This window comes from Proteus sp. HMSC14B05 (assembly GCF_001808035.1).
GTDB classification, from domain to species: Bacteria; Pseudomonadota; Gammaproteobacteria; order Enterobacterales; family Enterobacteriaceae; genus Proteus; species Proteus mirabilis.
Window position 1 is genome coordinate 1 of sequence record NZ_KV792007.1, and the last position, 57,103, is coordinate 57,103.

Genomic DNA, 57,103 nt, shown 5'->3' on the forward strand with positions numbered 1-57,103 from the left:
GGATGGTTTCCCATCGGCGGTTTTCAAGACCGCTGCCTTCAGCCACTCGGCCATCCTTCCATGGCGCGCAATTATGCCTATCTCTGAGCTTGCTGTCCAGTCCTGATGATAAAAAAAATGTTTTTTTTATTTGTTTGCTTAAACTTCAGTCGAATTTTGCCTAAAAAACGATAACTTATTAATTTAGTGGTTAAATTTTGTGAGTTTTTGCTTTGTGATGATGGTGCTTTACAGATAAAAGCGATGAATAAAGGCGAGAAAAAGATAAGAAAAAACCCGCTATCTCTTACGAGATAACGGGCTCTTATATGGTGCCGGCTACCGGAGTCGAACTGGTGACCTACTGATTACAAGTCAGTTGCTCTACCAACTGAGCTAAGCCGGCGAATTCTGGCGGAAGGATAGAGATTCGAACTCTAGGATGGTTTCCCATCGGCGGTTTTCAAGACCGCTGCCTTCAGCCACTCGGCCATCCTTCCATAGCGCGAAATTATGCCTATCTCTGAGCTTGCTGTCTAGCATTCAGCGTAAAAAAAATGACTTTTTTTGTTTATTTGCTCAAACTTCACCCGAATATCCCTTTTAAAGTAATAACCTGTTAATATAATGACTTAATACTGATGGTTGTTTAGCCAATTTTTTCTTTTTTTATTGACTTCATTTCTTAAAGGCTCGCAAACTGAATGCGTACACTGACCCAATTAAAGCCAAATACATTAACTCGCTTATATGCTCTGTTTCTTCTGTTTATGGCCATATCCCTTTTTCTATATGCTTATAGCTATTTTGATACTTGGCTAGAAAGTAAAAAAAATGCCATTAATAACACGACTAATAAGTTTGCTTCTCAAGTTGAAGATTACCGCTATCACGCTAACCAACTATTCCAGTTATCAAACAAAATTAATGATCCAACCCTCTTTCTGCCTTTAAAAATCAATCCGGTCAAACTACGCTCTGATGTTTATTGGCTTGAAGGACGCGATCAGACCGTTGACGCTATTGTTTTTGGTAAATCGAATGAACAAACCTTTCAGTTAGCCGGTTATTTTGCAAACGCGTTAGAAATTATTTGGGGGGTACGTAATAACTATAGCTCTCTCTATTATCTTAATGGTAAAGGCAATGATCTTATCCTTATTACTACCCACTCAATACTAAAACCAGAATTGCGCTATAAAGAAAGCTATTTAACACTAACGGCTGAAAACAAACGTTCTGAGCTATTAATGCAATCAACGGCATTAGATGAAAAAGAGAGCCTTTCTCCCATTAGGAAAATGCCGACAGAAAACATTTATTACTATACCTATCGCACCATGTTTAATGTGCCAGGGCAACTGACCAGTGTTATTGCCTTTGATTTACCCATAAATAATTTTCTACCTGCTGAGCTATCACCTCAATATTTAAGATTATTACCCACAGGACAGCAGAGTGTTTATGATAAAAACAATATTGAGGTATCAACGGATGGGACTTCACTCATCTTCTCACAGCCCATCGCAGGAATACCCTACTCTTTATCTTATGAGTATCCACTAAAATCGATTTTCAATGAGATTGTGTATAAAAATATCTGGTTACTTATCAGCCTACTCATTTTTATCTCGATTTCAGTGTTTGGCCATATCTATATTCGTAATAAATATGTATTCCCTTATATTTCGATGACGCGTAATCTTCGCATCAAAGAAGAGATGACTAACGATATCATTTCTAATCTTCCTATTGGTCTATTGGTGTATAATTTTTCATCTAACCATAAGATTATTAGTAATAGCCACGCAGAGAAACTATTACCTCATATCGATTTATCTAAGATCCGCCAGATGGCGATTGAACATAATGGTTTAATCCAAACGGCCATTGATAACGAAATTTATGAGATCCGCACCAGTAGCAACAGCAATATCGATAATACTGCTCTATTCATTTTTCTGAATAAAGACAACGAAGCATTAATCAATAAGAAATTGCAGCTAGCACAACAAGAATATGAAAAAAACACGATTGCACGCCGCAAGATCTTATCCAATATGTCATTGGAACTCATACGACCAATTAAAGATATTAATGAGATGGTATATCAATTTAAAGATCTACTTCCTAACGATACTCACCAACAATTACTGAGTCTGCTATTAGAAAAAACGAATTATATTTCTGAGTGGATAGAAAACATTACGCTAATTAATAAGTTAGAAAATCAAGAATGGAAAATACATCAAGATGAATTTGAACTTTCAACGCTAGTTGAATCTATTCTAATAACCGCATCACCATTTATGATAAGAAAGGGATTAACACTTTATTTCCATAATAATATTAAACCTAGTTTACTTTTATTTAATGATGGCCCAGCATTAAGTAAGATTATTTTATCATTGATTAATTATGCCATTAGTACGACTAATTATGGAAAAATAACCGTCAATCTAAATTTAGAAAAAAATAATGATAAAGAAGAAATAGTAATTGATATTATTGATAGTGGCAGTGGGTTAACAGCTCAAGATCTGGCTAATATTAAATATCCATTTTTAGGTCAAGCTATGGGTGATAAATATTATTCCAACTCGGGTATTATTTTTTATTTATGTCATTTGTTGTGTAACAAAATACAAGGCACTTTGACCATTACAAGCCAAGAAAGTATTGGCTCTCATTTCCGTATCGTACTTCCATACCAGCATATAGATACAGAAGAGCGCTCTTTTGACATATTATTAGAGGGTATAACTGCAAAACTCGCCATAAAAAACCCTGAAATAGAAAAAATAATCTGCCAACAGCTTGATAAATATGGCGCTACATACTTTGATAAAAATAAAGAGAATCTTTACTCAGAATACGATATCATACTTAGAGACACTCCGGATAATAATCCTGAATCAGCAACAGTATTATTAGTTAGCTCTATTACCGGATTTGAAAAAATAGCAAGAAATTTAATAAAGTGTAACTATAACTTCGGTGATCCATTAATTGAGGCTATTACTTATTTGATTGAAGAAAATGAACAACTTTCTCTCGAAACAACTCAAACGAGTATTCGTAATGAGAATAATAACCTTGATCATCACGAAGTAATTCTTAATAATTATAGGAAGAAGTTGAATGATAGTGATTATAAGGAACTATTTATCAATACTGTTCCCATTGATGTTGAAAAACTACACTTAGAAGCAACTAATAAAGACTTTCATTCTCTAGCTCAGACAGCTCATCGTCTGAAAGGGGTTTTTGCTATGTTAGATTTAGAATATCTCAGAGAGAACTGCGAATATTTAGAAGATGACATAAAAAATCATAATGAATTAGAGATAAAAGAACGTATCAATCAACTGGATAAATGGATCCGACAGTTGCTGTAGCAAGGTAACAATTAAACATGAATAACCTTAATATTATTATTGCCGATGATCATCCAATTGTTTTATTCGGCATTCGTAAATCTTTAGAACAAATTGAATGGGTTAATGTTGTTGGTGAATTTGAAGATTCCACTTCACTTATCAATAATTTATCTAAATTAAATGCAGAGGCTCTTATCACCGACCTATCTATGCCTGGTGATAAATATGGTGATGGTATTACGTTGATAAAGTACATCAAAAGACATTATCCTAATTTGTCTATTATTGTACTCACTATGAACAATAACCCAGCTATCTTAAGTGCTGTTCTTGACCTTGAAATCGAAGGTATTGTATTAAAACAAGGTGCGCCTGCTGATCTACCTAAAGCACTTGCAGCATTGCAAAAAGGCAAGAAATTTATGCCTGAAAGCGTGGCTAAACTGTTAGAAAAAGTGAATGCCAATGGTTATGGTGATAAACGCTTATCTCCCAAAGAAAGTGAAGTGTTGCGCTTATTTGCCGAAGGTTTCCTTGTCACTGAGATTGCTAAAAAACTCAATCGTAGTATCAAGACTATCAGTAGTCAGAAAAAATCAGCCATGATGAAGCTCGGTGTCGACAATGATATCGCTCTGCTTAACTACCTATCATCAGTCACTATTGATAAGGAAATTAACGGAGAAAGCTAACCCGTTAACTTTTCTTCTCTATGCTGTATAGATAAAATCAGGAAGCTCATACCCATTGTGGGAGCTTCTCTGCTTTTTTATTACTTTTTATCCGCCATCACATCGTTGGCAACAAAAAAATGTTTTCCCCTCTTCCCCTATCATCCTGAGCCGGCAACCTATCAACAATATTTATCACTGTAATATCGAAATTTTTCAATCAGATCTACCATGAAAAAATATCGCTTTTCCGAGATTAACCGTTGGATTATGCCACATAGGTGAGTAATACGTCTTTTAATACAGTAAGAGAGACTGGCTTGGAAACACAATCATTCATTCCCGCATCAATACAACGTTGTTTTTCTTCGGCAATCGCATTTGCTGTAACACCAATAATAGGAATAGTGCGACTCAATTCACGCACTGTTGTCGCTAATTGATAACCATTCATATTTGGCATATTGACATCGGTTAAAATAATATCGACATGATTTTCTTGCATAAAGGCTAAAGCATCACAGCCATCTTCTGCCGTTGCGGTATTAAAACCAATTTTTTTCAGTTGATCGGTCAACAATAAACGATTGATAGGGTGATCATCAACAATGAGCACTGTCAATAATTGTAGATCGTGATCCGTCATTAACGCATTATTCTCTGAGTCATCAGACTCTAATTTTGTTTGTGGTAATTGTAGGATAATCTTAATTAATTCATTTAATTTATATGTACTGCATAACCAATTATTCTCAGAGATTTTCTTTGCAGGCTCAAAATAGTGTTCATAAATACGGATAAATTGGCAAGACTTATCTAAACATTCATCATGATCGGTGATAATAAAATCATTCTCAGAGACCTGAGTCACTTCCGTGAATAATTGACAATGTAAGCCCACATAACTTAAATATCGTTCAACAAAGCTTTCTAGATACAGATTTTTAATACTGATAAAGCAGCGAATAGTACTCTCTTTATAGAGATTATATTTGGTTTGTCCATCACTCGAATTTAGTGCGCCATATAAAGGGATCCGCACAGTAAAACGACTACCTACATTTTCTTGAGAAACAACACTGATATCACCATCCATCAAGTTAATCAGTTTTTCACAAATCGCTAATCCTAATCCTGTACCTTCTGAAGCACTTTCTGTATTTTGCGAGACCTGAAAGAAGGGTTCAAAAAGCTGATGAAGCATTTTTTCATTTATCCCTCTGCCGGTATCATGAATATCGAAATAGAGATAATATTCATCTCGATACAGGTGCAAAGTAATACATCCTGTCGTAGTAAATTTAATACTATTATTTAGTAGATTAGAGATAACTTGCTGGACACGAACCGGATCGTTATTAACGATTTTAGGTACATCCGGCTCAATAAAGCAGTAAATAGCTAAATCTTTTTTAGCAATTAACGGCAAATAGTTAGAGATAACAAAAGAGACAACTTGGCGACAATTGAATGGCTTAACGTCAATTTTTAATTGTTTCGATTCTATCTTCGAGAAATCAAGGATATCGCTGATAATTTTGAGTAGCAGCGATGAAGAGTTATCCATTGTTTTTAATAATCTGGCAGTCTCTTCATTTTGCGTCAATGATTGTAATAATTCTAAGTTACCAATAATGCCATACAGTGGTGTACGCAGCTCATGGCTGACTGTCGCTAAGAACATTGATTTAGCTTGGTTTGCTTGTTCTGCGGCCGTTGCCATATTTTGTAGAGAGCGTTCCATTTTAACACGAGCGCTGATATCCACTAATACGCAAATCGCCACATCTTCATTCTGATAACGTGAATTCACAAAACTAATTTGCAAATGATTATGATTATTAGTGACCACATCCACTATATTGCTACTTTTTTCAGCAATAATAGAGAGAATATTTTGTTTATCACTATGACTTAATAAGCGAAAATAATTATGGGCGAGCTCATTACTTAAAATAATCATGCCATCACGTATTCTTAAGATACTTATTCCTACTGGGGCTGACGCGACAATTTTATGATTAAACTGCTCATGCTCCTCTAAGCGTGAAGCATTATTTTCTGCAGGTGAAAATATTTTTCGCTCAAAAATCCAAACGAAAATAAAGATAACAATCGCCGAAATGATATTTAAAATAATGGCATTAAAAATAGTAAACTTAAATTCATTTAAAATTTGTTTTAATGGTAGTGAATAAACCACACTAAAAGAAGAAGGAAGTAGCTTACGTTTTGCAACTAAATCACTAAAATCATCATCAAAGCCAAAGTAAGGAGCACTAACATCCGGTACATCCCTTACACTGCGATAATTATTCTCTTCAGGATAACTTAAGACTGGATTATTTTTATTGTTTAAAAGATGAATAGAGATAACGCGATCTTTCGTAGGTGAAAAATACTCCAATCGGATCGCCCTTTCGATACCAATGAGTGCAATAAATTTCCCTGACGCATAAACTGGCGACATGACATAGAGGATACCGCTATCCCCCTTGGCATCAGGTACTATCCAGTATTGATTACTCTCTTTCCCTTGAGCTCGTTGATTAATGTAATTACGTGTATTTTCATAAACCATTTTTTTCAACAGTTCAGTATCAATAGGTGATGCACGCAATGGGAAATTAATCATACACATACTATGAGAGCCAACCATAAATACTTGGTTGATACCTTGTAAAGCAGGGGTATTATCTTTCCAGTAATACAGAATACTATTAAATGATCGAAAATAATTGTTTGTTTGCCCTTTGAATAATTCACAATCGGCACTTTCACTTAATTTATGAAGTGAAAAAGGCCCTTCATAAAAAAAAGAATTATTCATCTTAGGGTTTAAATTGAGTTGCTCTTGATGCCGCTCTGCTAAATATTGCAAATCGCGGATAGTACTCGAGGTTTGGCGAAAGAAGCCCAATAAATCGGTATAGTTATTACTATATTCTTGTCGGATATCTGATTTAGTATCATTAAAGATGTTGATGAGATAAAACATGGTTAATAATGCGCCCATTGCCCACAACATGATACCCAGTGCACGAAAAAGGTAGCGGGAAATTTTTAATGACGTTTTAAATGACGAAAGATATCGCAAATAACCACCCTAATCGGTAATACAGATAATCAACTTTCTCATTCTAACAGAAGTTACTCTAGGTCTGAATGAGATGATCTTTATCATCAGGATAATTTTTTCTGATGACTGATAAAATTTATTGGCTAATAAATGCTTATAATATAAAAAAGCAGGCATTCCGCCTGCTTTTTTTGCTTTAAGTTACTGAAAAATAGCTATTATTCTTCACTATCCGCATCATCTGTTGGTTCAGACTCTGGAACATCAGAGATATTGTCGCTGATCATTTCATCAACTTCATCATCATCTAATGCATCATCTTCATCTTCAACACGTTGTAAGCCAACGACTAGCTCGTCTTCTGTAGTACGGATCAAGGTAACACCTTGTGTATTACGTCCCACAATGCTGACTTCTGATACTCGGGTACGCACTAACGTTCCGGCATTGGTGATCATCATAATCTGGTCAGTTTCTTCAACTTGAATAGCGCCTACCACTTTACCATTACGCTCACTCACTTTAATCGAGATAACGCCTTGTGTTGCACGGTTTTTGGTTGGGTATTCACTTTGAACGGTACGTTTACCATAACCATTTTCAGTCACTGTTAAGATATCACCTTCGCCACGAGGAATGATCAGTGAAACCACTTTATCATCATCAACCAGTTTCATACCACGAACACCTGTCGCAGTACGACCCATTGGGCGAACACACTCTTCTGCGAAACGAACCACTTTACCATCTGCTGAGAACAGCATAGCTTCATTACTACCGTCGGTTAAATCAACACCGATAAGCTCATCGCCATCATTTAAATTAACCGCGATAATACCGGCACTACGAGGACGACTGAAGTCTTGTAATGGTGTCTTTTTAACCGTACCGCTCGCCGTTGCCATAAAGACAAATTTACCTTCTTCATACTCTCTTACTGGAAGAATAGCGGTGATCCGCTCATCTTGCTCTAGAGGTAATAAATTGATAATTGGGCGACCACGAGCACCGCGGCTCGCTTCTGGTAACTGATAAACTTTCATCCAGTACAGGCGACCACGACTTGAGAAACACAAAATAGTATCGTGTGTATTAGCCACCAGTAGGCGATCGATAAAGTCTTCTTCTTTGATCCTTGCGGCTGACTTACCTTTTCCTCCACGACGTTGCGCTTCATAATCAGTCAATGGCTGATATTTAACGTAACCTTGGTGAGATAGTGTCACAACCACATTTTCTTCATTAATCAGATCTTCGATATTAATATCAGCGGTATTTTCAGTGATTTCAGTACGACGAGGATCGTTATATTGTGTTTTGATTGCTGTTAGCTCTTCACGAATAACGTCCATTAAACGCTCAGGGCTTCTCAAAATATGCAATAACTCAGCAATTTGTAGCAGTAATTCACGATATTCATCTAGCAGTTTTTCATGCTCAAGTCCAGTTAGTTTCTGCAAACGCAGATCTAAAATGGCTTGTGCTTGTTGTTCTGTTAGATAGTATTTACCGTCATGCACACCAAATTGTGGCTCTAACCACTCAGGGCGAGCAACATTGCTATCACCAGCACGCTCTAACATCGCAGACACGCTACCGAGATCCCAAGGTTGGGCAATTAATGCTGCTTTCGCTTCTGCTGGGGTTGGTGCTTGACGAATTAATTCAATCACAGGATCGATATTGGCCAAAGCGACCGCAAGTGCTTCTAAGATATGAGCACGATCACGCGCTTTACGTAATTCAAAAATGGTACGACGAGTCACCACTTCACGACGATGGCGAATAAAGGCTGCGATAATTTCTTTTAGGTTCAATAATTTTGGTTGGCCTTGATGAAGCGCAACCATATTAATACCAAAAGAGACTTGCATTTGAGTTTGTGAAAAGAGGTGATTTAATACTACTTCACCGACTGCATCACGTTTGATCTCAACAACAATACGCATACCGTCTTTATCAGACTCGTCACGTAATCCGCTGATACCTTCAATACGTTTATCTTTTACAAGCTCCGCAATTTTTTCAATTAAACGGGCTTTATTCACCTGATAAGGAATTTCTGTCACGATAATGGTTTCGCGACCTGTTTTCTCATCAGTTTCAATATCAGCCTGAGCACGGATATAAATCTTTCCACGCCCTGTACGATAAGCATCTAATATTCCTCTGCGACCATTAATAATCGCAGCAGTCGGAAAATCAGGCCCAGTAATATATTCCATTAATTCTTCTATGGTGATGTCTTCATTATCAACATAGGCAAGACAACCGTCGATAACTTCACCGAGGTTATGCGGAGGGATATTCGTTGCCATCCCAACGGCAATACCTGAAGAGCCATTAACTAACAAGTTTGGAATACGGGTTGGCATAACAGCCGGTATATTTTCTGTTCCATCATAGTTAGGAACAAAGTCGACCGTCTCTTTTTCCAAATCCGCCAGCAGTTCATGGGCGATCTTCGCCATACGAACTTCGGTATAACGCATAGCCGCCGCGGAGTCACCATCAACTGACCCGAAGTTACCCTGACCGTCAACCAACATGTAGCGCATAGAAAAAGGCTGTGCTAAACGAACAATCGTTTCATAGACAGCACTGTCACCGTGCGGGTGATATTTACCGATTACATCCCCAACAACACGGGCTGATTTTTTATAAGGTTTATTCCAATCGTTTCCCAGTACATTCATCGCAAATAGCACTCGGCGGTGTACTGGCTTCAGTCCGTCTCGAACATCGGGTAATGCGCGTCCTACAATAACGGACATCGCATAATCCAAATATGAGCTTTTCAGCTCTTCTTCGATATTAACTGGTGTGATTTCTCTGGCAATGTCGCTCATGGAGCCACTGTCCCTCATACTACGGATTCAAAGGTGTAGAACTATACCACAAATCGCCAATTTTAGGAAAACTGAAACAATGAAATTAATCACTCTTTCGCGATTCTCTTCGATTTAGCTTCGATTTCGCTCTCTAACATTGGTAGAATCATCGGTAATATGAAAATAGGAGTAATACTTTCTGATGAATGATAAAACAACCTCTTTGCATGCTAACGTAGATCAGCATGAAATCGACAAATTTGAGAGTGTCGCATCAAGATGGTGGGATCTTGAAGGTGAATTTAAACCCCTACATCGCATCAATCCACTAAGACTTAATTATATCCAAGAACGTGCTCATGGCTTATTTGGTAAAAAAGTACTTGATGTTGGGTGTGGTGGCGGTATTTTATCTGAAAGTATGGCCCGTGTTGGTGCAGAAGTCACCGGACTTGATATGGGGAAAGAGCCATTAGAGGTCGCACGTCTCCACTCACTGGAAACCGGTATCCCTGTCACCTATATACAAGATACCGTTGAAAACCATGCCGCAGAATATCCACAACGCTATGATGTGGTCACTTGTATGGAAATGTTAGAACACGTTCCAGACCCTTCCTCCATTGTAAGATCATGTGCCAAACTGGTGAAACCAGGTGGACATGTATTCTTTTCTACCATCAACCGTAATAAAAAAGCGTGGTTTATGCTGGTGGTAGGCGCGGAGTATATTCTGAATATGGTTCCTAAAGGCACCCATGATGCGAATAAATTTATTCGTCCCTCAGAATTATTAAGCTGGGTCGATGAAACCAATTTACGTAGCAAAAATATGATTGGGTTACATTACAATCCTATTACAGACAAATTCCGATTAGCGCCAAATGTTGATGTTAATTACATGGTGCACACTCAAGCGACCGATAATTCGGATTTGTGAAATAGAGAGATTGATTTGGTTTAATAAAACATCAAACGATCACATTTTTAAAAATTGACTTTGCCTCTTTTTAGCGTCGTTTTAAGTTTCTGACTGCCTGTATTTATGCAGGGTACAGGCAGTTGTTAAAAAAATTATCCCCTATTTATCCACAGAAACATTCAGATTTGTACACTTGATCAATCCCTCAATTACCATTATCTTGTTATCACCATTTGAACAAACCCCTATATATTGTGTTTCCTTAAATTTCACACCACAAGACTCCTTGGCAATGTTTGTCATCGGGAGCGCTTTTTTGCGGTATAAAATTTCAGGTTGCCCATTTATAGGTCATTAAAGCCAGAAAGGTGCATCGCTCATGAATCACAGCCTGCTCGTCACAAAACGTGATGGTCATAAAGAACGCATTGACTTAGACAAAATTCACCGTGTTATTACTTGGGCCGCTGAAGGTCTAGAAAATGTCTCTGTTTCTCAAGTTGAGTTACGTTCTCAGATTCAGTTTTATGATGGTATCAAAACTGCCGATATCCATGAAACACTGGTTAAAGCTGCTGCAGACTTAATATCTGGTGAAACACCTGATTATCAGTATCTTGCTGCTCGTCTTGCTGTCTTTAATTTACGTAAAAAAGCCTATGGTCAATTTGAGCCACCGGCATTGTATGATCACGTTAAACATTTAGTTGAACTCGGTAAATATGACCGTCATCTTCTTGAAGATTACAGCAAAGAAGAGTTCGAACAGATGGATAAGTTTATTGTTCATCAACGTGATATGAATTTCTCTTATGCAGCAGTGAAACAGCTAGAAGGTAAATATTTTGTTCAAAACCGTATTACCGGTGATATTTACGAAAGTGCACAATTTCTCTATGTGTTAGTTGCCGCTTGCCTATTTTCGCGTTATCCAAAAGAGACGCGTATGGATTATATTGAGCGCTTTTATAACGCGGTATCCACATTTAAAATCTCACTCCCAACACCTATTATGGCGGGTGTAAGAACTCCGACACGTCAATTTAGCTCCTGTGTTCTGATTGAGTGTGATGATAGCCTTGATTCTATCAATGCGACCTCAAGTGCTATTGTTAAATATGTATCTCAACGTGCAGGTATTGGAATTAATGCCGGTCGTATTCGTGCATTAGGTAGTGCTATTCGTAATGGTGAAGCATTCCACACGGGTTGTATCCCATTCTATAAGCACTTCCAAACGGCGGTAAAATCTTGTTCACAAGGTGGGGTACGTGGTGGTGCAGCAACGCTATTTTATCCTTTATGGCATTTAGAAGTTGAAAGCCTACTGGTATTAAAAAATAACCGTGGTGTTGAAGATAACCGTGTACGCCATCTCGATTATGGTGTGCAGTTAAACAAATTAATGTATGAACGTTTAATCAAAGGTCAGGATATTACATTATTTAGCCCGTCTGATGTGCCGGGCCTCTATGATGCATTCTTTGCTGATCAAGACGAATTTGAACGTTTATATGTACAATATGAGAAAGATAAGAGTATTCGCCAAAAACAAGTTAAAGCGGTTGAATTATTCTCACTCATGATGCAAGAGCGTGCCTCTACAGGTCGTATCTATATTCAAAATGTTGACCACTGTAATACACACAGTCCGTTTGATCCGGCGATTGCACCTATCCGTCAATCAAACTTATGTTTAGAAATAGCACTACCAACCAAACCATTAAATGATATTAAAGATCCAAATGGTGAAATTGCCCTATGTACACTTTCGGCCTTTAATCTTGGGGCGATTGAAAATCTAGACGATTTAGAAGAGCTAGCACGTTTAGCCGTTCGCGCGTTAGATGCTTTGTTAGATTACCAAGATTATCCAATTTTAGCAGCTAAACAAGGTGCTATGGGTCGTCGTACACTGGGTATTGGTGTGATCAACTTTGCTTATTATCTGGCTAAACACGGTGTTCGCTACTCAGATGGTAGTGCAAACAACTTAACACACCGTGCCTTTGAAGCTATTCAATACTATTTATTAAAAGCATCAAATGAATTAGCAAAAGAGCAAGGGGCATGCCCATGGTTTAATGAAACCACCTATGCAGAAGGTATCTTACCTATTGATACTTATAAAAAATCATTAGATGTACTGACTAATGAACCTCTGCATTATGACTGGGAAAGCTTACGCAAAGAGATCAAACAATACGGTTTACGTAACTCAACGCTCTCTGCATTGATGCCATCAGAAACATCATCACAAATATCAAATGCAACCAATGGTATCGAACCACCTCGTGGTTATATCAGTATTAAAGCTTCTAAAGATGGCATCTTACGTCAAGTGGTTCCAGAATATGAGCGCCTAAAAGGGGCTTATGAATTACTGTGGCAAATGCCAAGTATCGAAGGTTATTTGCAGTTAGTCGGTATTATGCAAAAGTTTGTCGACCAAGCGATTTCTGCCAACACTAACTACGATCCTACTCGTTTCCCTAGTGGTAAGGTTCCTATGAACCAGCTGCTAAAAGATTTGCTGCTCGCCTATAAATATGGTGTGAAAACACTCTATTATCACAATACCCGTGATGGTGCAGAAGATGTACAAGGTGATCTGGAAGAAGTCGTTGAAACGGCAGATTCAGATTGTGAAGGCGGCGCGTGTAAAATTTAATTGAGGAAGCTATGTCTTATACCACTTTTTCACAAGTTAGAAATGATCAGCTTCAGGAGCCCATGTTTTTTGGGCAACCTGTTAACGTAGCGCGTTATGATCAGCAAAAGTACCCTATTTTTGAAAAACTAATTGAAAAGCAACTCTCTTTCTTCTGGCGTCCAGAAGAAGTTGATGTTTCTCGTGATCGTATTGACTACAATGCGCTTCCCGATCACGAAAAACACATTTTTATTAGTAATTTAAAATATCAAACTCTGCTTGATTCGATCCAAGGTAGAAGCCCTAACGTGGCATTTTTACCTTTAATTTCGATTCCAGAATTAGAAACTTGGGTAGAAACATGGTCGTTCTCTGAAACCATCCATTCACGCTCTTATACCCATATTATTCGTAATATCGTCAACGATCCGTCGGTCGTTTTTGATGATATTGTTGAAAATGAAGAGATTTTAAAACGTGCTCGTGATATCTCATCTTATTATGATGAGTTAATCAATTTAACTAACCTTTACCATATGTTTGGTGAAGGTACGCACCAAATAAAAGGTAAAACTGTTGAAGTTACTTTACGTAAGCTTAAAAAACAGCTTTACCTATGCTTAATGAGTGTTAATGCTTTAGAAGCGATTCGTTTCTATGTCAGCTTTGCCTGTTCATTTGCCTTTGCAGAGCGCGAACTGATGGAAGGTAACGCTAAAATCATTAAATTGATTGCCCGTGATGAAGCATTACACTTAACTGGCACACAGCATATGCTCAATTTACTGCGTTCAGGTCAAGATGATCCTGAAATGGCCGAAATTGCCGCAGAATGCGAACAAGAATGTTATGACCTATTTGTTGAAGCAGCAGAGCAAGAAAAAGAGTGGGCAGAATACCTATTCTCAGAAGGCTCTATGATCGGTTTAAATAAAGAGATCCTTTGCCAATATGTTGAATATATTACTAATATTCGTATGCAGGCAGTAGGACTTAAATTGCCGTTTAAAGCACGTTCAAACCCTATTCCATGGATTAATGCTTGGTTAGTATCTGATAATGTGCAAGTTGCACCACAAGAAGTTGAAGTAAGCTCATATCTAGTCGGTCAAATCGACTCACAAGTAGATACTGATGATTTAAGTAACTTCGAACTGTAAAACAGAGAACTAGCGCTATACATTATGGCATCTCATAAAGTGACCCTGCACCAGCAGGGTCTATCAACCGCATTAGAATTTAGCTCTGAAACGCATCCTTCCTTGTTGGATACGTTAGAGCGCAGCAAAATTCAAATCGAATATCAATGCCGAGAAGGTTATTGTGGCTCTTGCCGATTACGCTTAGTAAAAGGCAAAGTATGTTATCGCAATGAACCATTGGCATTTATTCAAGCTGATGAAATTTTACCTTGTAGCTGTCACCCTGTGAGTGATATCGAAATCGAGATCTGCACAAAGTAAAACCATTGACTATAATGATCACTGTTTTCTTATATTGTTCTTTTTCTAACACAAATGTGTATTTTTAACTAAAGTTAAATAACAGAGTTATAAAAAGGATCGTTACTATGAAACTAAAAACTATTTTACCGATTTGTGCCGCCTCTTTCTCTTTACTGCTATTAGCAGGTTGTTCATCTCCACAAAAAATTGAAACCGTCGATGGGCAAACCATTTTGACCACAGATAAACCTCAAGAAGATGAGTCTACCGGATTAATTATTTATAAAGATGCTGAAACCGGTGCAATCAAACAAATTAATCGTGATCAAATAAGAAGAATGGTTGAGCTTGATGATTAATTAATCTTTTTTTGTCATTCAACAATCAAAGACATGTTAAATAGCGCCAACATTTTGTTGGCGTTTTTTTATATCCCCTCTATTTTGTAAACAAAACATTACACCTATCGTAATTAAAATTTGACAGAAATTTACCATTCTTATACCCTACTTTTAACTAGGTAAAATAGTTTGGAAAAACGAGGACTTTGTGAAAAATCGCACTATAGGCAGTGTATTTATTGTTGCAGGAACAACAATTGGTGCAGGAATGTTGGCAATGCCACTTGCTGCTGTGGGTATTGGCTTTAGTACCATGGTATTATTGCTGGTGGGCTTATGGCTATTAATGAGTTACACCGCGCTTTTATTAGTAGAAGTCTATCAATACAACGATCCCCATACAGGCCTTGGCTCTATTGCGAAACGTTATCTGGGTATTGGAGGACAAGTCGTTACAGGTTTAGCTTTGCTACTTCTTATGTATGCTTTAACAACGGCTTATATCAGTGGTGCGGGTGAACTATTAGCTTCGACTTTATCTTCTTGGATTGGTCATAAGATAACCATCACACAAGGTATCATTATCTTTACAGTTATTGGTGGTGCGGTAGTCGGTATTGGTACCACTTCTGTGGATATGATTAACCGCTTACTCTTTACAGCAAAAGTTATTTTCTTAATTTTTATGCTGGTAGTCATGTTACCCCATGTGGAAAAAGTCAACTTAACCTCTATGCCTATCGCTCAGGGACTCGTTTTTTCTGCGATCCCGGTTATTTTTACCTCTTTTGGTTTCCACGGTAGTGTACCCAGTATTGTCAGTTACATGGATGGCAATATCAAAAAACTACGCCTCATATTTATCGTAGGTAGCGCAATCCCTCTTATTGCTTATATTTTATGGCAATTAGCAACATTAGGAGCTATTCCCACCACCACCTTTATGGGGATTTTAGCCCAAGAATCTGGCTTAAATGGCCTACTCACCGCCATCCGTGATGTGGTTGCTACACCGCGAGTCAATATTGCTGTCAACCTTTTCGCAGCCCTTGCACTCGCCACCTCTTTTTTAGGCGTAGCATTAGGGTTATTTGATTATCTAGCTGATTTATTTAAACGCAGTAATCGCGCATCTGGTCGTTTTCAGTCTGGTTTATTAACCTTTGTTCCCCCGCTATTCTGTGCGTTATTTTTCCCTAACTTTGTGCAAGCCTTAGCCTATGCCGCAATTGCTTTATCTATTCTCGCACTATTATTACCAGCACTTCTGGTATGGAAAGTAAGACAGCAAAAGCAGACTACAGAGCATTATAAAGTTAAAGGCGGTAAGCCAGCCTTAGCCATCGTATTTATCTGCGGGTTAGTAGTGATTGGTATTCAAATTGCGATTACCTTTAATATATTGCCACAAGTGGGTTAATCACCATTAGCTGATAAAAATCAAATAAAAAGCAGGTGTTAATTGTAACACCTGCTAAAAATAAATAACTAAACGGGAAAAACCTAATGTTTCCGTTATTGATATTAGAAACTTAAACCAGCTCCTACATAGAAACCATCAGCAAGTTTATTGTTACTGTGATTATGCGCGTTTTCAATTTCAATCACCCGATAACCCGCATTAACATGAAGTGGTTTAAATACCGTGTATTTAGCACCAACATCAGCTTCATAATAGGATTTACTTCCTGATGTTAATCCTTCCGGCGAAGCGTAAGCTTCACCATAAACACTCAGTGAAGGTAAAACACGCCAATTAAGTCCAACACCACCAGCTAATGCCGCGCCGTCATCACCATTTTTGGGAGAGAGGTAAAGTGCTTTACCACCAACGCTTGCTGAGAATGGGCCAAGAGGTAACGCAAATTTTGCACCTAAACTACCTAATTGACCATCGTGATCACTACGTGCCCAGTTACCGTTAAAAGAAAGTCCAGAATCGGCATCTCCTAAACCTGCTTGTACATCAGTATAATGTTTACCCGCTTGCACATTCATCGATATGGCATTGGCATTAGCAGAAATAAGTAATGCGCTCATTGCTCCTAATAATAAAAACTTTTTCATTATGATTACCCCAGCAAATAATTTTCCCAACTTATAATTATACAGCAAATTTATTAAACAATTTTACTGAGAATTGAAAGTCAATGTTTAGATTTTTCAATCTATGTAAATAAGTTACATCTATCAATACTATCGGTCCAATGGGTTTTATTAATAATTTTAATCTTGCTAAAGTGGAATTACAGTAAAAATTAACCATAATAAATATAAGGCTGTTCGCTTCGTTTTATTCACCCATGCTATTTTTTAATGTTCACTATTCCACAAATTGGAGAAGATGTGATGGAAAAGAAAAAGCTCACAACGGCGGCTGGTGCACCAGTTGTAGATAATAATAATGTAATAACAGCAGGACCTCGTGGCCCAATGTTACTACAAGATGTCTGGTTTTTAGAAAAACTCGCCCATTTTGATCGTGAAGTTATTCCTGAAAGACGTATGCACGCAAAAGGCTCTGGTGCCTTTGGTACATTTACGGTCACTCACGATATTACAAAATATACTCGAGCTAAAATTTTCTCTGAAGTGGGTAAAAAAACAGAAATGTTTGCTCGTTTTTCAACAGTGGCGGGTGAACGTGGTGCAGCTGATGCTGAGCGCGATATTCGTGGATTTGCCTTAAAATTTTATACAGAAGAAGGTAACTGGGATATGGTGGGTAATAATACTCCTGTATTCTATCTACGTGATCCACTTAAATTCCCTGATCTTAACCATATCGTAAAACGTGACCCTCGCACTAATATGCGTAATATGGCTTATAAATGGGATTTCTTTTCTCATTTACCAGAATCTCTACACCAATTAACTATCGATATGAGCGATCGTGGTTTACCTTTAAGTTATCGCTTTGTTCATGGTTTTGGTAGCCATACTTATAGCTTTATCAATAAAAATAATGAACGTTTCTGGGTTAAATTCCATTTCCGTTGCCAACAAGGCATCAAAAACTTAATGGATGATGAAGCGGAAGCTCTAGTAGGTAAAGATAGAGAAAGCTCTCAGCGTGATCTTTTTGAAGCCATTGAACGTGGTGATTATCCACGTTGGAAGTTACAAATTCAGATCATGCCAGAAAAAGAGGCATCAACTGTGCCTTATAACCCATTTGATTTAACCAAAGTTTGGCCACATGCTGATTATCCGCTCATGGATGTCGGTTACTTTGAGTTAAACCGTAATCCAGATAACTACTTCTCTGATGTTGAACAAGCTGCATTTAGCCCTGCGAATATTGTTCCAGGTATTAGTTTCTCACCAGATAAGATGTTACAAGGTCGTCTATTCTCTTATGGTGATGCGCATCGTTACCGTTTAGGCGTTAATCATCATCAAATCCCTGTTAATGCACCAAAATGCCCATTCCATAATTATCATCGTGATGGTGCTATGCGTGTTGATGGTAATAGTGGTAATGGTATTACTTATGAGCCAAATAGTGGCGGTGTGTTCCAAGAGCAACCTGACTTTAAAGAGCCACCACTTTCTATTGAAGGTGCAGCCGATCACTGGAACCATCGTGAAGATGAAGATTATTTCAGCCAACCTCGTGCACTGTATGAGCTATTAAGCGATGACGAGCATCAACGTATGTTTGCGCGTATTGCGGGCGAATTATCACAAGCAAGTAAAGAAACACAACAACGTCAAATCGACTTATTTACCAAAGTTCATCCTGAATATGGCGCTGGTGTTGAAAAAGCGATTAAAGTGTTAGAAGGGAAAGACGCTAAATAACCTGATAACAAGAAGCCCTGTGAGCAACTCGGCAAAATAATAAGGCGCCTGTAGTTTGGGCGCCTTTCTTAAAGTCGTTCGATAAAATCGCAATATCAATTTACTTGTTGCCCTTTCACCCACTGTTGCACTTGTTTACGAGAGATTTTGATCCCCCCACTCTTTAGCTGTTCTGGTAATAGTAAACAAGCGATGGGACGTTGAAAGCCTGCTAAACGCGTATGATACCATTGTGGTAATTGATTAATTGTCTCAATATCAGTATCAACAACAGCAACGGGACGTTGACCAAATTCAATATCGTCAATCGGGACAATAAATGTTTGGCGAACATTCGGGTGACTATTTAGCACCTTTTCAATATCTTCTGGCTGTATACCTTCACCCGCACTAAAAAACAGATTATCTAATCGCCCTAAAATGCACCATTCCCCCTCTTTAAAACAACCTCTATCCCGTGTTGCATACCAATCATCCTGAGTGTGTGATAACGGCTTTAATTGACCATCAAACCAATATCCTAATGCAACACTATCAGATTTGATCTGGATTTCATTATCCACTAATCTGACCGCTTTACCCTTTAATGGCGTACCAACTCCCGCTTTACCATCTGCGCGTTTTGCACAAACAGTAGAGGCCATTTCAGTCATGCCATAACCACACCAACACTGAATACCTTTACTTTCCGCACATTGGGTTAATTCAGTTGGGATCATCGCTCCCCCTAATAAAACCGCTTTTAATGTGATGGGCTGCGAACTATCCTGTTGTGTATTTTGTAATAAACGCCAAAGTTGCGTTGGCACTAAAGAAGCATGAGTACAGCCTTGCAAAGCAGCAATAAAGGGGTGCATATTACGCACTACCAAGGTAGCGCCTCGTAATAACCAACGCCAAAGAATTCCTTGCCCAGATACATGAAAGAGAGGTAAAGACAATAACCAACTGTCGCTTTTTTCAAAGGGTATCAATTCAAGAACACCTTCTGCACTACAAAGATGAGCTTGAAAAGTATGCACAGCGGCTTTAGGTAGACCTGATGATCCAGAGGTTAAGATCAGTGTTGCCATACGAGAAGATGCCCATGCGACACCTGCCATGTTATTTTTATCTTGATGTGATTTATTATTGAATTCGACACCAGAAAGATCGAGTAACCTCGCATCTAACTCAAGTGTTGATCCACTTAAATCAGCATAAAAATCGATGTTTAAATGGGGTAATAAATCATCAAGTAGAGACTTAGGGAGCTGAGGATCTAACGGTAATACTTTTGCACCGCATTGAAAAACAGCAAGTAGCGTAAAAACAACATGGATATGATTTTTACCACGTAGCAACACGGTACTTTTAGTATTAACACCCTGTTTCGCTAAATGGTTCGCCAATTGATTAATATGACAACTTAATTGTTGCCATGTTATAGGTGAATCACCGGATATGATGGCCGTTTCATTTGGGTTAAGCTGCGCCCAGTGATGCCACGGCCATTGTGTAAAATTAACTACTGTTGCCATACTGTCTTAAGCTGTTCAAGCGTGATAAGCGGAATATCTACATCTGGCCAACAACGAATAAGTTGTTGTTTGATAAGATCAACGGTATCTAAACCGGGAATAGAATCTGGCGTTAACCACTGAGCCACTCTTGCCAGTTGTGTCAATCCAAAGCTACTTTCAATACTCGAGCTAATAATCGCCTCTAGACCTAAAGCATGCGCTTGTTCAACGATAGATTGGCAACGAGCAAGACTTCCTACTAGCGTAGGCTTGATAACAATCGCCGTAACACCCTCTTGAGCTTTCACTTCAAAACCTTCATCACGCACAGTCTCATCCCAAGCAATATTGATACCTGTTGCTTGTGAAAAGGCGAGTGACTCTTCTGGGGTTTTGCATGGCTCTTCTAAAAATGCAATACGGTCGCGCCATTGTGGGTTCACGTACTTGGCAAAACCTTCTGCTTTAGCTGGCGTCCAACTGCGATTGGCATCAAGTCTTAGTTTTAAGTCGGGGATCGCCTCTAGTAATAAGTTGACGACAATACCATCTCGTACAGCTTCATACAGACCGACCTTAACTTTAGCAACTTTCTCCCCGCTCATTTCATTAAGACTTAAAATTAAGTCATCAGGATCACCGTTGCATAAAGGTGCGGCACGATAATTGGCTTCTTCTGGTAAAGTGCCTTCAAGCTCTGCTAATGCGCAACTAATACCAAAAGCGACACTTGGCAATTCACTGTCAGTAGGATTTTCACCTAGACACCAAGCTGCTAGCCAAGATTGTGCGGCATCTTGTGCTTGTTCTAACGTTTCATGGCTAAACTCAGGAAGAGGTGAAATTTCACCCCAACCTTGTTTGCCATTTTGCTCTAAACAGACAAGAAAACCATCACGCGTTTTTAATCTTTGGTAGCGCAGAACAACACCTGCCTCCATTGGCAGGCTGAATGAATAGAGTTTGGCGTTTCGCATTATGGGTTACGTTTAAATTTAGTGAAATCAGGATGACGTTTTTCATTAAAAGCATTACGTCCTTCTTGACCTTCATCTGTCATATAAAACAGCATGGTTGCATTACCAGCCAATTCTTGCAGACCCGCTTGACCATCACAGTCAGCATTTAATGCTGCTTTCAAGCAACGTAGTGCCATTGGGCTATTTTCTAGCATTTCACGACACCAACGTACCGTTTCTTTTTCAAGAGAAGCATAAGGAACAACGGTATTTACCAATCCCATATCTAATGCTTCTTGCGCATTATATTGGCGGCATAAGAACCAGATTTCGCGAGCTTTCTTCTGCCCGACAATACGTGCCATATAAGAAGCACCCCATCCACCATCAAATGAGCCTACTTTAGGACCAGTTTGACCAAAAATGGCATTGTCTGCAGCAATGGTTAAATCACACATCATATGTAAGACATGACCACCACCAATGGAGTAGCCAGCCACCATAGCAACAACAGGTTTAGGACAAGTACGAATTTGGCGTTGGAAATCTAATACGTTCAAGTGGTGAGTGCCACTTTCATCACGGTATCCACCGTAGTCACCACGGATCTTTTGGTCACCACCGGCACAAAACGCTTTTTCGCCTGCACCAGTAAGAATAATAGTACCAATTGAGTCATCGTAACGTGCATCGGCTAATGCTTGGATCATCTCTTTCACAGTCAAAGGACGGAAAGCATTACGCACTTGCGGGCGGTTAATCGTAATTTTGGCAATGCCATCGACAGATTTGTGGTAGAGGATATCTTCAAAACCTTCAGAACAATCCTGCCATTCAATCGGTGCATATAGCTTTTCTTCGCTCGGGTAAAGCATAATTAGGTTCCTTTAACCAAAGAGGGATAATACATGGTTTATCACCGCAGCATAAGCATCAGGCTGTGCCTGATGGGCATTATGACCAGCTTGCGGGATAGTCGTTAATGGCAGCGAATATTGCTGCGCTATTGATTGAAATTTTTTATCTTGCTCACCACACAACCAAATAAAGGGTAAGGTGAGTTGTTGTAATTCTGCAACTAACCAAGGCTGATGGCCTAAAGAGAGTGTTTCTAAACTTTCCGCAATACAAAAACCTGCATTACTACTGCGTTTTTCAACTAATAACTGACGCATTTCATCGCTTAAATCAGCAAATACAGGCTGTTGATACCATTGCGTTAATACATCATTAATAGGTTCATTGCGAAAACGCGCGGCCCAACGTTTATCATGTGCAATACGGTTTTGTCTTTCTATTGCATCATATAAACCTGGGTTTCCCCCTTCAACAATCAATCCCATTAATCCCGATGTTTCACCAAAACATGCGTGATACATCGCAATTCTGCCACCTAAAGAGTAACCAATCAGCCAATAATGATTAATATCGTATTCTTTTAAAGTGTCATGGAGTAATGCACTCATCTCGACAAAATTATTTACCCCAATAGAGGCAGAGTTACCATGACGGGGCAAATCAATCACGAGTGAGGGATATTCATGGCAAGCCTTAATGACGGTCTCCCACTCATGACTGTCTCCTAATAGTCCATGCAACCAAACTAACCATGGCCCTTCGTTATGCGTGTTATATTGCCTACAAGCTAAAGTCATAAGCGGTTACCTGTTTTACCAACTGATTTAAGGTTTCAGCACCCTCAGTTTCATTGACAATCAATTCAATTAATGTTGTTTTGGCTTCCCCCTGCCAACATGCAGTCACTGTAGTAAACAGATCATCCCAACAGTTTGGTGCAACATAATCTAAACCAAACATGGCAGCAGCATGTTTAAAATTTAAAGCATGGGGCATACAGTAAAAACGCTCCCGCTCTGCCATAGGCGTCGGTAACATAGAGAATATCTGCCCACCATTGTTATTGACGATAATCACCACATTTGGGGCATAGACTTGTTGATGTAGTGCCAAACTATTTAAATCATATAATGCCGATAAATCACCCAAGATAGTTAACGTCGGTTTTTGAGTGGCTCGATGAACACCTGCTGAGGTTGAAAGTAATCCATCAATGCCACTAGCACCACGATTACTCATAACAGGATAGCCCTGTGGCAATTGTGCAAAAGCATCAATTAAGCGCACAATTAAACTATTGCCAACAAAAAGCTGCCCATTGTGAGGAAGTAGATGATCTAACTGATGAGCAACTTGTGCTTCACCAAAATAGTCTGTTACTTCAGTAACATGTTGATAAGTTTGTGTAGCAATATGACTTAATGACAACGCCCAAGGTAAATTATCAATAGCAGGATGTGCCGTTAACCATTGACTCGGGGATAAGGTAAATTTCTCCCCTTGATGATGCCCCGGATCTAAACGTCCCGGAATAGCATCAATCACCCAATACATTTGCGATGAGCAATTCGCTTGCCATTGTAATAAGCGTTTGCCTGTTAAACTGGAGCCAAATTGGATCACTATTTCTGCTTGGTTTAATTCAGCCTTCACTTGTGGATTATTTAGCCATAAGTCAGCACAAGGTAGTGGTTGTCCAGTTTGTGATAACACATCACCTAACAGAGGCCATCCCAATTGTGAGGCCCATTTGGCAACGGCAATCCCCTCTTTCGCACTGATACGTCCAGCAATAACGACCCCTTTTTTCTGACGTAGTCGATCCCATTGAGGGTGTGTAGTCACAGAGGGAGAAAGCGTTTCTTGTAACCAAGGTTTATCACTTTGCCACCACTTTCCTAATGCTTGTGTCCATGGTGTGTCATGCTCTATATCATCACCATATAATGGCTCTGCAAAAGGGCAGTTTACATGCAAAGCACCATGCACAAGATTATTCATGGCATTATCTAATGTAGAAACCAGCCAACGAGCAGGAATATCTGCTGTAGGGCGTGGTAAAGAGAGTGTTTCTGAGGGATGGCTGGCAAAAATACCTTGTTGGCGTATAGCCTGATTGGCGCCACAATTAATCAGTTCAGGCGGTCTATCTGCCGTGAGAAAAATCACCCGTTCACCAGTAAGTCCCGCTTCAATTAAAGCCGGGTATAAGTTTGCCACTGCAGTACCTGAGGTGACAATCACAGCAACAGGCTGTTGAGTGGCTTTCGCCAAACCTAATGCTAAGTGACCTAAACCACGCTCATCGAAATGCGTATGACAAATAAGTTTATGATTGGCGGCTGCCGCAAGCGTTAAAGGCGTTGAACGTGATCCGGGTGCGATACAGATATGACGTAAACCATGACGAGTCAAAGTTTCCAGTATAACTTTAGCCCATTGGCGATTAAACGAACTATTAGACATTGATCATCCCAATAACGAAAACCTGCAATGACTATTATAATATCTGTTCCTAAATACTTTTCCTTAGCCTAGTTCAATGAACAGAAGTTTTCGTTAAATAAATCGTGAAAAAGAACTCTGATAAGAGTGTATTATTTAAGCTAAAGTACTTATCTTTTTAGGCTTAATTTTTATCGTTAACAAAAAGATAGCAATAACACTAGCTAGCACAAGAATAACATTAATTTATTAACAAGATGCAGTGACGAGTTGAAAGTAGCACTAAATGGCATCCTAATCAGTACTACTTATCAACACCCAGTTTATATTATGAGAGCCATTGGATAAACTGCAAAGAATTCAACACTCTTTTTCTAATAAAGTGCGTAAACCTGCTGCTTTATTTTCAATTTCAGCCCACTCTTGCAAAGGATCAGATCCCGCAACCACCCCTGCGCCCGCATAAAGCGTTAATGCATCATCATGCAATTCACCGCAACGCAGGCTAACCGCAAATTCGGCATGAGGCAAAGACAAATAGCCCGCAGAGCCAGCATACCAACGGCGTTCAAAAGGTTCATGTTGACGAATAAAAGTGCGCGCAATAGAGCGCGGTAAGCCACAAACAGCCGCGGTAGGTTGTAAACGCTGTAAACAATCCACATCATCAGCATGGATAAGTTTACCGTGGATATAGCGACGCAGATGTTGCACTTTACGTAAGCGGATCACATCTGCTGACGACACATCAATCCCTTCTATCCCACCTTGTAATCGCTGACAAATATCATCAACTACCACCAGATTTTCATGTTGATTTTTTTTATCGTTCATTAGCCAATCAGCAAATGCTCTGGCTTGTTGTTCATTATCAGAACTTGCCACAGTGCCCGCTAACGCTTCGGTATAAAGCACAAATTCATCGCGTTTATACAATCTTTCTGGTGATGAGCCCATAAAAGCATCAGTAGGTGAAAAAGCCAGCATATAATGATAACAATGATGATTAACATCTCGACTTGCTTTCATAAATTGAATAGCTTTTAACGGATTATCTAAGCTTAAGCAGGTTGCCCGTGCAGGTACTACTTTTTCAAATACGCCTTGATTGATTTCCTCTAAAGCAATATTAAGATAGTCAGTCCATTGCTGTTGCGTTAACGAGTGCTCTACAGATGTTACTTTGACAGATAAAGGTGCAATATTCAGTGCATTTTTAAGTGAGCGAATAAAAGCAAGCGCACTTTGCTTATCTTCTTCTGCCAATAAATTAATATGGATCGACAGTTGTTGCTGACGTCTTATCTCGATGCGAGGTAAAAAAAGGTAAGCATCATCCCCCTTTTCTTTATCAATACGCCCTGGAATAATGGTATCCCACGCGTTTAATCCCCAAATACGCACATCATCAGCATGCAATGAATGCCGATGTGTTGCTAAAAATCGATGAGCATCACGGATATGATTAAAGCACTTAACTTGTCCACAAGCGGCTACTTCTTCGCTTTCATCACGATGTTGCCAATAAAATTGCGGGTAATACGTTTGTGCTGCTAGCCATGAAAGTAAGGAAAATGACACCTCTGATGGCAAGATAACTTTCAAATGTAAAAGATCATCTTGTGCTGTCAGATTTATATTTTTAACTTTTTCGTACAGTGTCGAAAACACAGGATTAACCTTTTCCACTCTAAATACCTACTACTAATGAAAAGAAAGATTATACGTCTCTATAAGAATTATCAAAGTGCTGATTAATTATAACCTTTGTCATTTATCAAACTTTTGTTGTTTTCATGTTACAAAGGAGAAGCATTGACCAGATAATCGCAAATGGAAAACAGATCACTTCTAAATTATGCCTTAATCATAACAAATAATTATACATAAGAGAGGTTATATGGATACAACCACCCTTGATCATATAGATAAAGTGATTGAACAATACCAACTTCCCGAAGTCACTCTTAGCTTAATTCTAGGTAAAAATATCGATCATGGACGTAGTGCGGGTATTTTTACACCTTATGATCTTAATAAAATCAAATCTTATATTGATAAAGTATTAAAATTACCTTATCAAAAAGACACTATTATTGAATTATTAGGCTACGAAGATATTAACATTTCCCAAATATCAGCTGAAACTATTCAAACCCTCTTCTTAAATATGAGAACACATGCCTTTGAATGGCAAAAAATTGAATACTCAGTAAAACAGCAAGCTATTGATTTAGAGATCACCGGTAGAGAAATCACGAGCACAGGTGAGCAACTATTGGCATTTATTAATAAAATGCCAATTATAAAAAAAATAAATAGGAAAATTGAAGATATCACACCAGAAGAACTCAGTTCAATAAAATATTCAACACAAGATAAAAAAGTGTCTAAGCAACTTGTTGCCATTTTAGAAAGCATGAAAAATGATATTAATGAGCAATATAATAATACCTTAAAAATAAAAAACATGATTTATGATTTTAGAATAGAAATTGTGGGAGGTGAAAATAGTAAAGGTAATATATGTCATTCAATTTATTATGATATCATTAATAAAAAGAAATATATTAATGATTTTTTTGATAATAGTGATGACTCACTAAATGAACAGCGGATTTTATTAGAAAATGAAATTGAAATATTAAAAAAAGAGTATCAACACTTCGTGAAACTCGCCTTTACGGGGTTAGCATTCGGTATTATTGGTGTGATCATTACTGGAGGGATCTTTGGTTCAAAAGCTGAAAAAATTCGTAAAAAAAGAAATGAAACAATAGAGAAACTACATAATATCAATAAAGGAATAAAACAACAATCAACTATTTCTGAGTGTTTACAACGTTTTCAAGTCGATTTAGACGAAATAGAACAATATATTGAAGATGCTGATATGTCTGTGGAGCATCTTCTTTATATGTGGCAAACAATTTTAACTGAAATTAATGCTTCATTAATTAATTTTAAAAAAATTGATAATGCAATGGAGTTAATTAGATTTAGTATTTATTTAGAAAAAATCATTGCACCTTGGTATATGGTGGTCGGTTACTCAAAGGAAATGATGGCGGTATTTGATGAAGCTTTATCCTCTTTTTATTCATCTAAATAACAAAAGGAAATGTTATGAATAGCGTAACTTCACAATTACAGGAATTTGATTGCAATCAATTTTTCCATACTATTAAATCAATTAGAAAAATAACTTCTGAACTATTTGAACATGATAATATCTTAAATCATAATCTTATTACCATATCAATAAACAATAATAAAGTTTACGATGAAATAATTATTTTCTCTATTCTGCTAAAAAGCCGGCTAAACCAGAAATTGTTAACCGGGATATTTAAAAATATTAATGAAATTAATCATGCAATAGCTGATAGAGAGTTGACACAGCAATTATCAGAAAAACTGCTCCAAGAGAAAAAATTTATTGAACAGTTATTTAAAGATGAATTAACTGAATCTATAGAAATTATAGAAAAGCACATCAGTTTTATTAATGATAAAAAACAGCTCTTAACAACCACCACTATTATTAGTGAAATAGATAAATTAATTAGAAAAAAAGAAGAAATATCTATTGAAATCAATGAGAAAATTGCCAAGCAAAAGTTATCGATTAATGAAATTAAAGAACAACTCGATATAATTACTAAAAGTGAAGATATTATTTATAATAAAAATATCCTCGATTTTTTTACCTCTCACCTGCCAAGTAAACAGACAATTTCTAAACTGCAGTTGGCTTCTTCAGAAAAAGATATTCTCTCTGTTTTTGTCGATCTGCTAAAGCAATTTTTTACCCATCTGGAGAAAGGGTTTTCTTACCAAAAACTGGTAGAGACACGTCATACTCTTATTGATAACTATCTGATACAGATAAAAAATCTAACCAAACTAGAACAGAAAAAACAAGCTCTCTTATTTACCCTAAGTCGTTATTATGCAGTCACAGAAATCAATCAATATATTGATATGTTAAATCAACAATTATCGCTATTAGAGCAGTATTGGCATACATTAATAGAGCAACTGATACAATTAAAACGCAATCTTTCCGAGGCAAAAAACGTGCTCTCACCTCATCTTGTATTCCTTAATCACTTTTCACACCATTATCAATAATATTTTCACTAGCCAGACATCATAACCCCCTTAAAACAGGGGGTATGATTGGTATAGTAGATATAGAGCTGTTCAATATAATCTGGTGCATTCACTTTTTTATTTTAAAACGGAAAGTGTAATCCAGTATATATGCAATGATAGGAATAATAAAAATGAAGTGTATAACATAGGATATAAATAAAAAATCAGTAACCATTACTGAAGTATATTTATAATTAATAACTTGACATCCATTAAAATACCAAACAATCATATTGATTATATAGGGAATTAATAAATATATGATAAAACGGAATTTTTTATCAAAATTAATTTTTTTAATGAAAAATAGTGTGATTAAAGCAAGAGCTATCAGATAAGAAAAAAATGAATATGATAATATTTTCTGTATTTCAATAACTATTTTAGAGTTTACAGAATAGGGATAAAGTTTAAAGAAAAACTCATGAACTGTTTCTAAGTAAAAAACAACAATACTTATAAATAGTGATATTAATGTGATAAAAAAACTAGATTTAATAAGCACCAGATATCCCTCTTCCCTCCACGTTTAGAGTAGTATAGATCAATTCTGTTCATAAATTAGTTCTATTATTTTTCCGCTTGAGCTCTAAGTACTACAAATTCAATTATCTGAATGTTGGGATCATTCCACAATTGAAACAACAGTGAATAAGGTCATCTTCAGGAACAAGTTTATCAAGGGGGATTGTTGCGAACAAAAATTGCTGGGGAAGGTATTCTTTTAATATATCGGTTAGCTCACTATTTGTACTAACCTGAGTAGATCAAACTTCTAACTAAAAGCGAGGACTTTTCCGTAGTTTGAAGAGCCTGATAAAATATCAGGCTCTTTATCATAACAACGGGCAGATAAAAATTAATTTATCGCAGGTGCAATGATTGCAAAACGTGTCAGCTCAATCAATGGTTGTGGCCATACACCTAATACAATCACGATAATGGCGCAAACTAAAGTAATTAATGTTGCCATATTTTGTGATGTGGTCGTAACCGCTGGTGCATTATCGTTATCTGGTTTACGTAAGAAAACGATAGCTGCAGCACGTAGATAGTAGAATAAACCTATCGCACTACCTAACACTACCATGCCTGTTAACCACCACAAACTTGAATCAATACCAGCAAGAATAACATACAGTTTACCAATAAAGCCTAATGTTATTGGTACCCCTGCCAGTGATAGCATCATTAATGACATCACGATGGCAGCAACAGGACGACGCCAGAAAAGCCCACGATAATCTTCAAGAGACTCTAATTCACCTTTATTGTACGGGCTAGAAGCCACAGCAATCGCACCAAATGCACCTAAACTTGCAAAGAGATAACCTGCTAAATAAATCTCAGCGGTTTCTTGTGCCAGTATAGGGCTATATTGCAAGACAATTAATGCAACCAGTAAATAACCAAGGTGAGAGACAGAAGAGTAACCGAGTAAACGTTTTACGTTCTTCTGAGTCAGCGCCATGATATTACCAAACAGGATAGAGGCAATAGCCATAAAGCCTAAGATCATGCGTAATGTTTCGCTATCCGCCGCCGGTGCTTCAAGGAATAAGCGCATCACTACCGCAAATATACCAATCTTGCTCGCTGTTGCTAAAAATGCACCTGTTGGTGCTGGTGCACCTTGGTATACATCCGGTGTCCATAATTGGAATGGGAATAAAGAGAGCTTAAAACCAATTCCCACTAACATCATGCCTAACCCAGCAAGTACTAATGGTTTATGAATATTGCTATCACTTAAACTTTGCCCCATCGCCGTAAAGGAGAGATTTCCTGCTTCAGCATAAAGTAGTGCCATACCAAATAACAAGAAAGAAGAGGCCGCCGCAGAAAGCAGCATATATTTAATGCTCGCCTCCAGTGAAGGACGTTGTTGGAAAGCATAACCAATCAGACCAAATAACGGCAATGTTAATAACTCAATACCAATAAACATTGACGCCAAGTGGTGCGCAGAAGAGAGTAAAATACCGCCAATGACAGCAATCGCCACCAGCATATAAAACTCTTCTTTATTATCTTGATAGCCTTCCAACCAAGGATAAGCAAAAGCAACCGTGCCTAAACCAGCAATAATAGTTAATGCCGTAAAAAAGCTGGAATAACCATCTACATGGTAGAGGGTGGTCACATCAACTACGCCTAATGCATTAACGTAGTAAAGTGATCCGAGAGCGATGATAAAACCAGTTGCTGTCAAGGTGGCAATAGTAAAGTGATCGCGTCGCCACGCAATGGACAGCATCACAACCACCACCGTCAAGATGACGACTAACAGCGGTAGCATTGCGATCAATTGTTCAGGAGTTATTGTCATGGCGAATTACAGCCTTACTGTTGAAAGAGAAGCGGAATACCAAGTCTGGAGATTTTCCATTGCTGATATCGAAGTATCTAATACTGGTTGTGGGAAGAAGCCCAAAATAACCAATAAAACCACCAAGATAAACAGGATCAAAAATTCTCTCAGATTTAACCCTTTATAGGTTCTTTCTGCTGTTTTCGGTGAACCATAGTAAGCCTGTTGCATCATCCACAAAGCGTAGACAGAAGCAAAAACTAACCCAAAGACCGAAATAATAGTGATCAGCTTAAAGTGGCCATAAGTACCAAATAGGATCATAAACTCACCAACAAAGTTACCTGTTCCTGGCATACCTAAAGAGGCAACCGCAAAGAACAGTGAAAATGCTGGTAAGAAACGGATGCTTTTCCACAATCCACCCATTTGATTCATATCACGCGTACCTAAACGCTCATACAGCATGCCACACATGATAAACAGACCGGCAGCAGACAAACCATTGGTGATCATTTGAATAATCGCACCTTGGTAAGCCAAAACAGAGCCAGCATAAATCGCAATCACGATAAAGCCCATGTGAGAAATACTACTGTAAGCGGCCAGACGTTTAATATCCGTTTGACGGAATGCTAACAGTGCAGCGTAGAATACGGTGATTAAGCCTAGCCACATCGCAACAGGTGCCAGTAATGCAGACGCTTCTGGGAATAACGGTAAGTTAAAACGTAATAAACCGTAAGCGGCTGTTTTTAGCAAAATACCTGATAAGTCAACAGAGCCCGCCGTTGGTGCTTCTGCATGTGCATCAGCTAGCCAGCCATGAACGGGGACAATTGGCATTTTTACTGCGAATGCAGCAAAGAAGCCAAGCATCAGAATAAATTGCAGTTCACTACCTAATAAGGTGTGCGCTTGTAGTAAGGTGTCATAATTAAACGTCCAAATACCTGTTTTGCTGTAAAAAGCGACAGCTAAACCGATAATGGCCAGCAACATTAACAGGCCACTCGCCTGTGTATAAATAAAGAACTTAGTTGCTGCACTAACATGTTTTTCATCGCTACTTCCTTTATGTCCCCAAAGAGAGATAAGGAAATACATTGGGATCAACATCATTTCCCAAAAGAAGAAGAATAAGAACAAGTCAGTCGCTAAGAATACCCCCATAACACCTGCTAAGATCCACAGCAGGTTGAAATGGAAAGCCCCTTGTGATGGTTGATTTTCGCTCCATGAAGAGAGCACCGCTAAAATACCTAAAATAGCAGTTAATACCACCATCAATAATGACATGCCATCAAGTGCAAACTGAATATTAATCCCCAAAGCAGGGATCCACGGTACAAAGTAAAACTCTGTCCAGCGAGGTGCACCATCAACACTAATCAGTTGATAGTCACCTTGCAACCACAGTTGCACAGAAATAACGAGTGTTAATCCCATCGTCAGCAACGCAACCCAGCGAGGAACTTGCGAGCCGATTCGTTCCGCCTGCCAACTTAGCAGGCCACCGATGAAGGGAATAAGTATTAGCCAGGGTAATAACATGGCGCAATGTGTCCCTTAATTAAACCAGAAGCAGCAGAGCGATAACCAGCACTGCACCTAAACCGAGAGAAGCCGCATACCAACGCGCTAATCCGTTTTCACTGAAACTCAAGCCTTTATTGGCGCCTTTAAAGAGACAACCAAAGAGATTAAAGAATTGGTTAACAGGATCATTTTGGATAAGCCATGCCGCACCTTTATAAGGTTTGACAAACAGCACCTCATACAGTGCATCAAATCCCCATGCGTGGAACCACCATGTTGAGAAGAAACGCCCTGTTTTGGTATTTGCCACCTGAGAAACAAGTTGACGCTGTTTCAGGTATAACCATGCTGCAATGGCAACGCCTACAATCGCTACCACACCAGAAAGGATTTCTAATACATACTTACCTTCATGAGTAGCGGTGCTTTCTGGGAAAACATCGCCTAACGGTTGGGTAATTAACGCCCCAATAAAGGTTGATAACAACGCTAATATCGCTAATGGGAAAGTATGAGTGAAGCCTTTAACTTGGTGTGCTTCGGTTTTGGTTTCACCATGGAATACGATGAAAATTAAACGGAAGGTATAAAGTGACGTAAAGAATGCGCCAATTAAACCTGCTAACATTAAATTGAAATGTCCGTTTGCGTACGCACCCCATAAGATTTCATCTTTACTGAAGAACCCTGCTGTTAACAGTGGTAATGCCGCTAAGGCACCTCCGCCAATTAAAAAGCATGCATAAACAAATGGGATCTTCTTACGTAACCCGCCCATCTTAAAGATATTCTGTTCATGATGGCAGGCAATAATCACTGAACCTGCAGATAAGAACAATAATGCTTTAAAGAACGCGTGAGTCATTAAGTGGAAAATTGCGCCATCCCATGCTTGAGCACCCAACGCCAAGAACATATAACCAATTTGGCTCATGGTTGAGTAAGCAAGAATACGCTTGATATCGGTTTGTACTAAAGCCGCAAAACCCGCTAATACTAATGTCACTGCACCAACGATACCGACTAATTCTAAGATATCAGGTGCCATTAAGAATAGCGCATTACTACGAGCAACTAAGTACACACCAGCGGTAACCATGGTGGCGGCGTGGATCAACGCAGAAACAGGTGTTGGACCGGCCATCGCATCCGCTAACCAAGTTTGTAATGGTAGTTGTGCTGATTTACCTACCGCACCCCCTAAGACCATTAACATTGCCCAGTTAATGATGCTTGATCCTGCGGTCAGTTGTTCAGGAGCCAATACCGCCATTTCGCGGAAACTTAGCGTACCTAATTGATCAAACAGGATAAACATACCGATAGCTAAGAAGACATCACCAATACGGGTAACAATAAATGCTTTCATTGCTGCCGCGCCATTAGCTGGGTTGTTATAGTAGAAACCAATTAATAAGTAACTACATAAACCAACCCCTTCCCAACCCATATACATCAGCATCATATTATCAGCCAATACTAAAACAACCATACTCGCGATAAATAAGTTGGTATAAGCAAAGAAGCGAGAATATCCTTCTTCACCACGCATATACCAAGATGCATACATATGAATAAGAAAACCAACGCCAGTGATAACACCTAGCATGGTTAATGATAGGCCATCAAGCACCAACGTAAATGGGATAGTAAAGTTCCCCGCTGACATCCAAGTCCAGAGTGTTAAGACTTCTGTTTCTTGTCCGTGAGCAAAGAAATCTATCCCCACCCAAAGTGTCACTAAAGCTGATAAACCAACAGCGCCCGTGCCAATCCATGCTGATACATTTTCAGACCAACGACCACCTGAGAATGCGAGCAGTAAAAATCCCAGCAGTGGTAGCACAAAGGTTAAATAGAGTATATTCATCCGCGCATCTCACTGACTGTATCAATATTGAGGTTTTGGCGATGACGATGAAGTTGTAATAACAATGCCAAGCCAATACTTGCCTCTGCCGCTGCCAAACTGATTGCCAGAATATACATAATCTGACCATCTGTTTGACCCCAATAGCTACCACCAACCACAAAGGCTAGCGCAGCTGAATTAATCATAATTTCGAGTCCGATCAACATAAATAACAGGTTGCGGCGAAGTACTAAGCAAGTAAAACCTAACACAAATAGTACCGCAGCCAAGATCAAACCATGTTGAAGAGGTATCATTTTGGCTCCCCTACTTTTTCGTTTTCGACGAGATCGTCATGGCTCTGATCACGACCGATGTGATAAGCAACAATTAATCCTGACAATAAGAGAACGGAGGCTAACTCAACAGCCAGAATATAAGGCCCAAATAAGCTAATACCGACTTCTTTCGCCCCAATAATCTCGCCACTAATCTCACCATGAGTGACACTACTAATTGCATAAACCAATACAATTAACAGTACCAGAGACAAAATCGCCGGCCCTATCCAAAATCTAGGCTGTAACCATTTTCTCTCTTGCTCAACGACCGATTTTCCTAAGTTAAGCATCATCACAACGAATACGAATAGCACCATAATCGCGCCGGCGTAAACGATGATCTCTAAAGCACCTGCAAAATAGGCACCTAACGAGAAGAACACCACTGAAAGGCCAATTAATGAAACAATCAGATACAGCAGTGCGTGTACCGGATTGGTATGCGTTATTACTCTTAAAGTGGCAAGGATTGAAATCAGTCCTGCAATATAAAATGCAAATTCCATGAATATCGCTCCTTACGGTAACAGGCTTTTGACATCGATAGGTTTCGCTTCATCATCTGCTTCACCTTTATCTTTGCCATTAATCGCCATACCTGTTTTACGGTAAAAGTTATATTCAGGATATTTACCAGGCCCTGAAATTAATAAATCGTCTTTTTCATAAACCAGATCTTGACGCTTAAATTCACCCATTTCGAAATCAGGGGTTAATTGTAGAGCCGTTGTTGGACATGCTTCTTCACATAAGCCACAAAAGATACAACGCGAAAAGTTGATACGGAAAAACTCAGGATACCAACGACCATCTTCATGTTCTGCTTTTTGTAATGAGATACAACCAACAGGGCACACCGCTGCGCACAAGTTACAAGCAACACAACGCTCTTCACCATCAGGATCACGGGTCAATACAATACGTCCACGATAACGCGGTGCAACATTGACAGGTTCTTCCGGGTACATCTGCGTTTCGCGTTTGGCAAAGGCGTGTAAGCCAATCATCCAAATGCTGCGTACCTGGGTGCCGAAACCAGTCACTAACTCTTTTAAAGTCATGGTTCAATCACCCCTTATTGAGCGTTGTAGAGGATCACTGCAGCAGTGACCAACAGATTGATTAAAGTTAACGGTAAGCAGATCTTCCAACCAAAAGCCATCACTTGGTCATAACGCGGACGCGGTAATGATGCACGGATCAGAATAAACATCATCATGAAGAATCCTGTTTTCAGTGCAAACCAAACGAATGACGGTAAGAAAGGACCTTGCCAACCACCGAAGAATAACGTCACTATTAAGCCAGAAACGGCAACGATACCGATATATTCACCGACAAAGAACAGACCGAATTTCATACCGGAATATTCAATGTGATAACCATCAGCCAACTCTTGCTCTGCTTCGGGTTGGTCAAAAGGATGACGGTGACAAACGGCAACGCCAGCAATCGCAAAGGTAATAAAGCCAAAGAATTGTGGGATAATGTTCCACATATGGGCTTGCGAATTGACAATATCCGTTAAGTTAAACGAACCCGCTTGTGCCACAACACCTAAAATAGAAAGTCCTAAGAAAACCTCATAACTAACTGTTTGTGCTGAAGCACGCATTGCACCTAATAACGAATATTTATTGTTACTTGACCAGCCAGCAAATAAAACGGCATACACCGCTAAACCCGCTACCATCAAGAAAAATAAAATACCGATGTTTAAATCAGCCACAACCCAGGTTGAGCTAACTGGCACAATAGCAAATGACAATAATAAGGAAGAAAAGGCAATCACTGGTGCTATGGTAAAGATAAAGCGATCAGCAAATTTTGGGATCCAGTCCTCTTTAAAGAACATTTTGATCATATCCGCAATTAACTGTGCTGAACCAGCATAACCTACACGGTTAGGCCCATAACGGTTTTGGAATAATCCCAGTAGACGACGCTCCCCCATACTCATAAAAGCACCACAAGTGACAACCACCAGCAAGATCACCACGGCTTTTAAAACAGTGAGTAAAATCTCTGTAACTTCAGGAGATAACCAGCTCATTATGCAATACCCCGCAGTTGACGAACCGATACACCCACCAGTGATGGCGAAATGCCAGCCATCCCTAACGGAAGGCCAATTTGACCTCGAGTTAAGTGAGCACTGATTTTCACAGGTAAGGTGAATTCACGACCTTCGTAAGTAAACATCGCTTGTTGACCTTGAGATAATGCTAATGCGATGGCATCAGATTCACTCACGGTTAAATAAGCGTTGTCCATACGTTGTTGGATCACTTGTGAACGTTGCGATAACTCTTCGCTACCAAACAGACGATAGTAAGGAGCTACAACCCATTGATTTTCAACTAGGTTAAAGGCTGGTGGAATATCAGTGAAATAACCTAATGTGTTATCACTGCATTCGATTAAGCGTACACCCGGATCACCAAAACGTAAGCTTCCCCCGACTTCAGACTGGAACTTATTCCATGCTTGTGGTGAGTTCCAACCCGGTGCCCATGCAAATGGAATTTGCTGGCGAGGAGCCGTTGGGCTGTTGTTTCCTTCCATAGAGAAAGCAAATGGGCTATCGATATCTTTAGGTTGACGCTGTTCATGTACTGAAACATTTGCCAACATGGAAGTACGACCACTATAACGATGCGGTTCACGGGCTAATTTTTGACCACGAATACGGAATGATGCATTAGGTGCCGCATTCACAATACCGGCAAATTGCGGTAGACGCGTTGCACATAACTCTATCACATGATCTAACTGCGTCCAGTCAAGATTACCTTCATGCCATTGTGAATCAACAGCACTTAGCCAACGCCAGCTTTCATGCATCACCACTTCTTTGTTATAGAAAGAAGGTTCAAACACTTGGAAGTAACGTTGCGCTCTGCCCTCTTGACTCACCATAGTGCCATCACTTTCAGCAAAGGAGGAAGCAGGTAACACAAGGTGTGCTTTTTCCATGATCTCAGTTTGCTGATGGTCAATCACAATTAGGTGATCCACTTTAGCAATCGCGTCATCAATGACGTCGGCGGCAAAATGGCGATACAAGTCGTTTTCCATCACAATAGCGCTATCTGCTTGACCACTACGCATCACTTTCAATGCGTCATCCAGTGGTTTCGCTTTCATCATCGCCAGCCCCATGCTATTGGCATCATCTGCCACATAAGAGAGACCAACTTCGCTCCCCTTGGCTTTTAAGGCAAAAGCGATATTAGCAGCCGCTTTGATAACCTCTTCGCTACCGGCATGACTACCACTAATGATTAACGGTTTTTTCGCTTGCGATAAGGCTTGAACAATCATGTCAATCTGTTTATTCAACGCTTCATCTAAGCCATCAACCGCAGGAGCTTCACCATTAATATGATGGGCAATGGCAAAACCTAAACGCGCTTGTTCAACCACCGGCGCACGATAACTCCAAGCGGCAACATCATCCAGACGAGTTTCATCAACATGGGTGACAAACAGTGGATATTTCGCCCGTTGACCGATATTCATGATGGCGGCAATTTGCCAATCAGCCACTTTTTGTGCGGCTGCCATCTCACGTGCTTTACCTTTTACGGCTTGACGTACTGACAGTGCCATACGAGCACCTGTCTGTGTTAAGTCTTCACCTAACACCAGTACTGCGTCATAGTCTTCAATCTCACGGAGAGATGGAGTATAAACGCCACCTTTTTGTAAAATATCCAGCATTAAGGTCAAGCGAGCCTGCTCTGCAGCTGAAATACCACTATAGAAATTTTCAGCACCAACCACTTCACGTAAAGCAAAGTTGCTTTCAATACTGGCTCGTGGTGAGCCGATACCGACAACACGTTGCCCTTTCTTCAGCATTTCTGCAGCGGCTTGCGTTGCTTGTGCTGCACTGATTTCAAGCCAGTTACTGCCTAAACGTTTTTTAGGTTGACGAGGTCTACTCGCTAAATTGACATAACCGTAGCCAAAACGACCACGATCACAAAGGAAGTAACGGTTTACTGTACCGTTATAACGGTTTTCAATACGACGCAATTCACCATAGCGCTCACCTGGGCTGATATTGCAACCCATGCTACAACCTTGACAAATACTAGGGGCAAACTGCATATCCCACTTACGGTTATAACGTGATGAGTGAGTTTTGTCAGTAAAGACACCCGTTGGACAAATCTCAACTAAGTTACCTGAGAATTCGCTCTCTAATGTGCCATCTTCAACCCGTCCAAAGAACACGTTGTTATGTGCACCAAAGACACCCAGATCAGTGCCATCAGCATAATCTTTGTAGTAACGAACACAGCGGTAACAAGCAATACAGCGGTTCATTTCATGAGAAATAAACGGCCCTAACTCTTGATTTCTATGTGTACGCTTAGTAAAGCGATAGCGACGCATAGTATGACCTGTCATAACGGTCATATCTTGAAGGTGGCAGTTTCCCCCTTCTTCACAAACAGGACAATCGTGAGGATGGTTAGTCATATACCATTCAACAACGCTTTCGCGGAATTTTTTCGCTTCTTCGTCATCAATGGAGATAAACGTGCCATCAGCCGCAGGTGTCATACAAGACATTACCAAACGACCGCGGGTATCCTCAGCATTTTGATACTGCTTAACCGCACACTGGCGGCAAGCGCCAACGCTTCCCAGCGCTGGGTGCCAGCAAAAATAAGGAATATCTAAGCCTAAATTAAGACAGGCTTCTAACAGGTTATCAGCCCCGTTAACTTCATATTCTTTGCCGTCTACATGAATCGTAGCCATAGTCAGCATGCTTCCCAAAGGCCTGCATTGCAGGCGTTAAACCTAGAATGTATCGTGAAAAACTACCAGCGGCTTTTCAGCAAGTTAGGCTGAATACCACGGATAAGATTGGCATTGGTATAGTCTTCTTGAATAATGCCAGCCTCAAATTCTTCACGGAAATATTTGATTGCGCTTTGTAAAGGCTCTACTGCCCCTGGTGCGTGAGCACAGAATGTGTGCCCTGGGCTTAAAGAGCGGCAGAGGTGCTCAAGAGTCTCAATATCACCAGGACGACCTTGACCTTTTTCTATCGCGCGTAAGATTTCGACACTCCATGGCAAGCCATCACGACAAGGTGTACACCAGCCACAAGATTCACGCGCAAAGAACTCTTCCAAGTTACGGGTTAATGAAACCATGTTAATTTCATTATCTACCGCCATCGCCAACGCAGTACCTAAACGGCTACCAGCTTTGGCGATCGTGCCAAAATCCATAGGGAGATCGAGATGATCTTCTGTTAAGAAATCCGTTCCTGCACCACCGGGTTGCCAAGCTTTTAATTTCAGTCCATCACGCATCCCCCCCGCATAATCTTCTAAGATTTCACGAGCTGTAGTACCAAAAGGTAATTCCCATAAGCCTGGATATTTCACGCGACCAGAGAATCCCATTAATTTAGTACCTGCATCTGGACTTTTACCGGCGCTTAAACCGATATACCAATCTTTGCCATGCTCAATAATCGCGGGTACGTTACACAGCGTTTCAACGTTATTCACGCAGGTAGGTTTTCCCCAAGCACCGGAGGTTGCTGGGAATGGCGGTTTCGAGCGAGGGTTAGCACGACGACCTTCCAGTGAGTTGATCAGTGCTGTTTCTTCACCACAGATATAACGACCTGCTCCTGTGTGAACAAATAGCTCAAAATCGATACCAGAGCCGAAGATATTTTTGCCTAAAAAACCCGCTGCTTTGGCTTCTTCAATAGCATGACGCAGGTGCTTAGCCGCTTCAATATATTCACCACGTAGGAAAATATAACCACGATAAGCTTTCAGTGCATGCGCACCGATAATCATCCCTTCGATTAACAGATGTGGCAATTCTTCCATTAACAGGCGGTCTTTATAGGTTCCCGGCTCCATTTCATCTGCATTACAAAGGATGTAACGGATATTCATACTTTCATCTTTTGGCATCAGACTCCATTTCAAGCCTGTTGAGAATCCAGCACCACCACGTCCTTTTAAGCCTGCATCTTTAACTTCAGAGGTCACCTCATCAGGTGCCATGCTTTTTAATGCTTTTTCTGCCGCTTTATAACCGTTTTTTGCACGGTATTCATCCAGCCATACTGGCTGACGATCATCACGTAAGCGCCACGTTAGCGGATGCGTTTCTGCGCTACGAATAATCGGTTTTGCTCCTGAAATTGCTGTCATGGATACTGCTCCAGTAACGTTTCAATCTCTTCAGGTTTAACAAAACTGTGAGTATCGTCATCTACCATCATAGTAGGACCTTTGTCACAGTTACCTAAACAACAGGTTGGCAGTAAGGTAAAACGACCATCTGGTGTTGTTTGGCCAGGAAGGATATTGAGGTGCTTCTCAATAGCTGCCTGAATGCCTTGATAACCTGTAATATGGCAAACCACACTGTCACAAAAACGAATAATGTGACGGCCGACGGGTTGGCGGAAAATTTGACTATAAAAGGTTGCTACCCCTTCTACATCGCTAGCCGGTATACCAAGCACATCTGCAATAGCATAGATAGCACCGTCTTCAACCCAACCTCGATTTTTTTGCACTATTTTCAGCGCTTCAATCGATGCAGCACGGGGATCTTCATAGTGATGTTTTTCTTGTTCAATTTCAGCACGCTCTTCTTGCGTTAAAACAAACGTGTTTTTCTTTGAATAAGTTACATCAACGATTTCAATCTTCGCGGCATCCTCTTTATGGTTTAATTCATTTTGCATGATTAACGATCCACATCCGACATTACAAAATCGATACTTCCCAGATAGACAATCAAGTCAGAAACCAGACTACCGCGGATAACCGCTGGGATTTGTTGCAGGTGAGCAAAACTTGGCGTACGAATACGCGTACGATAGCTCATCGTGCTGCCATCACTGGTTAAATAATAGCTGTTGATCCCTTTAGTGGCTTCCACCATCTGGAATGATTCATTCGCAGGCATAACAGGGCCCCATGAAACCTGTAAGAAGTGGTTAATCATGGTTTCAATATGCTGTAATGTGCGCTCTTTTGGTGGCGGAGTCGTCAGTGGATGGTCGGCTTTAAATGGCCCTGCTGGCATATTTTTATAACACTGCTCGAGAATACGTAAGCTTTGACGTAATTCTTCGACTTTCAGCATGACACGATCGTAACAGTCACCATTGCTTGCCACTGGAATTTCAAACTCAAAGTTTTCATACCCTGAGTATGGACGCCATTTACGCACGTCAAACTCAACTCCTGTAGCACGAAGCCCGGCACCCGTTACCCCCCAATCTAACGCTTCTTTAGCGTTATAAGAGGCAACACCAATGGTACGGCCTTTTAAAATGCTGTTTTGCAAGGCGGCTTTAACGTAAGAATCAAGACGTTTTGGCATCCAATCTAAGAATTCACGTAGTAAGCGTTCCCACCCTTTTGGTAAATCGTGGGCAACACCACCGATACGGAACCATGCCGGATGCATACGGAAACCGGTGATTGCTTCCACAATATCGTAAACTTTTTGACGATCAGTAAAGGCAAAGAATACCGGTGTCATCGCACCAACATCTTGGATAAAGGTACTGATATACAGTAAATGGCTATTAATACGAAATAGCTCAGACAGCATGACACGAATGACTTTAACGCGCTCAGGTACTTCTATACCGGCAAGCTTTTCCACCGCCAGTACATAAGGCATTTCGTTAACACAACCACCAAGGTATTCAATTCGGTCGGTATAAGGAATATAACTATGCCATGATTGACGCTCGCCCATTTTCTCTGCACCACGATGGTGATAACCAACATCAGGTACACAGTTGACGATTTCTTCGCCATCAAGTTGCAAAATAATACGGAATGCACCGTGAGAAGATGGGTGATTAGGGCCGAGGTTTAAGAACATAAAGTCCTCATTCTCAGTACCGCGTTTCATTCCCCACTCTTCTGGTTTAAAGGTCAGTGATTCCATTTCCAGATCCTCTTTCTGCTTAGTCAGCACATAAGGATCAAATTCTGTCGCACGAGCGGGATAATCTTTACGCAGTGGATGACCTTCCCAATTCGGCAACATCATAATACGGCGTAGATTAGGGTGTCCGTTAAAGACGATCCCAAACATATCCCACACTTCACGCTCATACCAATTCGAGTTCGGAAAGATAGAAGTGAGAGTCGGTAGATTAAGATCTTTTTCACTTAATGCGACTTTCAGCATGATATCTTTATTACGATCGAGTGATATCAGATGATAGAAAACGGAAAAATCAGCTGCCGGCAAGCCTTGACGATGCGTGCGTACACGCTCATCAACGCCATGCAAGTCGTACAGCATGACATATGGTTTTGGTAAAGATTTGAGGTATTGCATAACCTCAATAAGTTGTTCCCGCTTAACCCATACCACTGGCATGCCGGTACGAGTCGGCTGGAATGTAAACGCATCTGGCCCAAATTTCTGACGCAGTTCGTTAACCACCTGATCATCAATATGATCGCTGGTTTCCCACGCTGGCCGTGCGCTATTTTGCGCTATCTGATCGGTCATTTCTATTCACCACAACTTTGATCAGGGTTACTATGATCGCAACACATTGCTCTGGTTACGTCTTAGGCAAAAGCCTTTAAATTTCGTCTGGAGTACGCAGATTTTTTACTGCGATCCGCTCACCGTGTTTTCTTTCTCGTTCTGACTGCATATTGGCACGGTAAACGCCTTGGTCGCCCACCACCCAAGATAATGGGCGACGTTCTTTACCAATGGACTCTTGTAATAACATCAATGCTTGCATATAAGCTTCTGGACGAGGTGGGCATCCTGGGATATACACATCAACAGGAATGAATTTATCAACACCTTGCACTACCGAATAGATGTCATACATACCACCAGAGTTAGCGCAAGCTCCCATGGAAATAACCCACTTAGGCTCTAACATCTGATCGTATAAACGCTGAATAACGGGCGCCATCTTTGTAAAGCAGGTTCCTGCAACCACCATAAAGTCAGCTTGACGAGGGGAAGCACGTAATACTTCAGAACCAAAACGCGCTACGTCATGGACCGCAGTAAATGACGTCACCATTTCAACGTAACAACAGGAAAGACCAAAATTATATGGCCATAAAGAGTTTTTTCTGCCCCAGTTCACAACGTCATGTAACGCATGTTCCAGTTTTCCCATATACACGCTGCGATGAACGTGAGCATCTAACGGGTCACTGACAATTTCCTGTGATTGCAGGGGATAACGGTCATTCTCACCGTTCGGATCTATGCGGGTGAGCGTATAATCCATTTTTAATGCCTCGCTTATTACTGCTGCGGATGTTTGCCGCTGGTTAATCTGACATGGCTTTTACCCGCGGTTTCACGGCGAGAGCGAACTGGTGTCCAATTTAATGCACCAATACGAACCAAATAGAATAATCCAGCTAATAAAATTGCGATAAAGACAGCTGCTTCAATAAAGCCTAACCAGCCCACTTCACGTACGGAAACGGCCCAAGCATAAAGAAACAGTGCTTCAACATCGAAAATTACGAAAAACATGGCAACTAAATAGAATTTAGCTGACATGCGCAGACGAGCGCTGCCAACGGAATCAAGGCCAGATTCATAAGGAACATGTTTAGCCCTTGCTTGTGCACGGCCGCCTAAATAGCGGGCACCCAGCAACATGAGCGAACATAACCCCAATGCGCCTATTAAGAAGACAGCAAATGCCCAATAGTGGGCGATAACTTCGGTGGTCGTAGACATACTCATTGCTTACTCATCAAAGGTGGTGTCAATTAACCAACTCTTATCCGGCGGTTTACACCACATTTATTAATACGAAAAAAAAGGTAAAACAACAGACTTGCTAATTAAATAAATGATAACAATCTATTTAAACCTTTCTTCTTTTAAGGAAAACATTGTGATAACTCACTCAGTTTTCCGTCGCTTCTTAACAAATTTAACACTCATTTTTAACACCCAATTACTGGTCAATGCTAAAACGTGTCAGTCAACCTACAAATTTTCTGCTAACACGCTTAGTCTAACCGATAATTCGATTTTACTACACCAGTATCTCAGGAAAAACCTGACTCTATATAGGCAAATGTGCCTTATTTTTTTGATCAAACTCACAAAATAGTCGAAAAAATACATAATCAGTTTAAATTTTATCCAAATTTTAACAAATTAACTTTCCAATAATGTGGAGAAGGTCAAATATCCGTTTTCATTTGACTATTTATTCCCTGAAAACCTAGACAAACCTTTTATTTGTTAACAATTTCTACAAGCGTGTAACCCATCACAACAGCATACAATTTTTTAACAAAGCGATTGAGCGGGAAAAGAGAGATGGATCACACTGTGATATACATTAATCTCTATAAATATTAAACCAATGTGACTATTTAAAAATAAAGCATAAAAAAACGGAAACAAATGCGTTTATAGCACCTGTTTCCGTTGATTGTGATATATCACTTTATTGTTTCGTTTGACTATTTTTAACCGTTAATATGGGTTATCCAAATAATCATGATAACAATATCACTCTGCGCCTTACTCTAAATCTAAAGAATGCGCTTCTTCAACTGAAGTGACAGTATAAGGCGTTTTCTTATTTTCGATGGCATTGAATACCGTTAATACAGCTTCGTTTTGCTCATCAAAATTACGATATAACCAGTACTGAGTCTCAGGCAAACGAGGTAACCCTTCGCTTTCGCCTAATATACGTAAATCAGCATTTTGCATTTCTAATGGACGAGCTGTGATCCCCACTTCGGCATTTACAGCAGCACGAACGGCAGATAAAGAAGCCGCTTCATACGCAATACGCCATTGAATACCTGCGTCATCTAGTGTATTTGTCGCCAACTGACGGAATGGGTTAGTTTCGTCCATGACTACTAAAGGAATAGGCTCATTCATTTGTAATTGGAAATCAGGGGCACAATGCCACAAAACAGGTGCTGTACGTAACGCTGTGCGTGGATGATGTCCAATACGTGCAGTGGTTAATGCTAAGTCGATTTCGTGGTTATCAAGCATAGTCTCAATAAATTGAGAACGCTTAATACGCACATCAACCGCTAAACGTGGATATACTGATGCGATACGATTTAACAAAAATGGTAATAGTGTATCGACGGAGTCATCAGATGCACCAATACGTAACTCACCTTCAGCATCGCTATATGTTAATGAAGCAGTTGCATCATCATTAGCACGGAGAATTTGACGTGCATAGCCTAATAATTGTAAGCCATGCTCTGTTAACAGTTTATTACGACCATGACGGGCAAAGAGTTCTCTGCCGACTAATTGCTCTAAACGTTGCATCTGCTGACTGACTGCAGATTGAGTTCGACATACAACGGCCGCAGCGGCTGCAAAAGTATTCAAATCTGCTACAGCAACAAACGTTCTAAGCAGATCGAGGTCGAGATTCATTATCGGACGATTTGCATTAATCATTGTTTATTCTTCACTTATTTTTGATTTTTAAATTACATATACCTGGTGTTTTTTATCAAAAGTCTAAATTGGACTTCCGATTCAGACAGTACCTTACTCTGAAAAAGAGAGCAAAGACATACTGAATACTTTACATTTGTTTGTTGTCGTTTACACCTCCTAGTTCGCAAGCAACTGCATTTTTTTGTAACAAATTAAATTTTATTATCATTCTAAGGATCTACAAGAAAGAACTGTATACCATCATTACAAGTTAGATGTAGATCATACAATGCTCTCTAGGAATACATAAATTTTAACATTTTTAAAATAATTTAAATTACCTTAACTGTGTATGCTATTTTAAGTATCCACCCTTATAAAATATATTTAAGATTTCAATTTAATTTATATAAAAACTATTTGATTGATATGAATAAAAATAGATTTAACCATATTATTTGAAAATTTAATATATTAAGTAAGATAATACAAATCCGATAAAATTATTCAATAATTGATTATGCAACATCTTATCAACTTCCCTCTCACATCTAGTTATTGTTAAAAAACGCACTAAAAACCCTCTATTCACCAGCATAATATTTTTGATTTTCATTCAAAATAAGAACATATAACCAGATTAAGTGATACTTTCAGTCATCAAAATAAGTTCTTTAGAATAAACTGACCTTTTACACCAAAAATTATCTAGCATCTTCAAAAGTTTGTAGTGTAAGAGTAGAGTGATAGAACAGTTAATTTGCTGGGACAGCCTTTTCATTTATATCTTCCCGAGATGTGTATGAGAAATATAAATGTCGCTATGTAGATAAAGTCATACCCGATTAGGTAAACGTGCTATGAATCAAATAAAAAAATCAAGTAAACTCGACCATGTTTGTTATGACATTCGAGGACCGGTTTTGCAAGAAGCAAAACGTCTGGAAGAAGAAGGTAATAAAGTATTAAAACTCAATATTGGTAACCCAGCACCTTTCGGTTTTGAAGCGCCAGATGAAATCTTAGTAGATGTTATTCGTAACCTACCTAGCTCTCAAGGCTATAGCGACTCTAAAGGGCTTTTTTCAGCACGTAAAGCCATCATGCAACATTACCAAGCCCGTGATATGCGTGATGTAACTGTTGAAGATATCTATATTGGTAACGGTGTTTCAGAGCTTATCGTACAAGCTATGCAAGCATTATTAAATGATGGCGATGAAATGCTAGTTCCAGCGCCTGATTACCCATTATGGACCGCAGCAGTTTCTCTTTCTGGGGGTAATGCTGTTCATTACATGTGTGATGAGCAACAAGGTTGGTTTCCTGATTTAGATGATATCCGTCGTAAAATCTCCCCCAGAACGCGCGGTATTGTGATTATAAACCCTAACAATCCAACCGGCGCGGTATATAGCAAAGAGATTTTGCTGGAAATTGTTGAAATTGCCCGTCAACACAATTTGATTATTTTTGCCGACGAAATTTATGACAAAATTCTTTATGATGATGCCCAACATCACTCTATTGCCGCAATGGCACCTGATTTATTAACCGTTACCTTTAACGGTTTATCGAAAACCTATCGTGTTGCAGGATTCCGCCAAGGTTGGATGGTACTTAATGGCCCGAAAAAACAAGCAAAAGGCTATATTGAAGGCTTAAATATGCTGGCATCTATGCGCTTATGTGCCAACGTGCCGATGCAACACGCGATCCAAACGGCATTGGGTGGCTATCAAAGTATCAGTGAATTTATTCTACCCGGAGGCCGTTTATACGAGCAACGCAACCGCGCATGGGAGCTTATCAATCAAATTCCAGGGGTTTCTTGCGTTAAACCAATGGGAGCGCTGTATATGTTCCCTAAAATAGACTTAAATCGTTATAGTATTAAAGATGACCAAAAAATGATCCTCGATTTACTATTACAAGAAAAAGTCTTATTAGTGCAAGGTACTGCATTTAACTGGCCTCACCCTGATCATTTCCGTATTGTGACACTCCCTCGTGAGAATGATTTAGAGATGGCGATTCAAAAATTTGGTCGTTTTATTGTCGGCTACCATCAATAGTTATTAATAAAGATAAAACGCAATATCACTGAGGTTATATTGCGTTTTTTTATTTTCTTACTGATCACCGTTTACATCTAGTGTCTATCCACTCACAATAATCTCTTCAATCACGCTATTGGGAGATATTATGAGTTACTTTTTTGCCCACCTTTCTCGTTTAAAGCTAATTACACGCTGGCCTCTGATGCGTAATATTCGCCAAGAAAATGTCTCTGAGCATAGTTTACAAGTGGCTTTTGTTGCCCATGCATTAGCGGTGATTAAAAATCGTAAATTTGATGGCAATGTCAACGCCGAGCGTATTGCACTACAAGCAATGTATCATGATGCCAGTGAGGTTATCACCGGTGATATGCCAACTCCTATTAAATACCACAATCCACAAATTGCTCATGAATATAAAAAAATAGAAAAATATGCTCAGCAAAAATTGATTGAAATGTTACCCGAAGAGTTACAAGAAGATTTTCGCCCTCTTATCGATGAGCAATTACATAGTGAGGAAGAAACTTTTATTGTCAAACAAGCTGATAGTTTATGTGCCTATTTAAAATGCCTTGAAGAGTTAGCTGCGGGTAATAGCGAATTTAATTTGGCCAAAAATCGTTTAGAAAAAACGTTAGCAGAAAGACATAGCCCTGAGATGGACTATTTTATGAAAGTATTTGTACCAGGCTTTAGTTTATCGCTAGATGAGATCAGTGAGTAAGTCGCAAAAACGCCGTTTATAATAAATGAAACTAAACGGCGTTTTTGCAAAAGATAACCGATTAAAATGGGAATAATAGCGGTATTAAGAAAACGCTAATCAACATCACAATGATGGTAAAAGGCACCCCTATTTTAATAAAATCAGCAAATTTATAACCACCAGGCTCAAGGATCAGGGTATTAACCGGGGATGATACAGGTGTCATAAACGCCGCCGATGCAGCAACACCAATAACCATTGCAAAAGGTAACGGAGAGACATTCATTTGATGGGCCGCTGCTATTGCAATCGGTGCCATTAACACCGCCGTTGCCGTATTAGAGATAAATAAACCAATAGTGGCACAAAGTACAAATAAACAGACTAACATAACCTGTGGCCCAGCATTCCCTGCTACATCCATAAGTCCATTAACGATAAGCTCGATACCCCCAGTTTTTTGCAATGCAGCCGCAAAAGGCATCATCCCGACAATCAAGATAATACTTGGCCAATGAATAGAACGATAAGCGCTTTCCATATCTATACAGCGAAATTTTCCCATCAATAAGCAAGCAATTAACGCGGCAATAAAGTTAGGTACTTCATTGGTCACCATTAATGCAACCATTAATGCTAATGAAAAAAGTGCATGTGGTGCTTGCGATGAGGCCGGTGCAACAGTATCAATTTCAGCCGCTAAATTTAATACAATAAAATTACGCGGTTTTGTCGAAAGTATACGAATTAATTTCCAATCACCAATAACCAGTAACACATCTCCCAGACGTAATGGCTCATCAACAATTTTCCCCGGTAAAGCACTCCCTTCACGGCGAATAGCCACAACGTTTAGCCCATAACGTGTACGGAATTTGATTTCTCTTAATGATTTTCCTAATAATTCTGAGTCAGGGTTCATAGAGACTTCCGCTAATCCCACATCACGAGATTGCTCAGAAAAATACTCTCCACGTAACACCATCGGCTCTAACATTTGTTCACGGCAGAACTCTCGTAAATCTACCTCACTTGCTGACATATCCACTAATAGGACATCTCGCTCTCTTAATTCAGTGCCTCCGGTCGCACTGACCATGACACGCCGAAAACGCCTCCAGCGTTCAATACCGACAACGTTTGCTCCATAGCGAGAGCGTAAATGTAATTCATCTAGAGAGTGACCTATCAGTGGTGAGCCTTTACGTATGGCTAAGCGACGTGCACGCCCTGCTAATTGGTAATCACGGATAAGATCACGAAAAGTACGACGATAAACCTCTTTTTGCTTACCCCCTTCACTTGAACCTAACCAACGACGTACCACCAGCATATATAACACACCCGCAACTAATACAGCGATCCCTATTGGGGTAATAGAGAAAAACTGAAAACTGGGTAGCCCTTCCCTAACTAATTCACTATTAACCACCATATTAGGCGGTGTCGCAACTAGGGTCATTAAACCACTAATTAACCCCGCAAAGCCAAGAGGCATCATTAATCGACTAGGAGAAGTTTTCATCCGTGCCGCCACACTGAGCACCACAGGAATAAAAATAGCCACCACCCCTGTCGAGCTCATAAAAGCCCCTAAACTTGCAACACAGATCATTAATAGCACCAGCATTTTTACTTCGCTACTACCCGCAACTCGTACTAGCCAATCTCCCATTTGATATGCCACACCTGTTCTTACTAATCCTTCCCCAATAACAAAAAGGGCCGCAATCAGTAATACGTTCGGATCGCTAAATCCTACCGTGGCTTCATTTAATGAGAGTGTGCCGCTAAGAACAAACGCGACGATGACAAGTAAAGCGACCACATCCATGCGGATTTTGTTGGTCGTAAAAAGGACAATAGCTATCAATAGCAGGCTTAAAACCCATAATAATTCGCTATTCAAAATGGCCTCGATCAGCAATAAGTGAAAACAGATTAATACGTCAATTCACTGCATTGATAAGTAGACCATTTTTACCAATATAAATCTCGTTATATGATCAAATAAATGATTAACATTTATGCTTAATAACGACTTGCTGATTTTCTTTGTCAATTTGTAAATCATTTAATGAATCAATGATTAAATCAATTTCATTACGACGAGGAAGGGAAATCGGAGCATGTACGGCAATAACCTGACACCCGGCATCTAAACCAGAATAAATACCTGCAGCAGCATCTTCAAAAACCACACACTCTTTGGGAGCTAAGCCTAATTTTTTTGCCCCTAAAAGATAAGGCTCAGGGTTGGGTTTCCCTTGAGTGATACATTCTGCCGTCACCCAATGTTTAGGCTCAGGAATACCAGTAACTGACTGACGAGTAGAGGCAATTGGTACTGTGCCTGAGGTGACAATTGCCCAAGGGATCGCTAAGTCGTTTAAGCGATTAATGAGTTCGATAGCCCCCGGAAGAGGGGCTAATCCTTCTGTTTGTGTCGCTTCTAACTTTTCTAGCCAACGAAAAGTCTCTTCAATCTGTGCTTGCGTGGCATTAGGCATAAAATGACGAATCGACTCAATGGCCGGCTTTCCATGGATATAGTTATTAATTTCTTGTGTTGATACCCCTACTCGCTCACCAAATAGTGCCCAACAGTATTCAACAACAGGCAATGAATCCACTAATGTACCATCTAAATCAAAAAGAAAGCCTTTACAGGTGATTGTCATATTTTATGCCTACCTTATCGTGATGCGTTAATAATTACGCATTCAGTATTTGTTGGATCTCAACACTGCTTAGGTGATATTGACGTGGACAGGCTAACCAAACAGCCAGCATTCTTTGGTATTTCTCCCACATAGGCGTTTGAGAGTTAAAACCATGACTACCACTATCAAAATGCGTATATCGCCCTTCAGTATTGACCATAAAGCGTACATAGCTAAGATAACGAGATTCTGTTGCTGCATCAAAGCCCATAAATGCCACTCGACGAGCATCCGGCATTTCTGGTGATTTTAAATTTTCTCGAGAAACTTGCAATGCATGGTACATTTCCATGATGTTAATAATGGTTCGGCAGGTCTCTTCTGACATCTCATCAAAATCGCGGTCTAATTCACGTAATTGTAATCCATAACCACGTTCAATAATTGTCTGATAGCGACGATAACGTTCAGCGTTATCAGGATCCATCATAGTCATCATTTTATATTGATTAGAGAGGATCAAGCGTTGTGCGTGTGTCATTTCCATCATTAATTCTCCAAAGAAATTATTGGAGAGAGCATGGCATTAATCAAAACACTTGAGTAGTGCTAACAACACGTTTTTTGATCTAAACAGGGGTAATTTTAATCCATTAAATAACCCATGAAGAGGGTAGAACAAATGTTCTACACATCATCAAGAAAAGAGCGATCAAGTTGCTTAAAAGCACGTTTAAGCAAATGCGCTAATGAGAGATAGGTTGGCGTCTTTTCTACTGGGGCTAATGCAATACCCGCTTGCTCAAATTTTTCACGAATTTCATAAAACCAATTGAGTAACACAGCGGGTAATGGCGTTGCAGCGCGTTTTCCTAACCACCATAATCCTTGCATTGGCAGGCTACAGGCAAAAAGTGCAGTAGTGATCGCCGGCCCCAAATCGCCACCTAATGCAATTTGCCAGGTTAATGTAAAAATAGCGATAGGAGGCATATAACGTATGCCAAAACGCGTTGCTTTTATCATTCTATTTTCAGGAAAAACTGGGGCTAATTGCTTCTCAACCGGCCAGGTTTTTAGATACTCGTTCCCTAGGCGTAACTTTTTAAAGAAACCTGGGGGAGTCACTGTCGGTTCGTTCATAATGACCTCAATCAATTTTTTCTATAACTTTTAAAAAACATCTATAAAGAATAAAAATCTTTTAGTAGAATTAAGTATATTTTGTCTTTGTTGCCTTTACTCTGTATCCTGTGCTCATTCTAAAGGTTTGTGGCAATAAAGCGCTATATTTTGTTTGCCGGCGTGATTTTCAACCCTTTTCGCCGATTTTCGGGCAAAAATTTTGGGGTGAATAAAAATCGTCCAATTGATGATTGGCAACTATAATTAGCATCAAGTTTTTTACCCTAAGCATGATGCGTATCATTAATGTCATCATAGTAATGCGATAGGCTTTTATGAGTGACGTTTTATTAACCATCGTCTTTATAATATAAAAGACACTACGACAACAAGATAAATAGGTAATTCCATGTCAAGTAAGCTGGTGCTGGTACTGAACTGCGGTAGTTCTTCTCTTAAGTTTGCAATTATTAACCCAGAAAATGGTGAAGAATTCCTTTCAGGCTTGGCTGAGTGCTTCAACCTTCCTGAAGCCCGCCTGAAGTGGAAAATGGATGGTCAGAAACATGAAGCGGCTTTAGGCGCTGGTGCTGCCCACAGCGAAGCATTAAACTTTATTGTTAATACTATTCTGGCTGAAAAACCAGAACTTTCACAACAAATCGCAGCAATTGGTCATCGTATTGTTCACGGTGGCGAGAAATTTACTAAATCTGTCGTCATTACTGACGAAGTCATCAAAGGTATTGAGGCGGCTATTCCATTTGCCCCATTACATAACCCAGCTCACCTTATTGGTATTGAAGAAGCGCGTAAAGCCTTCCCTCATTTAATTAATAAAATGGTGGCAGTATTTGACACTGCATTCCACCAAACAATGCCAGAAGAAGCTTATCTGTATGCTCTGCCATACAGCTTATATAAAGATCACAGCATCCGCCGTTACGGTGCTCACGGAACTAGCCATTTCTTTGTTTCCCGTGAAGCAGCTAAAATGTTAAATAAACCTGTTGATGAACTGAACGTAATCACTTGCCATTTAGGTAATGGTGGTTCTGTTTCTGCTATTGTTAACGGTAAATGTGTTGATACTTCTATGGGTTTAACACCATTAGAAGGTTTAGTCATGGGTACTCGTAGTGGTGATATCGATCCTGCTATCGTGTTCCATTTACATGATACTTTAGGTATGAGCGTTGAAGATATTAATAAACTGCTCACTAAAGAATCTGGTTTATTAGGTTTAACGGAAGTTACTAGTGACTGCCGTTATGTTGAAGATAACTACGAAACAAAAGCTGATGCTAAACGTGCAATGGACGTTTACTGCCATCGCTTAGCGAAATACATCGGTTCTTATTGTGCACTGATGGAAGGTCGTTTAGATGCCATTATCTTCACTGGTGGTATCGGTGAAAATGCAGCAATGGTTCGTGAATTATCACTGAAAAAACTCGCTCTATTAGGTTTTGAAGTTGATCATCAGCGTAACTTAGATGCACGTTTCGGTAAATCAGGCACCATCACTACCGATAACAGCCGTCTTGCTGTTGTTATCCCAACTAACGAAGAGTTAGTTATCGCTCAGGATGCTAGCCGCCTGACCGCTTAAGTTTTTTGATGTACTGCCAGTGTTATGCTGGCAGTACTGTTTCACATAACGAGCAACCGATATTTAAAGAGGTTTCCGTGTCCCGTACAATTATGCTAGTCCCAACTGATACACGCGTAGGTTTAACCAGCGTCAGCTTGGGGGTAATCCGTTCTATGGAACAAAAAGGCGTTCGCCTTAGTGTATTCAAACCTATCGCACAGCCTCGTGTTAAAGGCGCATTAGATCAAACCACTGCGATTATCCGCTCTCACTCCACAATTCAATCCGCAGAACCTTTAAATATGGATTACGTTGAGTCATTACTCAGCTCCAATAAAAAAGATGTTCTGATGGAAGAAATTGTTGCTAGATATCACGAAAATACTGCTGATGCAGAAGTTGTACTGATTGAAGGCTTAGTGCCAATGCGTAAGCATCCTTTTGCACAATCTTTAAACTATGAGATTGCCAAAACATTAGGTGCTGAAATTGTTTTCGTTACTGCATTAGGCAACAACACCGCTGAGCAGTTAAAAGAGCGCATTGAATTTGCTCGTGCTGAATTTGGTGGTGTAAAAAATCAAAATATCACAGGTGTGATTGTTAATAAATTAAATGCCCCTGTGGATGATCAAGGTCGTACTCGCCCTGATTTATCAGAAATTTTTGATGACTCAAGCAAAGCGATTATCTCTAATATCGATTTAAATACCATCGAAAAAAATAGCCCACTTCCTTTATTGGGTTGCATTCCATGGAACTTCGATTTAATCGCTACTCGTGCTACAGATATGGCAAAACACTTAAATGCGACTATCGTCAATAAAGGTGATATTGAAACTCGTCGTATTAAGTCTGTGACTTTCTGTGCTCGTAGTATTCCACATATGTTAGAGCATTTCCGCCCAGGTTCATTGCTTGTCACTTCTGCCGATCGCCCAGATGTGTTAGTTTCAGCATGTCTTGCTGCAATGAATGGCGTTGAAATCGGTGCTATCTTACTCACAGGTGGTTACCAAATCGATGCACCAATTAAACAATTGTGTGAGCGTGCATTTGAAACTGGTTTACCTATCTTTATGGTTAATTCAAACACTTGGCAGACTTCATTAAATCTGCAAAGCTTTAGCTTAGAAGTGCCAGCAGATGACCATGAGCGTATCGAAAAAATTCAGAACTATGTTGCTCAACATATCAATAACCAATGGATTGATTCACTGACAGCAAACTCTGAACGTCCTAATCGTTTATCACCACCAGCATTCCGTTATCAATTAACGGAATTAGCTCGTAAGGCGAAAAAACGCATCGTATTACCTGAAGGTGATGAACCTCGTACCGTTAAAGCCGCGTCTATTTGTGCTGAACGTGGTATCGCAACCTGTGTACTGTTAGGTGATCCTGAAGAAATTCGTCGTGTTGCTGCAGCACAAGGTGTTGAATTAGGTACAGGTATTGAACTCGTCAATCCTAAAGAAGTACGTGAAATTTATGTACCTCGCTTAGTTGAACTGCGTAAAAACAAAGGTATGACAGAAGTTGTTGCTCGTGAACAGTTAGAAGATAACGTTGTTCTCGGTACCTTAATGTTAGAAAAAGGCGTCGTTGATGGTCTTGTTTCTGGCGCTGTTCATACAACCGCTAACACTATTCGCCCACCACTACAGTTAATTAAAACTGCACCCGGTAGCTCATTAGTGTCTTCTGTGTTCTTTATGCTATTACCAGAACAAGTCTATGTTTATGGTGACTGCGCAATTAACCCAGATCCAACCGCAGAACAACTGGCTGAAATCGCTATTCAATCTGCAGACTCAGCAAAAGCGTTTGGTATCGACCCACGCGTTGCGATGATCTCTTACTCTACAGGTAACTCAGGTGCTGGCAGTGACGTTGAAAAAGTGCGAGAAGCAACTCGTTTAGCACAAGAAAAACGTCCAGATCTGATTATTGATGGTCCTTTACAATATGATGCGGCTGTAATGGCTGACGTTGCTAAATCTAAAGCACCAAACTCACCTGTTGCGGGTAAAGCAACTGTGTTTATCTTCCCTGATCTAAACACCGGTAACACTACCTATAAAGCAGTACAACGTTCAGCAGACTTGGTTTCCATTGGACCAATGTTACAAGGTATGCGTAAACCTGTTAACGACCTTTCTCGTGGCGCGTTAGTCGATGATATCGTCTACACTGTTGCATTAACTGCAATTCAAGCAAGCCAACAAGAAAATGCCTAATTATTGAATTCACTTCAATAAATTATAAAAACGCCAGATTATCACTGGCGTTTTTTTATAATGGTTGATAAATCAAAGAACGCATTATAAACCCCATTTATAAAACAAAATAACTCATTGATTTAATAATCTTTTTAGCTTTATTTTAGCAAAATAAACAGAGACACACGGCTATTTTCTGT

At 39.6% G+C, this 57,103-nt stretch carries 42 protein-coding genes and 2 tRNA genes; 15 read left to right on the forward strand and 29 right to left on the reverse strand.

What is annotated here, in order from left to right:
* Positions 1 to 309 precede the first annotated feature (309 nt).
* Positions 310 to 385, reverse strand: a tRNA-Thr gene (locus tag HMPREF3129_RS17930).
* Between the two features lie 6 nt (positions 386 to 391).
* Positions 392 to 479: transfer RNA gene (locus HMPREF3129_RS17935), tRNA-Ser, on the reverse strand.
* 204 nt (positions 480 to 683) lie between these two features.
* On the opposite strand from HMPREF3129_RS17935, the gene rcsD reads away from it, so the two are divergent.
* Both rcsD and rcsB read left to right on the forward strand, forming a co-directional pair.
* Positions 684 to 3,377: a phosphotransferase RcsD gene (gene rcsD / locus HMPREF3129_RS17940; protein WP_004243645.1), complete on the forward strand. Its 2,694-nt coding sequence runs from the start codon at positions 684 to 686 to the stop codon at positions 3,375 to 3,377.
* Positions 3,378 to 3,394: 17 nt separating this feature from the next.
* A complete protein-coding gene (gene rcsB, locus HMPREF3129_RS17945) occupies positions 3,395 to 4,051 on the forward strand; it encodes a response regulator transcription factor RcsB (protein ID WP_036918605.1) in 657 nt (218 codons plus the stop codon).
* A 247-nt stretch (positions 4,052 to 4,298) separates the two neighbouring features.
* Here the strand turns inward: rcsB and rcsC are convergent, their stop codons facing one another.
* On the reverse strand, positions 4,299 to 7,127 hold the full coding sequence (gene rcsC / locus HMPREF3129_RS17950; RefSeq protein ID WP_017628005.1) for a two-component system sensor histidine kinase RcsC: 2,829 nt from the start codon (positions 7,125 to 7,127) through the stop codon (positions 4,299 to 4,301).
* Between the two features lie 200 nt (positions 7,128 to 7,327).
* Complete coding sequence (gyrA, locus tag HMPREF3129_RS17955; RefSeq protein WP_070487166.1) at positions 7,328 to 9,958, reverse strand: DNA topoisomerase (ATP-hydrolyzing) subunit A; 2,631 nt, start codon at positions 9,956 to 9,958, stop codon at positions 7,328 to 7,330.
* A gap of 184 nt (positions 9,959 to 10,142) precedes the next feature.
* Here gyrA and ubiG point away from each other — a divergent pair, with 184 nt between their 5' ends.
* From ubiG to tyrP, 6 genes are all read left to right on the forward strand, one after another.
* The gene (gene ubiG, locus HMPREF3129_RS17960; RefSeq protein WP_036918610.1) at positions 10,143 to 10,880 is read left to right on the forward strand and encodes a bifunctional 2-polyprenyl-6-hydroxyphenol methylase/3-demethylubiquinol 3-O-methyltransferase UbiG; all 738 of its coding nucleotides are present in this window, start codon (positions 10,143 to 10,145) and stop codon (positions 10,878 to 10,880) included.
* A 361-nt stretch (positions 10,881 to 11,241) separates the two neighbouring features.
* Positions 11,242 to 13,533, forward strand: a complete 2,292-nt coding sequence (gene nrdA, locus HMPREF3129_RS17965; RefSeq protein ID WP_036918613.1) for a class 1a ribonucleoside-diphosphate reductase subunit alpha — start codon at positions 11,242 to 11,244, stop codon at positions 13,531 to 13,533.
* Between the two features lie 11 nt (positions 13,534 to 13,544).
* Positions 13,545 to 14,675, forward strand: coding sequence for a class Ia ribonucleoside-diphosphate reductase subunit beta (gene nrdB / locus HMPREF3129_RS17970; RefSeq protein WP_004248376.1), 1,131 nt, complete (start codon positions 13,545 to 13,547; stop codon positions 14,673 to 14,675).
* Between the two features lie 24 nt (positions 14,676 to 14,699).
* Positions 14,700 to 14,978: a class I ribonucleotide reductase maintenance protein YfaE gene (gene yfaE / locus HMPREF3129_RS17975; protein ID WP_004248377.1), complete on the forward strand. Its 279-nt coding sequence runs from the start codon at positions 14,700 to 14,702 to the stop codon at positions 14,976 to 14,978.
* Positions 14,979 to 15,085: 107 nt separating this feature from the next.
* Positions 15,086 to 15,319: a YgdI/YgdR family lipoprotein gene (locus tag HMPREF3129_RS17980; protein WP_004243656.1), complete on the forward strand. Its 234-nt coding sequence runs from the start codon at positions 15,086 to 15,088 to the stop codon at positions 15,317 to 15,319.
* A gap of 190 nt (positions 15,320 to 15,509) precedes the next feature.
* Positions 15,510 to 16,721, forward strand: a complete 1,212-nt coding sequence (gene tyrP / locus HMPREF3129_RS17985; RefSeq protein ID WP_036918615.1) for a tyrosine transporter TyrP — start codon at positions 15,510 to 15,512, stop codon at positions 16,719 to 16,721.
* Positions 16,722 to 16,825: 104 nt separating this feature from the next.
* Here the strand turns inward: tyrP and HMPREF3129_RS17990 are convergent, their stop codons facing one another.
* Complete coding sequence (locus HMPREF3129_RS17990; protein ID WP_004248380.1) at positions 16,826 to 17,368, reverse strand: YfaZ family outer membrane protein; 543 nt, start codon at positions 17,366 to 17,368, stop codon at positions 16,826 to 16,828.
* A gap of 282 nt (positions 17,369 to 17,650) precedes the next feature.
* Between HMPREF3129_RS17990 and HMPREF3129_RS17995 the strand changes: the two genes are divergently transcribed.
* Positions 17,651 to 19,105, forward strand: coding sequence for a catalase (locus HMPREF3129_RS17995; protein WP_036918617.1), 1,455 nt, complete (start codon positions 17,651 to 17,653; stop codon positions 19,103 to 19,105).
* A 95-nt stretch (positions 19,106 to 19,200) separates the two neighbouring features.
* Here HMPREF3129_RS17995 and menE read toward each other — a convergent pair whose 3' ends face one another.
* The 6 genes from menE to HMPREF3129_RS18025 all read right to left on the reverse strand — a co-directional run bounded on the left by menE (position 19,201) and on the right by HMPREF3129_RS18025 (position 26,558).
* Positions 19,201 to 20,625 (reverse strand): o-succinylbenzoate--CoA ligase, encoded by a 1,425-nt coding sequence (gene menE, locus HMPREF3129_RS18000; RefSeq protein WP_036918620.1) that lies wholly within the window; start codon positions 20,623 to 20,625, stop codon positions 19,201 to 19,203.
* Positions 20,613 to 21,584 (reverse strand): o-succinylbenzoate synthase, encoded by a 972-nt coding sequence (menC, locus tag HMPREF3129_RS18005; protein WP_004243667.1) that lies wholly within the window; start codon positions 21,582 to 21,584, stop codon positions 20,613 to 20,615. Before menC ends, menE begins: the two co-directional genes overlap by 13 nt.
* Positions 21,584 to 22,441, reverse strand: coding sequence for a 1,4-dihydroxy-2-naphthoyl-CoA synthase (gene menB / locus HMPREF3129_RS18010; protein WP_004243669.1), 858 nt, complete (start codon positions 22,439 to 22,441; stop codon positions 21,584 to 21,586). The genes menC and menB overlap by 1 nt, the downstream gene beginning before the upstream one ends.
* Before the next feature lie 12 nt (positions 22,442 to 22,453).
* A complete protein-coding gene (menH, locus tag HMPREF3129_RS18015; RefSeq protein ID WP_004243671.1) occupies positions 22,454 to 23,221 on the reverse strand; it encodes a 2-succinyl-6-hydroxy-2,4-cyclohexadiene-1-carboxylate synthase in 768 nt (255 codons plus the stop codon).
* Complete coding sequence (gene menD / locus HMPREF3129_RS18020) at positions 23,205 to 24,890, reverse strand: 2-succinyl-5-enolpyruvyl-6-hydroxy-3-cyclohexene-1-carboxylic-acid synthase (RefSeq protein ID WP_036918623.1); 1,686 nt, start codon at positions 24,888 to 24,890, stop codon at positions 23,205 to 23,207. Before menD ends, menH begins: the two co-directional genes overlap by 17 nt.
* Positions 24,891 to 25,229: 339 nt before the next feature.
* Positions 25,230 to 26,558, reverse strand: coding sequence for an isochorismate synthase (locus tag HMPREF3129_RS18025; RefSeq protein WP_004243673.1), 1,329 nt, complete (start codon positions 26,556 to 26,558; stop codon positions 25,230 to 25,232).
* A 211-nt stretch (positions 26,559 to 26,769) separates the two neighbouring features.
* On the opposite strand from HMPREF3129_RS18025, the gene HMPREF3129_RS18030 reads away from it, so the two are divergent.
* Both HMPREF3129_RS18030 and HMPREF3129_RS18035 read left to right on the forward strand, forming a co-directional pair.
* The gene (locus HMPREF3129_RS18030; protein ID WP_004243675.1) at positions 26,770 to 27,981 is read left to right on the forward strand and encodes an alpha-xenorhabdolysin family binary toxin subunit A; all 1,212 of its coding nucleotides are present in this window, start codon (positions 26,770 to 26,772) and stop codon (positions 27,979 to 27,981) included.
* Positions 27,982 to 27,995: 14 nt separating this feature from the next.
* Complete coding sequence (locus HMPREF3129_RS18035) at positions 27,996 to 29,003, forward strand: alpha-xenorhabdolysin family binary toxin subunit B (protein WP_036918625.1); 1,008 nt, start codon at positions 27,996 to 27,998, stop codon at positions 29,001 to 29,003.
* An 883-nt stretch (positions 29,004 to 29,886) separates the two neighbouring features.
* Here the strand turns inward: HMPREF3129_RS18035 and nuoN are convergent.
* From nuoN to hexA, 14 genes are all read right to left on the reverse strand, one after another.
* Positions 29,887 to 31,356, reverse strand: coding sequence for an NADH-quinone oxidoreductase subunit NuoN (nuoN, locus tag HMPREF3129_RS18045; protein WP_004243680.1), 1,470 nt, complete (start codon positions 31,354 to 31,356; stop codon positions 29,887 to 29,889).
* A gap of 6 nt (positions 31,357 to 31,362) precedes the next feature.
* The gene (nuoM, locus tag HMPREF3129_RS18050) at positions 31,363 to 32,892 is read right to left on the reverse strand and encodes an NADH-quinone oxidoreductase subunit M (RefSeq protein ID WP_004243685.1); all 1,530 of its coding nucleotides are present in this window, start codon (positions 32,890 to 32,892) and stop codon (positions 31,363 to 31,365) included.
* A gap of 19 nt (positions 32,893 to 32,911) precedes the next feature.
* The gene (nuoL, locus tag HMPREF3129_RS18055; protein ID WP_070487167.1) at positions 32,912 to 34,747 is read right to left on the reverse strand and encodes an NADH-quinone oxidoreductase subunit L; all 1,836 of its coding nucleotides are present in this window, start codon (positions 34,745 to 34,747) and stop codon (positions 32,912 to 32,914) included.
* Positions 34,744 to 35,046: an NADH-quinone oxidoreductase subunit NuoK gene (gene nuoK / locus HMPREF3129_RS18060; RefSeq protein WP_004243687.1), complete on the reverse strand. Its 303-nt coding sequence runs from the start codon at positions 35,044 to 35,046 to the stop codon at positions 34,744 to 34,746. Before nuoK ends, nuoL begins: the two co-directional genes overlap by 4 nt.
* Positions 35,043 to 35,576, reverse strand: coding sequence for an NADH-quinone oxidoreductase subunit J (nuoJ, locus tag HMPREF3129_RS18065; RefSeq protein WP_004243688.1), 534 nt, complete (start codon positions 35,574 to 35,576; stop codon positions 35,043 to 35,045). Before nuoJ ends, nuoK begins: the two co-directional genes overlap by 4 nt.
* A 12-nt stretch (positions 35,577 to 35,588) precedes the next feature.
* Complete coding sequence (gene nuoI, locus HMPREF3129_RS18070; RefSeq protein ID WP_004243689.1) at positions 35,589 to 36,131, reverse strand: NADH-quinone oxidoreductase subunit NuoI; 543 nt, start codon at positions 36,129 to 36,131, stop codon at positions 35,589 to 35,591.
* Between the two features lie 14 nt (positions 36,132 to 36,145).
* Positions 36,146 to 37,123: an NADH-quinone oxidoreductase subunit NuoH gene (gene nuoH / locus HMPREF3129_RS18075; protein ID WP_004243690.1), complete on the reverse strand. Its 978-nt coding sequence runs from the start codon at positions 37,121 to 37,123 to the stop codon at positions 36,146 to 36,148.
* On the reverse strand, positions 37,123 to 39,846 hold the full coding sequence (gene nuoG, locus HMPREF3129_RS18080) for an NADH-quinone oxidoreductase subunit NuoG (RefSeq protein WP_170827684.1): 2,724 nt from the start codon (positions 39,844 to 39,846) through the stop codon (positions 37,123 to 37,125). The genes nuoH and nuoG overlap by 1 nt, the downstream gene beginning before the upstream one ends.
* Positions 39,847 to 39,908: 62 nt before the next feature.
* Positions 39,909 to 41,273, reverse strand: a complete 1,365-nt coding sequence (nuoF, locus tag HMPREF3129_RS18085) for an NADH-quinone oxidoreductase subunit NuoF (RefSeq protein ID WP_004243692.1) — start codon at positions 41,271 to 41,273, stop codon at positions 39,909 to 39,911.
* Positions 41,270 to 41,815 (reverse strand): NADH-quinone oxidoreductase subunit NuoE, encoded by a 546-nt coding sequence (gene nuoE, locus HMPREF3129_RS18090; protein ID WP_036918629.1) that lies wholly within the window; start codon positions 41,813 to 41,815, stop codon positions 41,270 to 41,272. Before nuoE ends, nuoF begins: the two co-directional genes overlap by 4 nt.
* A 2-nt stretch (positions 41,816 to 41,817) precedes the next feature.
* Positions 41,818 to 43,614, reverse strand: a complete 1,797-nt coding sequence (nuoC, locus tag HMPREF3129_RS18095) for an NADH-quinone oxidoreductase subunit C/D (RefSeq protein ID WP_004243696.1) — start codon at positions 43,612 to 43,614, stop codon at positions 41,818 to 41,820.
* A gap of 76 nt (positions 43,615 to 43,690) precedes the next feature.
* Complete coding sequence (locus tag HMPREF3129_RS18100) at positions 43,691 to 44,365, reverse strand: NuoB/complex I 20 kDa subunit family protein (RefSeq protein WP_004243697.1); 675 nt, start codon at positions 44,363 to 44,365, stop codon at positions 43,691 to 43,693.
* Between the two features lie 17 nt (positions 44,366 to 44,382).
* Positions 44,383 to 44,835 carry an NADH-quinone oxidoreductase subunit A gene (locus HMPREF3129_RS18105; protein ID WP_004243698.1) on the reverse strand — a complete coding sequence of 151 codons (453 nt, stop codon included), beginning with the start codon at positions 44,833 to 44,835 and terminating at the stop codon, positions 44,383 to 44,385.
* Between the two features lie 795 nt (positions 44,836 to 45,630).
* Positions 45,631 to 46,548: a transcriptional regulator HexA gene (gene hexA, locus HMPREF3129_RS18110; protein WP_070487168.1), complete on the reverse strand. Its 918-nt coding sequence runs from the start codon at positions 46,546 to 46,548 to the stop codon at positions 45,631 to 45,633.
* A gap of 842 nt (positions 46,549 to 47,390) precedes the next feature.
* Between hexA and HMPREF3129_RS18115 the strand changes: the two genes are divergently transcribed.
* Positions 47,391 to 48,605 carry a pyridoxal phosphate-dependent aminotransferase gene (locus tag HMPREF3129_RS18115; protein ID WP_004243704.1) on the forward strand — a complete coding sequence of 405 codons (1,215 nt, stop codon included), beginning with the start codon at positions 47,391 to 47,393 and terminating at the stop codon, positions 48,603 to 48,605.
* Between the two features lie 130 nt (positions 48,606 to 48,735).
* Positions 48,736 to 49,317 carry a 5'-deoxynucleotidase gene (yfbR, locus tag HMPREF3129_RS18120; RefSeq protein WP_004243705.1) on the forward strand — a complete coding sequence of 194 codons (582 nt, stop codon included), beginning with the start codon at positions 48,736 to 48,738 and terminating at the stop codon, positions 49,315 to 49,317.
* A 61-nt stretch (positions 49,318 to 49,378) separates the two neighbouring features.
* On the opposite strand, the gene HMPREF3129_RS18125 is transcribed toward yfbR, so the two are convergent.
* The 4 genes from HMPREF3129_RS18125 to yfbV all read right to left on the reverse strand — a co-directional run bounded on the left by HMPREF3129_RS18125 (position 49,379) and on the right by yfbV (position 53,105).
* Entirely contained in the window at positions 49,379 to 51,208 is a 1,830-nt protein-coding gene (locus tag HMPREF3129_RS18125) for an SLC13 family permease (RefSeq protein WP_012368104.1), read from the reverse strand.
* A 109-nt stretch (positions 51,209 to 51,317) separates the two neighbouring features.
* A complete protein-coding gene (locus HMPREF3129_RS18130) occupies positions 51,318 to 51,980 on the reverse strand; it encodes a sugar phosphatase (RefSeq protein ID WP_004243707.1) in 663 nt (220 codons plus the stop codon).
* 34 nt (positions 51,981 to 52,014) lie between these two features.
* Positions 52,015 to 52,509, reverse strand: a complete 495-nt coding sequence (locus HMPREF3129_RS18135; RefSeq protein WP_023843594.1) for a YfbU family protein — start codon at positions 52,507 to 52,509, stop codon at positions 52,015 to 52,017.
* 140 nt (positions 52,510 to 52,649) lie between these two features.
* Positions 52,650 to 53,105, reverse strand: coding sequence for a terminus macrodomain insulation protein YfbV (yfbV, locus tag HMPREF3129_RS18140; RefSeq protein ID WP_004243712.1), 456 nt, complete (start codon positions 53,103 to 53,105; stop codon positions 52,650 to 52,652).
* 391 nt (positions 53,106 to 53,496) lie between these two features.
* Between yfbV and ackA the strand changes: the two genes are divergently transcribed.
* A complete protein-coding gene (gene ackA / locus HMPREF3129_RS18145) occupies positions 53,497 to 54,699 on the forward strand; it encodes an acetate kinase (RefSeq protein WP_004243716.1) in 1,203 nt (400 codons plus the stop codon).
* A gap of 77 nt (positions 54,700 to 54,776) precedes the next feature.
* Entirely contained in the window at positions 54,777 to 56,921 is a 2,145-nt protein-coding gene (gene pta, locus HMPREF3129_RS18150; protein ID WP_017827864.1) for a phosphate acetyltransferase, read from the forward strand.
* Positions 56,922 to 57,103 lie beyond the last annotated feature (182 nt).

Bases quoted from the DNA above. Each gene is read 5' to 3' on its own strand.
- ubiG (WP_036918610.1), top strand. From the start codon at position 10,143: ATGAATGATAAAACAACCTCTTTGCATGCTAACGTAGATCAGCATGAA.
- nuoK (WP_004243687.1), bottom strand. From the start codon at position 35,046: ATGATACCTCTTCAACATGGTTTGATCTTGGCTGCGGTACTATTTGTG.
- yfbR (WP_004243705.1), top strand. From the start codon at position 48,736: ATGAGTTACTTTTTTGCCCACCTTTCTCGTTTAAAGCTAATTACACGC.
- rcsB (WP_036918605.1), top strand. From the start codon at position 3,395: ATGAATAACCTTAATATTATTATTGCCGATGATCATCCAATTGTTTTA.
- HMPREF3129_RS18030 (WP_004243675.1), top strand. From the start codon at position 26,770: ATGGATACAACCACCCTTGATCATATAGATAAAGTGATTGAACAATAC.
- HMPREF3129_RS18115 (WP_004243704.1), top strand. From the start codon at position 47,391: ATGAATCAAATAAAAAAATCAAGTAAACTCGACCATGTTTGTTATGAC.
- HMPREF3129_RS18135 (WP_023843594.1), bottom strand. From the start codon at position 52,509: ATGGAAATGACACACGCACAACGCTTGATCCTCTCTAATCAATATAAA.
- menB (WP_004243669.1), bottom strand. From the start codon at position 22,441: ATGCTTTACCCGAGCGAAGAAAAGCTATATGCACCGATTGAATGGCAG.
- HMPREF3129_RS17980 (WP_004243656.1), top strand. From the start codon at position 15,086: ATGAAACTAAAAACTATTTTACCGATTTGTGCCGCCTCTTTCTCTTTA.
- HMPREF3129_RS18105 (WP_004243698.1), bottom strand. From the start codon at position 44,835: ATGAGTATGTCTACGACCACCGAAGTTATCGCCCACTATTGGGCATTT.
- gyrA (WP_070487166.1), bottom strand. From the start codon at position 9,958: ATGAGCGACATTGCCAGAGAAATCACACCAGTTAATATCGAAGAAGAG.
- nrdA (WP_036918613.1), top strand. From the start codon at position 11,242: ATGAATCACAGCCTGCTCGTCACAAAACGTGATGGTCATAAAGAACGC.
- menD (WP_036918623.1), bottom strand. From the start codon at position 24,890: ATGTCTAATAGTTCGTTTAATCGCCAATGGGCTAAAGTTATACTGGAA.
- HMPREF3129_RS18100 (WP_004243697.1), bottom strand. From the start codon at position 44,365: ATGGATTATACGCTCACCCGCATAGATCCGAACGGTGAGAATGACCGT.
- HMPREF3129_RS18130 (WP_004243707.1), bottom strand. From the start codon at position 51,980: ATGACAATCACCTGTAAAGGCTTTCTTTTTGATTTAGATGGTACATTA.
- hexA (WP_070487168.1), bottom strand. From the start codon at position 46,548: ATGATTAATGCAAATCGTCCGATAATGAATCTCGACCTCGATCTGCTT.
- nrdB (WP_004248376.1), top strand. From the start codon at position 13,545: ATGTCTTATACCACTTTTTCACAAGTTAGAAATGATCAGCTTCAGGAG.
- nuoN (WP_004243680.1), bottom strand. From the start codon at position 31,356: ATGACAATAACTCCTGAACAATTGATCGCAATGCTACCGCTGTTAGTC.
- HMPREF3129_RS17990 (WP_004248380.1), bottom strand. From the start codon at position 17,368: ATGAAAAAGTTTTTATTATTAGGAGCAATGAGCGCATTACTTATTTCT.
- nuoE (WP_036918629.1), bottom strand. From the start codon at position 41,815: ATGCAAAATGAATTAAACCATAAAGAGGATGCCGCGAAGATTGAAATC.
- HMPREF3129_RS17995 (WP_036918617.1), top strand. From the start codon at position 17,651: ATGGAAAAGAAAAAGCTCACAACGGCGGCTGGTGCACCAGTTGTAGAT.
- nuoC (WP_004243696.1), bottom strand. From the start codon at position 43,614: ATGACCGATCAGATAGCGCAAAATAGCGCACGGCCAGCGTGGGAAACC.
- rcsD (WP_004243645.1), top strand. From the start codon at position 684: ATGCGTACACTGACCCAATTAAAGCCAAATACATTAACTCGCTTATAT.
- HMPREF3129_RS18035 (WP_036918625.1), top strand. From the start codon at position 27,996: ATGAATAGCGTAACTTCACAATTACAGGAATTTGATTGCAATCAATTT.
- menC (WP_004243667.1), bottom strand. From the start codon at position 21,584: ATGCGAAACGCCAAACTCTATTCATTCAGCCTGCCAATGGAGGCAGGT.
- nuoH (WP_004243690.1), bottom strand. From the start codon at position 37,123: ATGAGCTGGTTATCTCCTGAAGTTACAGAGATTTTACTCACTGTTTTA.
- menH (WP_004243671.1), bottom strand. From the start codon at position 23,221: ATGACTTTAGCTTGTAGGCAATATAACACGCATAACGAAGGGCCATGG.
- nuoI (WP_004243689.1), bottom strand. From the start codon at position 36,131: ATGACTTTAAAAGAGTTAGTGACTGGTTTCGGCACCCAGGTACGCAGC.
- ackA (WP_004243716.1), top strand. From the start codon at position 53,497: ATGTCAAGTAAGCTGGTGCTGGTACTGAACTGCGGTAGTTCTTCTCTT.
- nuoF (WP_004243692.1), bottom strand. From the start codon at position 41,273: ATGACAGCAATTTCAGGAGCAAAACCGATTATTCGTAGCGCAGAAACG.
- nuoG (WP_170827684.1), bottom strand. From the start codon at position 39,846: ATGGCTACGATTCATGTAGACGGCAAAGAATATGAAGTTAACGGGGCT.
- nuoM (WP_004243685.1), bottom strand. From the start codon at position 32,892: ATGTTATTACCCTGGCTAATACTTATTCCCTTCATCGGTGGCCTGCTA.
- yfbV (WP_004243712.1), bottom strand. From the start codon at position 53,105: ATGAACGAACCGACAGTGACTCCCCCAGGTTTCTTTAAAAAGTTACGC.
- nuoJ (WP_004243688.1), bottom strand. From the start codon at position 35,576: ATGGAATTTGCATTTTATATTGCAGGACTGATTTCAATCCTTGCCACT.
- nuoL (WP_070487167.1), bottom strand. From the start codon at position 34,747: ATGAATATACTCTATTTAACCTTTGTGCTACCACTGCTGGGATTTTTA.
- menE (WP_036918620.1), bottom strand. From the start codon at position 20,625: ATGGCAACAGTAGTTAATTTTACACAATGGCCGTGGCATCACTGGGCG.
- yfaE (WP_004248377.1), top strand. From the start codon at position 14,700: ATGGCATCTCATAAAGTGACCCTGCACCAGCAGGGTCTATCAACCGCA.